The following is a 57671-nucleotide window of genomic DNA, read 5'->3' as shown; positions in this document are numbered from 1 at the left end:
ACGCCGTCGGCGTTCCGACTTGGTGATGATCCGGCTCTTCGGGAGCTGAATGCCGTGGCGGCACCCTGGTGGGGTGCCGCCGTGGCGGTTACGGGGTTTTCAGGCCGGCCAGGCGCAGGAGCAGGTCCTTCACCTCTGTGGCGGCGTAGGTGTCCTGGTCGAGGGCGGCGTCGCTGAGGAGGACCGGGCCGTCGAGGGGGTCGTCCGGAAGGCGGCCGTGGCTGCCGCGTACGCAGGACGGGTCCAGGGGGACGACCGGCATCGTGTAGCGGAAGCCGAGTTCCTTGCGGGCCAGGGCGAGGCCGGCTTTGGCCTTGACCCAGCGGTCGTGGGGGTTGAGGAAGAGTTCGGCCGGGTCGTAGCCGGGTTTGCGGTGGATGTCGACGCCGCGGGCGAAGTCGGGGGCCTGGGCGTCGTTGAGCCAGTAGTAGTAGGTGAACCACGCGTCGGGTTCGGCGATGGCGACCAGTTCGCCGGAGCGGGCGTGGTCGAGGCCGAAGCCGGCCTTGCCGTCGGCGTCCAGGACCTGGTCCACCCCGGGCAGGGACGAGATCAGCTTGCGTACGGCGGGCGCGTCGGCTTCGTCCCGCACGTATATATGGGCGAGCTGGTGGTCGGCGACCGCGAAGGCCCGCGAGGTCCACGGGTCGAGGTACTCCATGCCCGCCTGGCGGTACACCGACAGCAGCCCCTCCTCGCGGAGGGCGCGGTTGATGTCGATCGGGCGGGAGACGTCCACGATGCCGTACTCGGAGAGGACGACGGTGGTGGCGCCGGCGGCGGAGGCGTCGTCCAGGAGGGGGCCGAGGGCCTGGTCGACGTCGCGGGCGGCGGCGATGGCCTCGGGGCCGGACGGGCCGAACCGCTGGAGGTCGTAGTCGAGGTGGGGGACGTAGACGAGGGTGAGGTCGGGGCGTTCCTTGGCGAAGATGCGGCGCGCGGCGGCGACGATCCAGCGGCTGGACTCGATGCCCGCTTTGGGACCCCAGTAGGAGAACAGGGGGAAGCGCCCGAGTTCCCGGGTCAGGTCGACGCGGAGTTCGGGCGGGGTCGTGTAACAGTCGGGTGATTTGCGGCCGTCGGCGTGGTAGATCGGGCGCGGGGTCACGGTGATCTCGGTGGCGGCGCCCATGGCGTACCACCAGCAGATGTTGGCGACCTTGTAGCCGGGCTGCACGGCGCGGGCGTCGTCCCAGATCTTGGGGCCTTCGACGAGGCCGTTGTGCTGCCGCCAGAGCATGATCTCGCCCAGGTCGCGGAAGTACCAGCCGTTGCCGACGATGCCGTGGTCGCGCGGCTGCCTGCCGGTGAGCAGGGTGGACTGCACGGAGCAGGTCACGGCGGGCAGCACGGTGCCCAGGGTGGCGGGGGCGCCGAGGGCGCGCAGGTTGGGCATGTGGTCGAGGAGCCGGGGGGTGAGCCCGACCACGTCGATGACCACCAGAGGCTTCGCGGTCACGCCGCCTCCTTCCAGATGAGTTTCCAGGTGAGCGGAGGAGTCACGCTTCCTCCTTGAGGCCGAGGTTGATCAGGCGGTCGCGGATCCACGCCAGTTCGCTGGCGATCCCGTCGACGAGGGCGTCCCGGGTGCGCGGCCGCCGGTCGGGCGGCAGCGTCTGCCAGGTGTACGTCTCCGCCTCGATGTGGTGGGTACGGGCGACCGGCCCACCCAGGACCGCCCGGAACGTCCCGTCGAGGACGTCCTGCGTGGAGCCCAGCGGCGGGGTGGGGGCGGAGTGCAGGGGCACGTGGAAGTGCACGCGCCACTGCGAACTCCCGGGCAGGCCGCCGCCGAGAGCCTCACCCAGGTCGTCCGTGCCCGCGGTGCCCTGTTCGCGGGTCTGGTGCAGGAACCGCGGCTCGTCGAAGGCGGCGAGCTCGTCCCGGGCGACGGCGGGGTCGTCGATCCGCAGCGCGCAGGACGCCTGCATCTTGATGATCGGCAACCCGGCCGCGTCGAGCCGCCCGAGCGCCTCGGCCGGCTCCTCGAACCCGACCGCCAGATGGCAGGTGTCCAGGCACACGCCCAGATAGTCGGGATCCAGGCCGGTCAGATGCTCGGCCGCCTGCGCCGTCGTCTCGACCACGCAGCCGGGCTCCGGCTCGAACCCGACCCTGACCGTCCGTCCGGTCGCCTCGGCCAGCCGCGCGAGCCCGTCCCGCAAGCGGTCCAGGTTCCGCGCCGCCGCGGCGGCCTGCTCCGCCGACCACGGCGTACGCCAGGCCAGCGGCAGCGTGGAGATGCTCCCGCCGGACACGTCGTCCGGCAGCAGCCCCGTCAGGAGCCTGGCCAGGTCCAGCGTGTAGTCGAGGCGGGCGTCCGACGTCCAGTCCGGCTGGTAGACGCGCAGCTTCGCCGACGCCTCGTCGTGGAACCCCCGGTACGGGAACCCGTTGAGGGTCACCACCTCCAGGCCCTCCCGGTCGAGGGCCGCGCGGAGCCGTACGGGTTCGGCGGGGCTGGCGGCGAGGGCGTCGGCGACCGGGCGGGACAGCCAGAGCCCGACCCCGAGCCTGGGCACGCCGAGCTTGCGCCGCACCGGCCCCGCGTAGTCGCGGAGCTGGGCGAGCACCCCGGCCAGGTCCTCGGCCGGGTGCACGTTCGTGCAGTAGGCGAGGTGCACGGTGGAACCGTCCTGGTGGCGGAACCTCACGGCGCCACGCCCCGTTTGATGGTGTTCCCCGCGTAGTCGGCGGCCGGCGTGACGTCGTCGAGTTCGAGCCGGCCGCTCTGCCCGTAGAAGGCGACGGGGTTGGCCCAGAGGACCTTGTCCACGTCCTCCTCGGTGAAGCCGTCGGCGAGCATGGCGTCGCCGACCGCGCGGGTCTTCAGCGGATCGCTGTGCCCCCAGTCGGCGGCCGAGTTCACCAGGACGCGGTCGGTGCCGTACCGGCGGAGGAGGGCGATCATCCGGTGCACGTCCATCTTCGTGTCCGGGTAGACGGAGAAGCCGGACCAGCAGCCGCTGTCGGCGACCGCCGCCGCGGTCATCTCGTTGAGGTGGTCCACCAGGACCATCTCCGGCGGCAGCCCCGAGTCCTTGACCACGTCGAGGGTCCGCACGGTGCCCGCCGCCTTGTCCCGGTGCGGGGTGTGCACCAGGACCGGCAGCTCGTGCTCGACGGCGAGCGCCAGCTGGGCCTGGAGCACCTCGTCCTCGGCGGGGGTCATCTCGTCGTAGCCGACCTCGCCGACCGCGACCACCCGGTCCTTGGCCAGGTAGCGCGGCAGCAGGTCGAGCACGCCCCGCAGCCGGGGGTCGTTGGCCTCTTTCGGGTTGAGGGCGATGGCGCAGTGGTGGGCGATGCCGTACTGCGCCGCCCGGTACGGCTCCCAGCCGAGCAGCCCGTCGAAGTAGTCGGCGAACGTGTCCGGCGAGGTGCGGGGCTGGCCCAGCCAGAAGGCGGGTTCGACCAGGGCGCGCACGCCGGCGTCGTACATGCGGCGGTAGTCGTCGGTGGTGCGCGAGGTCATGTGGATGTGCGGGTCGAAGATTCGCATCAGGAGGCGCCCTTCGGGTCGGAGGACAGGCCGGCCAGCAGGTCCGGGTGGCTTTCGAGGATCGGCCAGATGTCGGACGGCACCGGCCGCCCGGCCGCTTCGCGCTCCTTGGCGAAGTCGGCCATCATCCGGGCCAGCTCCCGGTCCGCGCGCGACTCCAGACCGGCCACGCCCGCCAGGGGCACGCCGGTGAAGACGCATTTCAGGACGGCCTGCCGGTAGGCGTCGGCGGGCAGCCGGGCGGCGCCGTACCGGCCGAGGGCGGCGCCGATCAGTCGGGTGTCGCTGGTGCGCAGCGCGTCCCTGACGATCGGCAGGCCCGCGTCGCCGAGCCGTCCGGCGTCGCCGAAGGCGGACAGCGACGCCAGCACGGCGAGGCGTTCGCCGGCGTCGCCGTGGGCGTACAGGTCGAACAGGAGCGTGCCGAGCGGCTCGCCGTCGAGCGGGAGCTCCAGCAGCAGGGTGACCCGGACCGCCTGGTCGACGGTCCAGCCGTCGTCCAGCGGGCCCCGGCCGCAGCGCCGCCCGGCCGCGGGGAAGAGCGCGAAGACCGCGCCGGCGTCGGCGTGGATCTTGGCGACGGCGGCGTCCAGCCAGCTGACGCCGTCACCGGTCAGGTGCGGGCGAATGGTGGGGATCATGACACCGCCTCTCGGAGGAAACGCAGGGAACGTTCTGCCACGGCCGGCGCGGCGTGGCTGTGCCGGGGCAGCTCGACGCTGACCAGGCCCCGGTAGCCGGTGCCGGCGAGCGCGGCCAGCACCGGCGGGAAGTCGATCTCCCCTTCGCCGAACTCCAGGTGCTCGTGCACGTCCCGCCGCATGTCGTCGATCTGCACGTTCACCAGGTACGGCCCGGCCCGCCGCACCGCCTCGGGCACGGAGTCCGGCTCGTTGCACCGGCAGTGCCCGATGTCCAGGGTGAGACCCAGCCGGGCGGGCTGCCCGAGCATGCCGCGCAGCCGCTCGTACCCGGCGAGGTCCTCGACGAGCATGCCGGGCTCCGGCTCGAACCCGAGCGTCATCCCGCACGACTCCGCCTCGACCAGTACGGCCTCGACGCCTTTGGCCAGGTTGTCCCAGCCGTCCTGGACGCCGGGCGGGCGGGTGCCGCTCCAGAACGAGACGGCCTCCGCCCCCAGCTCGGACCCGACCTGGATCGCCCGCTTGAGCAGGTCCACCCGGGGGGCGGCCTGCTCCGCCGGGTGCACCAGCGTCGGGTGGTGCTTGTGCACCGGGTCGAGGACGTAGCGCCCGCCGGTCTCGATCACCAGGCTCAGGCTGAGCCGGTCCAGCCAGCGGCCGACCTGCGCGACCCGCCGCGACAGGAACGGCCCGTACGGGTCGAGGTGGCCGCTGTCCAGGGTGAGGGCGACGCCCTCGTAGCCGAGGTCGGCGATGACGACGAGCGCGTCCGACAGCCGGTGGTTGGCGAACCCGTTGGTGCCGTAACCGAATCTCATGTCGCCGCTCATGTGGGGGACACCTTCTTGGCCAGGTTCGCGGCCACCGGATGCGCCGCCGCCAGCGCGACGGCGGGGACGATCCTGCCGCTGCCGGCGGTGAGGGCGGCCTGCAGCGGCAGCAGCCCGATGATGCTGCGGCCGACGGCCGACCGGGTCTGCTTGGCGTCGCGGCTGCGGGCCGCCGCCAACTGCGGCCGGCCGACCAGCGCGGCGTAGCCGGCGAGCAGCCCGAACCCGGCCAGTTTCGCCAGCCGGTCGCCGCCCTTGGCGATGTGCCAGGCGGCCAGTCCGGCCGCCACGCCGGTCGCGGCCAGGGTCACGGCGGAGCGGACCGCCGAGCCGCCGGTCACCTCGCCGCGGCTCAGGGTGGTGACGCCGAGCGTGTGCGCGGCCACCGACGCCGCCGCCAGCGGGCTGGTCGAGGGCCCGCCGAGCATGACGTCGAGCCCGCGCGCGGCGGCCATCGCGACCGGGCCGAGGACGGTGTCCTTGAGACCCATGTCGTACGCCCAGACCACGCCGGCCAGGCCGGTGGCGACACCGAGACCCCGGCGCCCGCCGGACAGACCGGCGAGGCCGACGCCCGCGGCGGTGAGCCCGGCGGCGACGGCGAGCGCCTGCCCCGGCCGGATCCGGCCGGACGGGATGGGCCGCTCGGGCCGCTCCCGCGCGTCCAGCTCCCGGTCGGCGTAGTCGTTGAGCGCCATCCCGGCCCAGTACAGGCAGACCGAGGAGGCGGCCAGGCCGGGCTGCGCCGACCCGCCCGCCACCGTGTCGCCCGGAACCGTCAGCGCCGCCGGGGCCCGGACGAGCTGGGCCAACGAGGCGAGGTCCATCTCACTCCCCCAGCCACTGGCGGAGCGCCTCGTACTGCGCGTGTAAGCGGTGCTCGTTGCTGCCCACCGGGTCCTTGAAGAAGAACCCGAACTCGGCGACGGGACCGGAGACGCCGCGTTCGTGGGCCCGCGCCATCAGCCTGGCCAGGTCCAGCACCAGCGGCGCGGCCAGCGCGGAGTCGCAGCCCTCCCAGGTGAACTGCATCGACATGCGCACGCCGAGGAAGCCCTCGAACGTGATGTGGTCCCAGGCGGTCTTCCAGTCGCCCAGGTGCGGCACGTTGTCGATGTGGGTACGGCCCTCCACCGGGTGCCCGAGGATCTCGGTGAGCGCCCGGTCCTTGGAGATGCGCTTGCTCTCCCCCGCCGCCGGGTCGGCCAGCGTCGCGCCGTCCCCGCCGCCCAGCAGATTGGTCCCCGACCAGGACCGCACCGCCAGCCCGCGCACCGCGAACATCGGCGCGAGCGCGGTCTTCACCAGGGTCTCGCCGGTCTTGGCGTCACTCCCGGCGTACGGCAGGCCGCGCCGCCTGGCGAGTTCGTCCAGGGCGGGGATGCGGGCGCCCGTGGACGGCGTGAAGTCGACGTACGGGCAGCCGGCGCTGAGCGCCGCGTAGGCGTACAGGGAGGACGGCGGCAGAACCGGGACGTCTCCCTCCAGCGCCTGCTCCAGCGCCTCCAGGGTCAGATGCGCCGGGTCGGGCGTCGCGGGCGGCTCGGTGGAGGAGACGTTGATCACGATGACCCGGCCCAGGCCCCGGCGTTCGCGGAACTCGGCCAGGTCGCTGATCAGCCGCCGGGCCACCGCGCCCTGCTGGCCTCCCTCGGTGGCCCCCGGCCGGATCTCGCTGTCGGCCGCGTCCAGCGCGGGCCGGACGAGCTCGGCGAGGGGCGCCGGGATCACCCCGGATCGGGTCAGCTCCTCAGCCCGCTTGGTCAGCGGCGTGCTGGTGACGTCATGTCCACCGAACACCAGATGGCCGAATCCGGGCAGCCCGTGGCCCCGGAAGTCCGCCGATTCGGTCACGCATGCGATCGGCGGGGCCAGCCCGGCCCGCAGCGCTGCCGCGCCCGCGACGACCGTGGTCGCCACCGAGCCTCGCGCCCCGATCAACCAAATCCCGACCATCATGACGACAGCGGAATCGAAGGAACGTGCGTAGACATGGAAATTCCTCTCCTGACATAGGTCGAACTGTCAGGCAAGGCGCGCGCCGACGCGCTTGTTGCCGGGTGCTGCGGTCATGCGGATACAACGGTCGCCGGACGGGGTGCCGCCGCCGGCTGGTGGTGCATACGGGCATTGTCACCTACACGCCGCCCGCGGACGAGCGCCCGGCCGGCCCGAAGCCGATCGCGGCGGGATCGTCCAGGATGTGATCGACAACCATGCTCGCGGCGCCGCGGGAGGCGGCGCCAAAACCCAGGTTGGAGGCGAGGAACCGGCAACGGGCCGCCGGGCCCGCCACCACGAGACGTTCCAGCTCGGCCTGCGCGGGCGGGATGAGCCGCTCGGCCAGCCGGGCGAAGTATCCGCCTATCACGATCACTCTCGGGTTGAAGAGGTTGACCAGGATCGAGCCGCCGAGCCCGAGCCATCTGCCTACCTCCGCGACGGCGGCGAGCGTACGCGGTTCGCCCGCCGCCAGAGCTCTGGAGATCTCCTTCACACGAACCTCGGGGTCCGGCGGCGCGGCGGCGCCGCGCTCGTACGCCCGTTCCGGGGTGGCGGCCCGCACCAGCGCGGCGAGCCCCACCTTGGTCTCCCAGCAGCCGGTACGGCCGCAGCCGCAGCGCCGCCCCGCCGGGTTGACCGGCAGGTGGCCGACCTCCCCGGAGAAGCCGTCGGCGCCGCGAAGCAATCGCCCGCTCACCATGATCCCGCCGCCGACGCCGACTTCGCCGGTGAGGTAGACCATGTCGGGGGTCCCCGCCGCGACACCGGAGGTGTACTCGGCCAGGGCGGATAAGTTGGCGTCGTTGTCCACGCCGACGGGGGCGCGGAAGGCGCCGAGCTCGCCGCGGAGCCGTTCGGCGAGCGGCAGGCCGTCCCAGCCGAGGTTGGGGGCCAGGGTGACCACGCCGGGGCCGATGTCGACCAGGCCGGGCACGGCGACCACGATCCCGCCGGGCGCGGCGCCGGCCTTGCGCATCTCGGCGATCGCCTTCCTGGCGACCCGGCCGAGTTCCACCAGGGAGCGGTCGGGGCCGGCGTTCATGGCGTCGAAGCCGACGCGCCGCTCCACCAGCACGCGGCCGCCCAGGTCGATGCCGTGGACCGCGATGTAGTCGACGTTGATCTCCATGCCCAGCGCGCCCACGTGCGAGCCGTCCAGCGCGACGGCCCGGCGTGGGCGGCCGATGGCCCCCGCCCTGGCCGTGCCGAGCTCGCGGACCAGGCCGCGTTCGATGAGCTCGGCCATCAGGCTGGAGACGGTGGCCCGGTGCAGGCCGGTCGCGTCGGCCACGTCGGAGCGGGAGCACGAGCCCTCGTCCCGCAGGTGGCGCAGGACCAGGGAGAGGTTCGCCCGGCGGAGGGAGGCGTGCCCGACCGGCTGCGCTCGGGGGAGCGCCGTCCGGGTCGAGGGCTGCCGCGACACGCCACTCCCCCTCTTAGTATTTATTGGAGATTAATTAACCGAGTTATAACACGGCCCGATATCGCCCGACATCCCCATGAAATATCACGAATTCGCATCAGGGGTCAGTCCTGAGCTCGTCCGCCGGCCAACCGGCTGATCATGAGGGCGACCAGGATGATGGCGCCGTAGACGAGCTGCTTCCACTCGCCGGGCACGCCCTTGAGGGTGAGGATGTTCTCCACCAGGCCGATCACCAGGACACCGGTAAGGGCGCCCAGGATGGTGCCCTTGCCGCCGTCCATGCTGACCCCGCCGATCACGGCGGCGGCGAAGACCATGAAGATCCAGCCGACGCCCTGGTTGGCGCTGATGCCGCCCAGACGGCCGGTCTCCAGGACGCCGGCGAGCGCGGCCAGGGTGCCGCCGACGATGAAGACCACCCAGAGCACGCGGTCCACCCGGATGCCCGCCGCCTTGGCCGCGTCGGCGTTGCCGCCGATGGCGTACAGGGAGCGGCCGGCGCGGAAGTAGCCCAGCGCGGCGATGCCGGCGGCGAACAGCAGGCCGGTGATCCAGATCGCGGCGGGCAGGCCGAGCCAGACCGCCCCGCCCAGGTAGAGGAACGACTCGGGCAGCGCGAAGAGGCTCTTGCCGCCGGTCAGGCCGAGCTGGAGGCCGTGCACGACGATCAGCATGGCCAGCGTGACCACGAACGCGGACAGCTGGAAGCGCAGGATCAGGAAGCCGTTGAAGGCTCCGATCGCGGCGCCGATGAGCAGGCAGAGCGGGATGGCCAGCGCCGCCGGGATCTCCAGGCCGAAGCCCCCGGCGGAGACCGGGATGACGAACATGACCGCCACCGCGGGGGCCATGCCGACCGTGGACTCCAGGGACAGGTCGAACTTCCCGGCGATCAGGATGAGCGCCTCGGCCAGCACCACCAGGGCCAGCGCGGACTGCTGCTGGAGCACGTTGGTGAGGTTGCCCGGGGTGAGGAAGACCGGGTCCACGAAGGATCCCGCGACGAGCAGCACGATGATCACCGGGACCAGCGTGAGGTCCCGGAACCTGCCCAGTCTCAGCCCGGCTCCCGGACGCTTGAGGGTCCGTGCGTCGGACATGGCTGAGTCCGTCATTAGTCGATACCTTCCATCGCCGCCACGAGCTCGCTGTCGGTCCAGCCGCGTGGCAATTCCTTCGTCACTCTGCCATGGAACATGACCAGTACCCGGTCGCAGATGCGCAGATCGTCCAGTTCGTCGGAGACCAGCACCGCGCCCGCGCCGCGGGCCGCCGCGTCCTCCACCGAGCCGAGCAGCGCCCGCTTGGCCTTGATGTCCACCCCTGCGGTGGGGTTGATGACCACCAGCGCGGACGGGTCGTCGGACAGCGCGCGGGCCAGCACGACCTTCTGCGCGTTGCCGCCGGACAGGTCGCCGACCGGCTGGTCGGGCCCGGTGGTCTTGATGTCCAGCTGCTGGATCATGCCCTCCGCCCGGCTGCGGCGGCGCGACGAGGAGATCGTGCCGAAGCGGCCGAGCTTGTGGGCGATCGGCATGGTGGCGTTCTCGCCGATCGACAGCAGCGGGACGAAGCCCTCGTGGTGCCGGTCCTGCGGGACGAACCCGAGCCCGGCCTTGAGGGTGGAGGGCACGTCGCCGGGGCGCGGCACCGTGCCGTTCACGCTGATCGTGCCGGTGTCGGGACGGCGCAGGCCGACCAGGCTCTCGGCCAGCCCGACCTTGCCGCTGCTGCCGGAACCGGCCAGGCCGACGATCTCCCCGCCGCGGACCTGGAGGTCCACGTCCTGGAAGCGGCCGGCCAGGCCGAGGCCGGAGACGGCGAGCACGACGGGGGCCTTGGCGTCCACCTTGCGGGCCCTGGCCTCGAAGGCGACCGCGGCCTCGCCGGTCATCGCGGCCACCAGGGCGTCGTGCGGCAGGTCCCGTACCGGGCTGGTGATCACGTGCTTGGCGTCCCGGAAGACGGTCACGGTCTGGCAGACCTCGTAGACCTCCTCCAGGTGGTGCGAGATGAACATCATCGTGACGCCCTGCTCGCGCAGCGCCCGCATGCGCTCGAACAGCCGGCTGATGGCCGGGCCGTCCAGCTGCGCGGTGGGCTCGTCGAGGATGATGAACCGCGCGCCGAAGGAGAGCGCCCGGGCGATCTCGACCAGCTGGCGCTGCTCGACGCTCAGGTCGCCCGCCTGGCTGCCGGCGTCGATGTCCACGCCGTACTGGTCGAGCACGCCCTGGGCGCGGGTGCGGAGGGCGCGCCAGTTGATCAGGCGGCCCTCGGTCTGGCGGTTGATGAACAGGTTCTCGGCGACGGTGAGCGCCGGGATGATGGTCGAGCGCTGGTAGACGCAGGCGACCCGGGCGCGCCAAGCGTCGCGGTCGGCGAGCGCCGGCGCGGGCCGGCCCGCGAAGAGCACCTCGCCCTGGTCGGGGCGCTGCAGGCCGGTGAGGATGGAGACGAGCGTGGACTTGCCCGCCCCGTTCCTGCCGACCAGGGCATGGGTCTCGCCGGCCCGGATGGTGAGGCCGGCGTTGTCGAGGGCGACGGTGGGGCCGAAGCGCTTGGTGATACCGCGCGCTTCGACCACCGCCGAATCAGTAGATGTCATTACTTGACCTGGTTGCCCCAGAGGTTGGGGTCGTCAACGTTGTCCTTGGTGACGAGAGGAGCCGGCAGCTGGTCCTCCAGGCCGTTGGGCAGCTGGATGATCGTGCTGTCGTGGTCGGTCGGGCCGGGCTGGAAGGTCTTGCCCTCGACCGCGGCCTTGGCGTAGAAGAGCGCGTACTTGGCGTACAGGTCGGCCGGCTGGGACACGGTGGCGTCGATCTCGCCCGCCCGGATCGCGGCGAACTCCTGCGGGATGCCGTCGTTGGAGACCACGAAGATGTGCTTGGGGTCGTCCGGCGGCACGAGCAGGTTCTTGGCCTTCAGCACCTGCAGGGTCGGGGCCAGGTGCACACCGCCGGCGTGCATGTAGACACCCTTGATGTCGGGGTGCTGCTCCAGGCGGGTCTGGAGCATGGACGCGGCCTTGGTGCCCTCCCACTCGGTGGGCTCCTCGAACACGGTGATGTTCGGGAACTTGGTCTTCATGCAGTCCCGGAACGCCTCGGCGCGGTCACGGCCGTTGATCGAGGAGAGCGCGCCCATCAGCTGCACGACCTTGCCGGAGCCGCCGAGCTTCTCCCCCAGGAACTCGCAGGCCTTCGTGCCGTACGCCTTGTTGTCGGCGCGTACGACCATGTAGACGTTGCCCTTGTCGGGGCGGGTGTCCACGGTGACCACGGGGATGCTCTTGCTGTTCAGCTGGTCCAGGGTGGAGGCGATGGCGCCGGTGTCCTGGGGGGCCATGATGATGGCCTTGGCGCCCTGGCTGACCAGCGCCTGGGTGTTGGCGACCAGCTTCGCGATGTCGTTCTGCGAGTTGGTCGGGGGCATCAGGTCGACGCCCTGCTCGGTGGCCAGCTGGGGAACGTACTTGTTATAGGAGTTCCAGAAGTCGGAGTCGGCGCGCGGGAAGTCCACGCCGACCTTGCCACCGGCGGCCGCGGCGGGCGCGGAGGAGGCGCCTTCCCCGGCGGTGCTGGGGGCGGGGTCGGAGGACCCGCAGGCGGCGAGCGCGAGCGCGAGCAGGGTGACGCTCGCCGCGACAGATAGGTTTCTCATGCCGATTTGCCTTTCAGGAAATGGGGGGTGATTCACTGGCGGTGTTCCAGACCGGACCCCAGGGATACGCGAACTCGGCGAGCGACTCCGCCCGGAGGGCCGAACTGAAACCCGGCGCGAGGGGAGCGACATAACTGCCGTTCTCGATCACGACCGGATCCACGAAGTGCTCGTGGAGGTGGTCGATGTACTCGATGACGCGGCCGTCCATGGATCCGCTCACCGCGATGAAGTCGAACATGGCCAGGTGCTGCACCAGTTCGCACAGGCCGACCCCGCCCGCGTGCGGGCACACGGGCACGCCGAACTTGGCGGCCAGCAGCAGGATGGCGATGTTCTCGTTGACGCCGCCCACCCGCGCGGCGTCCAGCTGCAGGAACGAGATCGCACCCGCCTGCAGAAGCTGTTTGAAGACGATCCTGTTCTGCACGTGCTCGCCGGTGGCGACCGGGATGGGGGCGATCGCGCGGGCGATGGCGGCGTGGCCGAGCATGTCGTCCGGGCTGGTCGGCTCCTCCACCCACCAGGGCTCGAACTCGGCCAGCGCGCCGATCCAGCTGATCGCGGTCTCCACGTCCCAGCGCTGGTTGGCGTCCACGGCGATCGGGAAGCCGGCGCCGCAGACCTCGCGGGCGATGCGCATCCGGCGCTTGTCGTCGTCGAGGTCGGCGCCGACCTTCAGCTTGATCTGGGTGAAGCCCTCGTCCAGGGCCTCCTTGCAGAGGCGGCGGAGCTTGTCGTCGTCGTAGCCGAGCCAGCCGGGTGAGGTGGTGTAGGCGGGGAAGCCCTCGGCGCGCAGCCGCTCGATCCTGGCTCGCTTGCCAGGTTCGGCGGCGCGCAGGATGTCCAGCGCCTCCTGCCAGGTGAGGGCGTCGGTGATGTAGCGGAAGTCGACGAGGTCGACGACCTCCTCGGGGGTCAGCTCCGCCAGCAGCAGCCAGAGCGGCTTGCCCTCCAGCCGGGCCCGCAGGTCCCAGAGCGCGTTCATCACGGCCGAGATGGCCATGTGCATGACGCCCTTCTCCGGGCCCAGCCAGCGCAACTGCGAGTCGCCGACGATGTCGCGGTAGACCGCGCCCAGGTCCGAGCAGTCCCGCCCCACCACGTACGGCTCCAGCGCCTTGATCGCGGTGGTCTGCACGTCGTTGCCGCGGCCGATGGTGAACGCGAACCCGTGACCCTTGGCGCCGTCCTCGGTGCGCAGCACGACATAGGCGGCGGAATAGTCCGGGTCCGGGTTCATGGCGTCCGAGCCGTCCAGCTCGGCGGAGGTGGGAAACCGGATGTCGTGGGTTTCCAGCGCGACGACCCTCATGAGGCCCCGACCTGATTCATCGGATTAATCCGAGGTGTCGGATGTGTGGAATTCCGGTCACGATTCCGGCGAGAGGGTCTGGCCGTCCCGGGGAGTGCGCTGTTCTGGCGGCCGGACGCGAAGGTTCCGGCACTTGACGTCTGACCGGCGGGGACCGGTCCGGCACGCAGCAGCTCCACAGAGACTCTCCATACATCCGATGTTTCGTCTCTAAATCATGCCGTTTACTGCTGAGTTACGTCAAGAGATGCGCCGAGAATACATCGGATGACTGTGGCTGTGAAGCGCGCTTCAACGCCGCCGACCGGCGGTGGAAAACCACCGCCGGTCGGACATTAGACGATTTGAAGGTGTGTAGAGGTATCAGCTCGGTATCAGCTAGGTCAGCCGGCGACCAAATCGAACTGCTCCCATGGTCCGATGGCTTCCCGGTTGGCGATCAGCGACTGGGCGCCGCCGCCCTCCGCGCAGACGTACCTGTTGTTGACCGTGGCGCGCAGGCTGACGGAGCCGTTGGGGTTGTTCACCAGGGCGAACGTCTCCCAGGAGCCGGCCGAGGGCCGGTTGGCGATGAGCGGCTGGGCGCCCGCGTTCTCCGCGGCCACGAACTGGTTGTTGACCAGCGCCTTGAGCGCGATGTTGCCGTTGCCCAGGTCCACCCGTTCGAACCGCTGGCCGGCGCCCACCGTCGCCGAGCTGGCGATCAGCGCGACCCCGTTGGCGGCCGTCACGTACTGGTTGTTGGCCCGGGAGCGCAGGGCCACGATGGTGCCGGTCGGCGGGGTCGAGCCGGTGGTGATGCGGAGGGCGTCGATCATGCCCACCGAGGTCGTCTTGTTGACCACCCGGAGCGTGTGCTGGCCGTTGCTCAGGCCGGTCTTGGCGTAGACGACCTGCTGGGCCTGGCGGGCCCCCGACAGGAACAGGTTCACGTTCTGCTGGAACACGTTGTCGATGTAGACGTCCATGTTCCCCATGTCGCTGAACCGCTCGGAGAGGATCTCGATCCCGGTCCCGGTGAAGGTGTAGGTCGCGGCGGCGTTCACCGTGGTGCTGTGGTGGGTGTCGTCGTTGTAGTCGCCGTACCCGCGCGCGGTGGTGTGGTGCCAGCCGGAGTCGTAGGTGAGGTCGGTGTTGTTGACCAGGCCGCCGCCGGTGCCGTTGAGGCCCAGCGTGGAGGCGGTGCCGGACAGGGCCTTCTGGACCTGGTTGGCGGTGCCGGTCAGCTGGGTCGAGGTGTACGCGGAGAGCAGCTTGGCGGTGCGCTCCACCACGTAGACCGTGTTCGCCGCGGTGGCGAAGCTGATCTCGGCGGCCGAGCTGGTGGTGATGATCGCGTTGTCGGAGGTGCGGCGGACCCGGACCTGCTGGGTGCCCCACGGGTTCACCACGGTGGCCTGCTTGCCGTACAGGGACTTGAGGCCGACGTACTTGATCTCGCCGCCCTCGCGTTCCGAGCTGACCAGGTGGCCGTCCTTGGCGAGCAGGGTGAACTTGCCGACGAAGGTGGAGTCGGTCGGGACCGCCGGGAAGACCCTGATCTTGTCGTTGTAGCTCTGCATCAGCGCCTCGTTCATGGCGACCAGGTGGATGCCGAGGTACTCGAAGACGCCGTTGGTGTTGTTGGTCATGCCGTTCGGGTAGTTCTGGTACTTCTGCAGCATGGTCTTCATGCCGTTGTAGGTCTGGTCGCCGAGCCCGAGCCGGGCCGCCTGGGCGTGGTCGTTGGCCCACACGTTGCCGTACGGGAACGGACGCACGTTCCAGGTCTGCAGGGCGGTCGAGTAGTCGAGGTAGCCGATGCCCGTCAGGTCGTACGGCCAGATGATCTCGGCGGCCACGTTCTCGCCGTTGCGGGTCTGCGAGATCGGCGGCTGGTGCGGCTGGTAGGCGTTGTTGACGACGTTGTACGCGACCAGGTTGTTCAGGACGTTCTGCCAGCCGGCCCGCAGGTTCGCGTCCACGCCCAGCTGCTGGCTGACCGCGATCGTCAGCGGGAAGAGCAGCCGCACCGAGGTGAGGTCGGTGATGGCGTTCCGCACGTTCCAGTAGGTCTCGTGCGAGTTGGAGTTGGCCATGTAGTACTTACCTGTCGCGCTGTCGAAGGACAGCAGCGCCTGGTACAGCTTCACCGACTCCCGCATGAACGGATACGCCACGGTCTGCAGGTAGTTGAGGTCGTTCGTGTACCGGTACTGCAGATACATGCTGTACGCGGCCTCGGTGCCCGTGGACAGGATGTTCTTGGTGTAGTCGCTGTTGATCGTGCCGCGCGCGTTGCCGTCCCAGCCCATCGTCTCGGGCACCCAGAGGGCGTCCACTCCGTACCTGGTCTGCGTGTACGCCTTCAGCGCGTTGTAGTTCCGGCTCTGCAACCGGTTGAACGTGTTGTACATGTCGGTGTGGTTGGACGCCAGGAACGAGTAGTAGACGTCCCGCTGGTTCCAGTACCAGTACGCGTTGCTCCACTTGGTCTGGTCCTGCGTCGCCCGGAAGTTCCCGTTGATGAAGTGCGCCGGGTAGTTGCCGAAGCCCGCGGAGGCGATCATGTACGTGCTCAGGTAGTACACGTTCTCCATGTAGTCCGCGTCCTTGGAGCCGTTCGAGTACTGCACGAACGACTTGGCCCAGAACGCGTTCCACCAGTTCTTGTAGTTGGTGAACGTGGTGCCGTAGCCGGTGGACTTCACGGCGTTCAGCTGGTTGCGCGCCTGGGTCACCGAGTTGAGGCCGGGCGAGTTGATCCGGCTGGCCGCGGTGAACCAGATGGTGTAACTGGCGGTCGGCGTGATGGTGATCCGGACCGTGCGGGAGTTGACCACCTGGGTGGTGAAGCCGGCGCCCTCGACGGTGGCGGCCAGGGTGTAGCCGAAGTTGTTGGCGTCGGTCTGGCCGCGGCTGACGCCGGCGGCGGTGCTGTCGGCGAACGTGGAGATGGTCCGCCAGGTGTTCAGGTCGGGCACGTCGCCCATGTTCTGGACGGTGCTCGGGTCCCACATGCTGAGGTCGAAGGAGATGTTCGACACGCCGGAGCGGGAGTCGTCGACGTGGATGCCCATGACCTCGGAGCCGGGCGAGCCCATCACGGTGACCGTGCGGTTGTTGTCGTACTTGGTGGTGAGGGTGCCGTCGTACAGGGACAGGCGCTGCTGGTAGGTCGAGTAGCCGCTGTCCATGGCCGGGCTGGTCTGCAGGTTGAGCAGGCCCGCGCCGAAGGCGGACTGCTGGGACAGGTCCACGCCGCCGACCTGCATGGTGAGGCCGTTCTGGTGCCACACCATCGCGCCCGTCTTGCCGTTGCCCACCGTGAGCCCGTGCAGCGGGTTGGTGTTCGGCCGGTTGTACACGATGTCGTGCTTCGACATGTACGCCGCGCGGTTGACGTTGAGGGTCCCGCCGGCCTGGTCGAAGGCGTGGTCGGTGGTCGAGGCCACCGCCGGCGTCGGCACGGCGGTCAGTCCCAGTCCGCACGTCAGCAGCGACACCAGCAGGATTCGTTGAAGCCTCATTTACATGATCTCGCTTCCTCGCGACCGGCGAAGGGTTGCGGGGTCGTGCACGATTGGCGCCGCAATGCGTGACTGGGGGGCGGGGGTAGCGGAGCCTGGCAGAGGGGCCCCCATGGCCGGACGCCCGGCAATCGGCGACCGGTGTACGACCCGAAGGCCCCTCTGCGCAGCACAGACCCGATGTGCACCACTGGTGATCAGTGGCCTAGGCCATCGCACCAACACCAGTTCGGGACTGTCAGGCGCAGTTAACATTGGATGTCTTTGAGGCGTCAATAGCCTGCTGACTGACTACTTATCCAACAAAATCGATCAGAAATACCCAGCACCGGGGTCGAGCTGCGGGGATTTTTGTCGAACGCCGCCCGAAACCCCCTCAACAATTTCCGCACTCATCGGATGTATCAAGATCGCCGGTGGCGACCCTGCCGGCCGGATGGTCCTCGGGAGGCGCGCGGGGATGGGATCAGAGGGCTGAAAGCGGCTTGAAAGCGGACGTCTACCAGCGCATGCGGCAATACGGGGGAACCCGAGAACGGCTGCTTCAGCGAGGAAGACACCTATGGGACGCGCCGCCCCCCGATTGATGATGACGTTGGCCGCTGGGCTCTTCGCCTCCGCGCTCGTTCTCCCCGGCCAGACGGCCCTGGCCGACGTACCGCCCAACTTCCGTGACACCGCGCCGACGGGCGACGGCGGCGACCAGCCGGCCGAGCCCCGGGGGGAGATGCCCGCCGCGCCGGCCGGTCTGGAGGGTTACTACAGCCAGCAACTGTTCTGGAGCGACTGCCGCGACGGCTTCGAGTGCGCCAAGCTGACCGTGCCGCTCGACTACACCAAGCCCGAAGGCGACCAGATCAAGATCAGTGTGATCCGCACCCCCGCCTCCGGCCAGAAGATCGGCTCGCTGCTGATGAACCCGGGCGGCCCCGGCGGGTCCGGCGTCCAGATGGCCCGCGGCATCGCCGCCGTCCTCAAGGCCCGCCTGGGCAAGCGCTTCGACCTGGTCGGCTTCGACCCCCGCGGCGTCGGCGAGTCCGCCCCCGTCAACTGTTTCACCGACAAGGAACGCGACGCCGAGTTCGCGATGGACACCAGCCCCGAGACCAAGGCCGAGATCCGGCTGATCGAGACCGCGGCGCAGCGTTTCGTCGACGCGTGCGAGGAGCGCTCGGGCAAGCTGCTCGGCCACGTCGGCACCCTCAACGCCGCCCGCGACATGGACGTGCTCCGCGCCGCGCTCGGCGACCCCAAGCTCACCTACCTCGGCATCTCGTACGGCACCTACCTGGGCACCGTCTACGCCCACCTGTTCCCCCACAACGTCCGCGCCCTCGCCCTGGACGCGGCCATGGACCCGGCCAAGTCGCAGGAGGAGCAGAACGCCGGGCAGAGCCAGGGCTTCAACGACGCCTACGTCTCCTTCCTGAAGGACTGCTTCAAGCAGAAGGACTGCCCCTTCAAGGGCCGCGGCACCAAGAGCGACATCGACCGCGCCGTACGCAAGACGAACGCGATGTTCGAGAAGGTGGACAAGAAGCCGTTCCCCAACCGGATCGACGACCGGAAGGTCACCTTCAGCCTCGCGCACACCGGCTGGTTCTCCGCGCTGTACAGCAAGTTCGAGTGGCCGGGCCTGCGCCTGTCGCTGAGCCTGGCGTTCAAGGGCGACGGCACCGGCCTGCTGATCTACGCGGACCACTACTACGAGCGCCGTAAGGACGGCACCTACAGCAACCAGGACCCGGCCTTCCGGGCGATCAACTGCCTCGACAACCCGCGCCCGAAGCGGAACAAGTTCGACGCGTGCTCGCTGTGGCCGGCCAAGGCGACGCCGGTGCCCCGGTCGATGCGGGCCAAGGGCGCGCCGCCCATCCTGGTGGTGGGCACGCTGCGCGACCCGGCGACGCCGTACCGGGAGGCGGTGGCGCTGGCCAACCACCTGAGCTCGGGCGTGCTGCTGACCAACGACGCCGACGGGCACGGCGGCTACATCAGCTCCTTCTGCGTGACCGACATCGTGGACAAGTACCTGATCACGCTGGAGACGCCCAGGAACGGCTTCCGGTGCGCGAAGGAAGCGCAAGTCTAGGCCGGTGGGGGCTGTTCGCCCGAACCCCGGGCGAGCAGCTCCACCGGGACCGTGACCCGGTGGACCGGGCGGCTGTGGTCGGCGATGCGGGCCCGCAGCAGGTCGATGGCGGTGGACCCGATGGCCTGGTCGTCCTGGGCCACCACGGTCAGGTCGGGCCGTAACAAGGTGGCCAGCTCGGAGTCGTCGAAGCCGACGATGGCCGTGTCCCGATCGGGGAGGGCGCGCACCACCTCGACGCTGATCGTGGCGTTCCCCGTGATGACGGCCGTCGCGCCGCGCCCGCGCGCGGTGGCGACGGCGTCCGCGATCCTGGCCCGCTCTATCGGCCCGGTGTGCACCATCCCGTCCAGCGCGGCCCCGGCCTCGGCGGCGCAGGCCCGGAACGCGGTGGCACGTTCCTGCGCGGTGAAGATGCGCTCGTCGTCGCCCACGTACGCGATGCGGCGGTGGCCGTACCCGGCGAGGTGGGCGTAGGCGGCCCGGATGCCCGCCGCGTTGTCGGAGATCACGCAGTCCACGTCCAGGCCGAGGACCGGCCGGTCCACCGCGACCAGGGACAGCCCGGCGGCCAGTTCCGGCAGCAGGTAGCCGTGGTCGGCGCCGATGGGCTCCAGCACGATCCCGTCGAAGCGGCGGCGGCACATGGACTCGACCACGCGGCGTTCCAGCCGCTCGTCGTCCTCGGTGGAGGCGGCCAGCACCATCAGGTCGGCGGCCCTGGCGGCGCGTTCGACGGCCCGCAGCACCGGGTTGACGTGGGAGAGCTGGCGGACGGCCGCGCCGAGGGTGCCGGTCACGCCCAGGCGCAGGTGCCTGGCCCGTTCGTCCGGCCGGTAGCCGAGCGCGGCGATCGCGTCGTGTACCCGTCTGGCCAGTTCGGCCCCGACCGTCGCGTCGTCGTTGACCACGCGCGACACCGTGCGCAGCGCGACGCCCGCCTCCCGGGCGACGTCGACCATCGTCGGCCGCCGGGTCTTGGCGCGCCTGTTCACCTCACCGTGCATGTGCCCATCATTCTCATGATCGCCGCCGAACGCCATCGGGTGTTCCGCCAGGGGCTGTGACCAATTCGTTGCCGTCCTCGCTCTTTGAAACCTCGGGGTAACACTCTACCTTTCGGGATAACGTTATCTCACCCCGGCTCCGGGGAGCCGAACTGGAGCAAGGAGGGCTGTGCAGTGCGCAGATCCACATTTGTGCGCAGATCGATAGCACTAACGGTGACCAGCATGCTGGTGGCCGCGGGTTGCGGAATGGGCACCCAGGAACCGGCCGGAGCGCCCGCCGCCAGCGGGGCGGCCGGCGAGGTCGAGCTGTCCTTCCTGGTCTTCGAGACCCCCAACCTGAACGCGGCGTTCTGGGACGCCGCCATCGCCCGCGCCACCGCCAAGGTGCCCGGCGTGAAGATCAAGAAGCTGGTCACCCCCAACGTGGACAGGACCGCGTACGCCAAGCAGCTCGACGCCGCCGGCAACCTGCCGGACATCCTCCAGTCGGTCAACCCGGCCGGGTTCGCCGAAGCAGGCAAGCTCGCTCCGTTCACGCCGGAGGAGCTGGCCGACTTCACCGCGCCTGCGGCGGGGGCGATCGACGGCAAGGTCTACCAGTTGCCGTACAACACGCAGGTCATCCCGGTTGTCTACTACAACAAGGACCAGTTCTCCAAAGCGGGGGTGACCGAGACCCCCAAGACGTACCAGGAGCTGCTGGACGCCTCGGAGAAGCTGAAGAAGGCCGGGTTCACCGCGATGATCGTCAGCGGCGGCGGCGCGGACACCTGGGCGGACATGTACCCGCTGACCGGCACCGTGGCCACCGACGTCTACAAGAAGACGCCGGACTGGCTGGTCAAGCGGCGGGCCGGCGAGGTCAAGTTCGCCGACCCCGACTTCGTGAAGGCCGCCGGCAAGATCGCCGACCTGGCCGCGAAGGGCTACATCGACAAGGCCGGCCTCAGCCGCTCGTACGCCGACGGCGAGCAGGCCTTCCGCGACGGCAAGGGCGCCATGTACCCCATGGGCTCCTGGTTCGCGACCTCGGCCGACAACAACAAGCCGGGCTTCGAGATCGGCGCGTTCCCGTGGCCGTCCGACGACGGCTCCCCCGTCACCCCGACCTTCACCGGCGGCGGCACCCTGGTCAGCTCCTCGGCCAAGAACGTCGAACTGGCCAAGAAGTGGGCGCTGGCCTTCGACGAGGACAAGGAGAACAACGACGCCTTCGTCAAGGCCGACGGCTCCATCCCGGCGATCAAGGGCTATGTCCCGCCGACCGACATGGGCCCCGTCTACCAGGCCACGGTCGCCATCTACGACCAGGGCATGAAGGACGGCTCGATCGTCAACGCCTTCTCCCAGGAGGCGGGGGACGCCTCGCTGCCGCCCGGACTGGCCGACGCCACGGCGCTGGCGGTGCAGGACCTGATCACCGGCAAGAAGACGGCCGAGGAGTTCGCCGCCTACCTCGACGAGCAGTACGCCAAGGCAACCCAGTAGATGGCTGACACGAAGCACGTGGTCCGTGGCGAGCGCCGGCTCGCCACGCGTCCGCGCCCACAGCCCTCCCGGGCTCGGCGACCGGCCAGGCTGGCCCCCAAGCTGGGGCGTTTCGCCCTGTTCGCCCTGCCCGGCCTGGTGGCGTACGGACTGTTCGTCCTGCTGCCCATCCTGATGACCGGCTACTACAGCCTCACCAACCGCAACCCGTTCAACCCGCCGACCGAGTTCGTCGGGTTCCGCAACTACGTCACGCTCACCGGCGACCCGGAGTTCCTGCAGGCGCTCACCAACACGGTGATCATCACGCTCATCGTGACGGTGCTGGCGAACGTCGGCGGGCTGCTGGTCGCGATGCTGCTGGACCGGCCGTCCAAGCTGTACCTGGCGCTGCGCGGGGTGTTCTTCACCCCGGTCGTGCTCAGCTCGGTGGTGATCAGCGTCATCTGGCGGGCCGTGCTCACCGACGACGGCCTGCTCAACTCGGCGCTGCGCGGCCTGGGGGTGACCGACCCGCCCGGCTGGCTGTCCGACCCGGAACTCGCGCTCTACTCGATCGCGTGGATCATCACCTGGCAGATGCTCGGCTTCTGCGTGGTGGTCTACCTGGCCGGGCTGCAGGGCGTGCCGCGGGAGCTCCAGGAGGCGGCGGCCATCGACGGCGCCGGCGGACTGGCCCGGTTCCGGAACGTGACCTGGCCGATGCTGGCCCCGGCGCTGACCATCAACACCGTGATGCTGCTGATCACCGGCTTCAAGGCGTACGACCAGATCCAGGTGATCACGAACGGCGGGCCCGGCACCGGGACCACCGCCACCATGGCCTTCCAGGTCGTGAAGGAGGCCTTCGTGGGCAACCGGATCGGCTACTCCTCGGCGCTGGCCGCGGTGATGCTCGCGCTGGTCGCGGGCGTCTCGGTGGTCGTGCTCCGGGTGCTCCAGCGACGTGAGGTGACCCAGTGACGGACGCGCGCACGCACACCTGGCTGCGGCCCCTGGTGGCCGTCTTCGTGGGCGCGGTGTTCTTCCTGCCGCTCTACCTGATGCTGGTGAACGTCTTCAAGCCGGGCGAGGAGATCCTGCCCGACCCGGCGGGGCTGCCGCTGCCGCCGACGCTGGAGAACATCAGCGGGGTGTTCGCCCGCGAGGACAACCTGTTCACCTTCGGCCTGGTCAACAGCATCGCGGTGACCGCGCTGTCGATCACGATCCTGACCGTGCTGTCGGCCATGCTGGGCCACTACCTGGCCCGCTCGACGCGCGTGTTCGCGAAGGTGCTGCTGGTCACCCTGCTGTGCGGGCTGATGATCCCGATCCCGGTGATCCTCTCCCCGATGACCTCGGTGCTCAAGGCGTTCGACCTGATGGCCACGCTGCAGGGCCTGGTGCTGGTCAACGTCGGCTACTACGTGCCGTTCGGCGTGCTGCTGTTCATGGGGTTCGTGAAGAGCGTGCCGCGCGAGCTGGAGGAGGCCGCCGAACTGGACGGCGCGAGCAAGGTCCGGGTGTTCTGGCAGGTGGTCTTCCCGCTGCTGCGCCCGGCCTCGGCCAGCGTGCTGATCTTCCTCGGGGTGTGGATCTGGAACGACTTCCTGACCCCGCTGATCGTGCTGGGGCCGGACAGCGGCACCACGGTGACGGTCGGCGTCTACCGGGCCATCGGCCAGTACGAGTCCGACTTCGGGGACCTGTTCGCCTTCATGTTCCTGGCCACCCTCCCGATCCTGATCTTCTACCTCGCCCTGCAGAAGAACTTCGTGAAGGGCCTGACCGGAGGCGCGGTCAAGGGTTAGCCGCGCCTTCCGTCCCGTTCCCTCCCACCGCAAAGGCACTCCATGCTGACCATCGACGCCGTCGAGTCCACCGAGCTGTTCGCCGGGCCCGACGACGCCCCGCGCCAGATCCTCCGGGTCCGGACCTCCGGCGACTCCCCCATCGACCTGCGCGTCTCCGGTGACGCCGAGGGGAGCCTGACCGGCGTCCCCGGCACCGGCCTCCATGAGATCCCCGTGCGCCCGCTCGACGCGGACGCGCCGCCGGGCTCGGTGCTCTCCGTCGTGGTCGAGGCCACCGGCCCGTCCGGTACGGCGACCGCCTCCGGCTCCCTCACCGTCGCCGAACCCGGCTGGACGGTCTTCCTGGTGTCGCACTTCCACTACGACCCCGTGTGGTGGAACACCCAGGCCGGGTACGCGAGCGAGTGGGACGCCCTGCCGGACGCCCAGGACGTGCGGATGAGCTTCCAGTTCACCGCGTTCCAGCTGATCGACGTGAACCTGGAGCTGGCCAGGCGGGACCCGGACTACCGGTTCGTGCTGGCCGAGGTGGACTACCTGAAGCCGTACTGGGACGCGTTCCCGGAGAACCGGGAGATCATCGGGAAGCTGGTGGGCGAGGGCCGGCTGGAGATCATGGGCGGGACGTACAACGAGCCCAACACCAACCTGACCGGGGCGGAGACCACGATCCGCAACGCGGTCTACGGGGTGGGGTTCCAGCGGGACATCCTGGGCGGGGCGCCGACGACGGCGTGGCAGCTGGACGCGTTCGGGCACGACCCGCAGTTCCCCGGGCTGATGGCGGACGCGGGGCTCACCTCCAGCGCGTGGGCGCGCGGTCCTTTCCACCAATGGGGGCCGGCGCTGGAGATGGGCACCTACGACACCCCGCACGGCGACCCGTCCGGCATGCAGTTCCGCAGCGAGTTCGAGTGGCTCTCGCCGAGCGGGCGCGGGCTGCTCACCCACTACATGGCGGCGCACTACAGCGCGGGCTGGTCGATGGACTCGGCGCAGACCCTGCCGGACGCGGAGGAGTCGGTCTACGGCCTGTTCCTGCGCATGAAGAAGGTCGCCGCCACCAAGAACGTGCTGGTCCCGGTGGGCACCGACTACAGCCCGCCGAACAAGTGGCTGACCGAGATCCACCGCGACTGGAACGCCCGGTACGCCTGGCCGAAGTTCCTGTGCGCCCTGCCCCGGGACTTCTTCTCCGCGGTGGCGGCGGAGCTGGCCGGGACGGGAGCCCGGCTGTCTCCGCAGAGCCGCGACATGAACCCGGTCTACACCGGCAAGGACGTCTCCTACATCGATACCAAGCAGGCGCAGCGGGCGGCCGAGAACGAGCTGCTGGACGCGGAGAAGTTCGCCGCGCTGGCCAGCCTGGCGGGCGACGCCGCCTATCCGGAGGCCGCCCTGGACAAGGCGTGGCGGCAGCTGGTGTACGGCGCCCACCACGACGCCATCACCGGGACCGAGTCCGACCAGGTCTACCTGGACCTGCTGGCCGGGTGGCGGGAGGCGTACGACCTGGCCAGGGAGGTGCACGAGGGCGCGCTGCGGCATCTGGCGGCCCGGGTGGACAGCCGGGCGGGCGGGGACGGCCACCGGGTGACCGTGTTCAACGCGCTGGCCTGGCCGCGTACGGACGTGGTCCGGGTGAGCGTGCCGGCGCCCTTCCGCGGCCTGGCCGACGAGCACGGCGTGCCCGTCCCCGCGGTGGTGGAGGCGGAGAGCGGGGACCTGGCCGAGATCGTGTTCCTGGCCGAGGTGCCGTCGCTGGGCTACCGGACGTACCGGCTGGCCGCGTTCCCACACCCGGTCCCGGCCACGGTCGACCCGGCCCGCTGGCGGGACGTGGACCGGGTCACCATCGCCAACGGGCGTCACCGGCTGACCGTCGATCCGGCCCGCGGCGGGACGGTGGTCAGCCTGGTGGACATGGCCACCGGGGACGAGCTGATCACGCCGGGCGAGGCGGGCAACGAGCTCGTGGTCTACGAGGAGTACCACGAGCATCCGGTCTTCCGGGAAGGGCCCTGGCATCTGCTGCCCACGGGAGCCTCGGCGGGCTCGGCGGCGGCCCCGGCCACGTCGGTGCGGGCGCAGCGTTCCCCGCTCGGGGAGCGCGTCACGGTCACCGGCGAGCTGGGCACGATCCGGTACACCCAGCTGATCACGCTGTGGCACGGCGTGGACCGGGTGGACTGCGTCACGCACCTGGACGGCTTCGAGGGCGCCGACCAGCTGCTGCGGCTGCGCTGGCCGTGCGCGATCCCGGGGGCCAAGCCGGTCTCCGAGGTCGGGCACGCGGTGGTGGGCCGCTCCTTCGCGCACCCCGACGTGGACGCCGCCGAGCATCCGTGGACGCTGGACAACCCGGCGTTCCAGTGGTTCGGGCTCAGCTCGATGGCGCGCGTCTCGACCGGCGAAGGCTTCGGGGTGGCGGAGATCATCGTGCCGCGCGAGGAGGACGCCGCCGAGCTGGGCCGCGACCTGGCGCTCCGGCTCGCGCAGTGCGGGGTCACCGCGACCACAACGCACGCGGAGGGCAACCGGTATGGGCTGCTCTCGTTCGACTCCAACCTGCCGGACGTGCGCATCGTCATCGGCGGGCCGCGGGATAACGTTTTCGCCGCCGGGGTGCTGGCGGACCCGCGCCACCGCGAGGAGCTGGAGCGCCTGCTGGCCGCCGGGGAGCCCGCAGTGCTGTGGATCCCGGCCGGGCGCGGCCCCGCCGAGACCTTCCGGCCGGACGCGGACCTGCGCGCGGCGGCCGACCTGCCGGTGCTGCTGATCGCGGGCCCCGACCTGCGGGCGGCCGTCGGGGCCGTGGTGGCGGACCTGGCCGACTCGGTCATCGAGGTCGCCTGCGCGGCAGACCCGGGCGAACCCGCCGGGAACCGGACGGTGGCCGTGCTCAACCGCGGCATCCCGGGCTTCGCCGTCGACACCGAGGGGCGGCTGCACCTGTCGCTGATGCGCTCCTGCACGGGCTGGCCGTCGGGGGTGTGGATCGACCCGCCGCGCCGTACCGTGCCGGACGGGAGCGGCTTCCAGCTCCAGCACTGGAGCCACTCCTTCGAGTACGCGCTGGCCTCCGGCGCGGGCGACTGGCGGGACGCGGCCGTGGTGGCCCGCGCGCACGACTTCGGCCACCGCCTCCGGGCGGTCGTCGAGGAGGCCCACGACGGCCCGCTCCCGGCGACCGCGTCGCTGCTGACCGTCGAACCGGCGGGCCAGGCCGTACTCGCCGCGTTCAAGCAGACGGGCAATCCCACCGCGCACGGGCGCGGCCGGGCCGAACCTGGGCGTTTCACCGCCCGCCTGTACGAGCCGCACGGCCGGGACGTCACCTTCCGGCTGAGCGCCCCGGTCCCGGTCAAGGGGGCCGCGCCCGCCGACGTGCTGGAGGTGGAGACCGGCGAGGCCAAGGTCAGGGACGGCGTCCTGCACGCGGCGCTCACCCCCAGCCAGATCGCCACCTACGTCCTGCGCACCGACGCCGGGGAGGAGGGCTCCGAGGCTCTCGGGCGCGTCGCGGAGCCCGCCCAGCCGGTGTTCTCCCGGTTCTGGCTGCACAACCGGGGCTCGGGGCCGATCGGCTACCAGCCGATGAGCGTGCACGCCCGCCTCGACGGCGACAACCTGCACGTGACCCTGGCCAGCGACCGCACCGACGCCGAGACCGAGGGCAAGCTCCAGGTGCTCCCGCCCCCCGGCTGGGACGCCTCCCCCACCGACCAGGTCGTACGGCTCGCGCCCGGCGACTGGACCGCCCTCGACGTGACCCTCACCCCGCCCGGGGACCCGGAACCGGGCCCCTGGCCGGTGGCCGTGCGGCTGGAGCACGACGGGCAGACGTACGAGGACGTCGTCTTCACCGGCGGGCAGCCCGGCGCGGACGCGCTGCTGGTGGACGTGGCCCCGATCGAGCTCACCCCGGGGCAGCGGGCCCGCTGGACGGTGGACCTGCGCAACACCGCCCGGTTCGACATCCGGGGCGAGGCGCAGGTGATCAGCCCGTGGGGCACCTGGGACCTGGGCGGGCCCGGCGTGCACCCGATCGCCGTGGCCGCGGGCTCCCACGGCGAGCTGGCCGTCGAGTTCGACGTGCCGCCCGGGGCCAGGCCGGGCGCCTGGTGGCTGCTGGTCAAGTGCATGTGGTTCGGGCGGGTGTCGTACTCGCCGGCCGTGCCGATGGTGATCCGGTGATCGCCGCCCTGGTCGGCGGGACGCCGATCACCGTCGAGACGGTCGAGCGGCGGGTACGGCGGCTGCGCCGTGGCCCGCGCGGGGAGCTGCTGCCCGCGGACGGCACGGCGGAGGGACGGCAGCTGCGCCGCTGGGTCACCCAGATCCTCGTCGCCGAGCAGGTCGTGGCCGACGAGGCGGCCAGGCGCGGCATCGTCCCCGGCGGCCCGCCGCTGGAGCTCACCCCGACCGACCGGCTCGAACTCGGCAGCGTGATGGCGGCGGTCCTGTCCGGCAACCCCCTCGCCCAGGCCCTGTACCGCGCCCTCACCGCAACCCAGACCATCCCAGAAACCGAAATTTCCCAATATTTCGCGAACAATCAAGATCGGTATCGCGGAATCTCGTACGAGCAGGCGGCGCCCGGCATCCGGGCCACCCTGCTGGGCGCGCGGCGGCGCCGTCAATTCGCGCTGTGGGCCGACGCCCGCTGCGCCCGGGCGACCCTTCTGCCCGGATTCGAACACCCCGGGGATATTCGGCACCCGGACCACACCCACCGCCACTGACGCACCGAAGAGAGGCACCATGAAGCGACGCCGGGGCGGGGTCCTACCCGCCGCCATCGCCTCCGCACTTCTCGCCACCCTGCTGTCCGCCGAACCGGCCGCGGCCGCCACCCCCACCCCCGACCAGCAGTGGACCGCGGTCCAGCAGCTGGTCGGGGCCGTCAAGGGCCGCTGGACCACGCAGAACTACGCCGGATTCATCAGCCGTACGATGCCCGAGACGGCGCTGGCCGGGAACGGCGACATCGCCGTGGCCTCCGGCGGCGGGGAGGGCTTCAAGACCTTCGCCGTCTCCAAGGGCGACTTCTGGACCGTCAACGGCGGCCACTCCCTGGTCGCCCTCGGCACCGTGAAGGTGACCCCGGTGGGCGGCGGTTCCTCCTCGTCCAACCTGGCGCTCGGCGCGACCGCGACGGCGTCCAGCTCCCACTCCTCGTTCCCCGCGAGCCGCGCGGTCAGCGGCGCGTGGGGCTCCGGCTACGAGGGCTGGGTCTCCAACGTCGGCAAACCGCAGACGCTCACCCTCGACCTGGGCACCGCCAAGACCTTCACCCGGTACGTGCTCCGCCACGACGCGGCGGCCCGCCCGGCCGAGACGGCCAACAACACCAGGAACTGGACGCTGGCCACCAGCGCCAACGGCAGCACCTGGAACACGGTGGACACGGTCACCGGCAACACGGCCGCCGTGACCGACCGCACGCTCCCGTCCACGACGGTCCGCTACCTCCGCCTGAACATCACCGAGCCCACCCAGGGCACCACCCAGGACTCGATCCAGAACCCGCGGGCCAGGATCGGCCAGTTCGAGCTCTACAACGGCAGCGGCCCGACCCAGCCGCCGAGCGCGTTCCTGGAGGAGCAGAACATCCTCAGGGGCGACATCGACACCACGATGAGCATCGGCGGCGTGCCCGTCTCGATGCGCACCTGGACGGCGGCCAGCGACAACCTGATGGTCACCAGGATCCAGTCCACCGGCTCCGCCACCGTGCGGCTCCAGGTCGAGACCGCCACCGGCACCCCCGACGCGCGCGGCGGCTTCACCAGCACCTCCGGCGTCTCCGGCAACACGGTGTGGGCGGCCAGGCAGACGGCCGGCGGCTCCAACCCGGTGTCCCGGGCCGCCATGGCCACCCGGATCGTCGGCGGCACCCAGGTCGGCGCGCCCACCGCGAGCGGCGCGGCCGGCCGGATCGTCTTCGACCTGCCCGCCGGGCAGACCGCGCACATCGTCACCGGCGTCGCGGGCGGCGGCATGAACCCCGCCGACCCGGCCCCGGCCGCCCGGAGCCTCGCCGACGCCCAGAACGCCGGCTCGCTGGACGGCCTCTACAACGCGCACGTCGAATGGTGGAAGCAGTACTGGCTGAAGTCCTACGTGGACCTCGACGACGACCTGCTGGAGCGCTTCTACTACGGCTCCCTCTACCTGCTCGGCTCCTCGCTCCGCCAGGGCAAGACCGCCTCCGGCCTGTACGGCATCTGGGCCACCACCGACTGGCCGCTGTGGGGCGGCGACATGCACCTCAACTACAACTGGCAGGCCAACTACTACGGCGTCTACTCCAGCAACCGGGCCGACCTGGCGCTGCCGTACCACGACCTGGTGACCGCCTTCCTGCCGGAGGCCAGGCGCAAGTCCGTCCAGGAGCTCCGCCAGGTCAAGTCCGACTACGTCGCCGCGCGCTTCCCCAACGGCATCGCGGGCGGCGTGCTCTTCCCGGTCGGCATCACGCCCTTCACCTACACCTCGGACGCCTCCTACCACCAGCAGGTGGCCAACTCCCTGTTCACCGCCACCCAGTACGTCTCCTACTACGAGTACACGCAGGACCGGAACTTCCTGACCGCCAGGGCGTACCCGTTCCTGAAGGAGATCGCGACCTTCTTCCGGTCCTGGCTGGAGTTCGACTCGGCCAGCGGGAGGTACCGCCTGTGGGCCGGCCCGCACGAGGGCACCTGGGGCCGCAACTCCAGCCCCGACCTGGGCATGCTCCGCCAGGTGCTCACGTTCCTCGTCAACGCCAGCGTCGAACTGAACGTGGACGCCGCCGACCGTACGGCCTGGCAGAACATCCTCAACGCGCTGCCGCCCATCCCGCGCACCACCAGCAACGGCCAGACCGTGTACGCGCTGGCCGACCCCGGCACCATGACCGGCGGCGACACCCGCGTGTTCCGGCCGGGCGACAACACCGTCAACCTGGAGTTCGTCCACCCCGGCGAGGTGCTCGGCCTGAGCGGCGCGGCCGCCGACCGGCAGGTGGCGATCACCACCCTGGACCAGATGAACTCCTGGGGCCAGGACAACAGCTTCCCGAAGGTCTTCACCCAGGCCGCCCGGGTCGGCTACCCGGCGCAGAGCCTGATCGACCGGCTCAAGGGCCAGCTGACCAGCAAGCTCATGCAGAACGGGCGGGTGTACGACCCCTTCCACGGCCTGGAGAAGGCGGGCGCGATCGAGGCGCTCAACAGCATGCTGCTGCAGACCGACGGCGGCGTCATGCGGGTGTTCCCGGTCTGGCCGTCCGGGAAGAACGGCTCGTTCGTGAAGCTGCGGGCCAAGAACGCGTTCGTCGTGTCCTCCGCCCGTTCCGGCGGGCAGGTCGGGTACGTGGACATCACCAGCGGGACGGGTAGGCAGGTCCGGCTGGCCAACCCGTGGCCGGGGCGGACCGTGCTGGTCACCAGGGCAGGCACCGGCACGGTCGCCCACACGGTGAGCAATGACGTGATCACGTTCCCGACGGTCGCCGGGGCCACGTACAGCGTCACCGTCGTCTGACGGATCCGGGAGAACGGGCGCCCTCCGCGGGGTGCCCGTTTTTCCGTTTATCGCGGGTCTCGGCCACTAAGTTTGTCTTTACCGACAGATGCGACAACGTAGGAGAAGTCTCGCGTGGCTGACGATTTAGAGTTCGATCCCCAGATCGATACTTCCGTGCCGCATTCTGCCCGAATGTGGAATTACTGGCTGGGCGGGAAGGATCACTACCAGGTCGACCGCGACGCCGGTGACCAGTTCCGGGACGCCTTCCCCGAGATCGTGAACATCGCCCGGCTGTCCCGGCATCTGCTCGCCCGGATGGTGGGGTACCTGGCCGGGGAGGCCGGGGTCCGGCAGTTCCTCGACATCGGGACCGGGCTGCCGACCGTCGACAACACCCACGCCCTCGCCCAGCGGGTGGACCCGGCGGCCCGTGTCGTCTACGTGGACAACGACCCGCTGGTCCTCGCCCACGCCAGGGCCCTGCTCGTCGGCACCCCCGAGGGCGCCACCCACTACATCGACGCCGACCTGCGCGACCCCGACCGCATCCTGGAGGCCGCCGCCGGCACGCTCGACTTCGACCAGCCGGTCGCGCTCATGCTGATGGGCATCCTCGGCTACGTCCAGGACAGCGAGGACCCGTACGGGATCGTCAAGCGGCTGCTCGACCCGCTGCCGCCGGGCAGCTACCTGGCCATGTGGGACGGCGCCAACGTGGTCACCGGACCGGCGCTCGACGAGGCCCAGGAGACGCTGAACGCGAGCGCGGCCATGCCGCCGTACACGCTGCGGAGCCGGGAGCAGATGGCGGGCTTCTTCGACGGGCTCGACCTCGTGGACCCGGGCATCGTGTCGATCACGCTCTGGCGGCCCGACCCCGACCCCTTCGGCCCGCCGGCCGAGGTCGACGGGCTCTGCGGGGTCGGCCGCAAGTAGCTAACCCTCCGCGAGCATCCGCTCGATCATCTCCACGGACTCGTCCGGAGGCAGCGCCCGCACCCCGAGCTGGTTCATGAAGTGCCAGTACGGCGCCAGCTCGGCCGGCTTGTTGACATAGATCGCGTGGGCGAGCTGTTCGAGGTAGACCACGTCGTCCAGCTCGTCCTCGGCGAACCGGAGCAGAGTGACCGGGCCACCGCCCAGCGGGTGCCCGGCCGTGAACGGCAGCACCTGGAGGGTGACCTGCGGCAGCCTGGCCATCAGGGTCAGGTGCTCCAGCTGGCCGCGCATGGTGGCCTCGTCGCCGATCCGGCGGCGCAGGGCGCCCTCGTCCACGATCATCCAGAGGCGGGGCGGGACCGGCCGGTCCAGGATCCGCTGGCGGCGCAGCCGCAGGGCGACCCGGCGCTCGACCTGCTCGGTGGGGAGTTCGGGGTGGCCGAGCCTGATGACCGACCTGGCGTACTGCTCGGTCTGCAGCAGGCCGGGGACGAACTGCACGTCGTAGCCGCGGATCACGGCCGCGCCCTGCTCCAGGCCGAGGTAGGGCTCGAACCACTCGGGCGTGACGTCCCGGTACTCGTCCCACCAGCCGGGCGCGTTGCTCTGCTCGGCCAGTTCGAGGATCCACGTGCGTTCGGCTTCGTCGCGGATGCCGTACAGGGAGAGCAGGTCGGCGATGTCGCGGAGTTTGAAGCTGCTGCGGCCCAGCTCCAGACGGCTGATCTTGGAGTGGGAGCCGCGGATGGCGTACCCGGCCTTCTCCCGCGAGATCCCGCTGGCCTCGCGCAATCGGCGCAGGTGCGCGCCGACCAGGACGCGCAGGATGGTCGGGCCGGCCTGCTGGTTCGCTAAGCCGGATACGTCGGGCAGATCGGTTCCAGCCCGATCAACGCGCATATTCGCTCCAAAGCAGCAATTTTGCCAGATTTCTGGCTTTCCTTGAGTGTCGCACGAGACCCGCCCGATTTCCCACCCGCCTCACTCTACGCCCGCGCGGCCCACTGATCGTTACGCCAAGTTCACCAGATCCGCGGGTACGGCGGACGCACTGTGCGGAGACTGTGACCACTCGCGACCAGGCGCGGAAACTGGGGCACCAGGATTCTTCAAGATCGGGGCATAGCAGGAAGTGGCAGGCGATGAAGGTCGAACTACGCATCCACGGCGTCGCAGGCGCATCCCCTAGATCTGTTCTTTATCCCGGCTCGGACGGCCCCGGCGAGGTCGCCGAGGACGGCGTCTCCGGCGGCGTCGGCTTCTACCACCCCGTTCCCCAGCCCAACCCCGGCTGGATCCGCCAGGCCTACGTCTGGGGCGGCCTCACCTCCGGCGCCAGGACCCGCGCCCTCTGGCTCCTGCTGCTCCCCTTCGCCCTGGTCAACATCGCCTTCTTCATGACCCCCCACCGCATCGTCGACGGCCGGGAACGCGAGAAGCCCCTCCGCAAGACCGTCGACGCCTTCCAGCGCCTCTTCGCCCTCTCCCTGACCGCCACCGCCCTCCTCGGCTTCACCGGCATCTACCTCGACATCCTCGCCTGGCAGTCCGCCCAGACCCCCTTCGGCGGGCCGCTCTCCTGGCTCAGCACCAACAACGCCGGCGACATCGCCATGCGCCTGGCCCTCTCCTCCCTCCTCCCCGCCCTCGCCCTCTCCCTCATCTGGCTCCTCAGCAGCCGCACCTGGAAACACACCGACCAGACCCCCGTCCCCCAAGGCGCCCCACCCTCCACCGGCCCCCTCCTCACCCGCCGCCGCATGTGGAACGGCGGCGCCCCCGTCGGCCGCCTCCGCTCCCTCCACGTCTCCTTCGGCTTCACCCTCATCGCCCTCACCCTCACCCTCGCCTCCCCCACCCCCTGGCTTTTCACCACCGAAGCCGTCATCGGGGCCCTCGTCATCCTCCTCGTCACCCTCCCCCAAGCCGCCACCCGCGAGGACCCCACCGGCCCGGACGGGGCCGAGCGCGAGCGATCAAAAGGGTGGGTGGGTGGGAGATCCACTCTGACCACGCTCTGCACAGCCCTACGCTGGGCCGGCTTACTGGTGTACATAGCCGCAGCAGTGGTCCCACTGACGGAACCGGGCAGACCAGCGACCCCAGGACCGCTTCCCGGTTTCGACCCCACGGTGCAAGTGATCCTCTGGACCCAGATCGCTTTGATGGCCCTGGTCGCCGTAGGTGTCGCCATCCTCGCCCGCAACCACGAGGAACCCGAGACCCGCTACCGAAGGGCCATGTTCGGTCTCGCCGCACCGGCGACCATGCTCATCGCCTGGGCGTACACCGCGGCCCTGACCATCGGCGCATCGTTCATCGTCGCCGAACTGGCCGGCACCCCCGCGTTCTCGAGAACCCAGGTCCCCGAAGCGATCGTCCTCCCCGAGTCCTACGCCTGGGCCCTCTACGCCGTCCCCATCGCCTTCCTCATGCTCATCGCGTTGGCGCTCTACCTCCTCCGCACCTACCGCCGAACCGCCAGGAAGATCGACGATCTCATCACCGCCCACTACCCCCAGACCGAACACAGGCGCGTCAGCAAGGCCTGGGCCGCCGCCGCCCTCACCGACAAAGCCCAGGCCGTCTTCGCCGTCATCGCCCTCACCGCGCTGGGCACGGTGATCCTGGTCGCCGTCATCCTCGCGACCCAGATGACCATGAAGCCCTGGCCCCCGCTGGTCCTCGCCGGCACCATCATCCTGATCGTCTTCGTCGTCGCCCTCATGGTGGTCGGCTACGCCGCGTACCGCCTCCCCGGCCTGCGCCGCACCGTCGGCGTCCTCTGGGACGTGAGCACGTTCTGGCCCCGCGCCACCCACCCCTTCGCGCCCCCCTGCTACAGCGAACGCGTCGTCCCCGAACTCCTCACCCGCGTCAACCACCTGACCGGCACGGGCCACACGGTCGTCATCTCCGGCCACAGCCAGGGCAGCGTGATCGCCGCCGCCGTCGTCCTCCAGCTGGACCCCGCCGACCGCGCCGCCACCCGCCTCCTCACCCACGGCTCCCCCCTCCGCCGCCTGTACGCCCGCTTCTTCCCGACGTACTTCGACCTGACCACCCTCCACGAGGTACGCGCCGCCACCACCTGGCAGAACCTCTACCGCAACTCCGACCCCATCGGCGGCCCCGTCGTCACCGACATCGACCTGGCCGTCTGGGACCCCGTCTCCCCGCCGCTGGACTCCCCCATCCGCGGACACATCGACTACTACGTGGACGACGACTACCGCACCGCCCTGGACTCCCTCACCCGGCCCTGATGCATGATGGCGACATGGGCATGATCGTGATCACCGGCGCCACCGGCCGCCTCGGCGGCCGGGTCGCCCGCCGCCTGTCCGCCGCCGGGCTGCCGCAGCGCCTGGTCGTCCGCGACCCGGCCCGCGCCCCCCGCCTGGACGGCGCCGCCGTCACCATCGCGGAGTACGGCGACTTCGCCGCCTCCCGGCGGGCCCTGACCGGCGCCGGCACGGTCCTGATGGTCTCGGCCGCCGAGGACGCCGGCCGCCTGACCCAGCACCGCACCTTCGTGGACGCCGCCGCCGACGCCGGGGTCGGCCACCTCGTCTACATCTCGTTCTACGGCGCCGCCCCGGCCTCGACGTTCACCCTCGCCCGCGACCACTGGGCGACCGAGGAGCACATCAGGGCCACCGGCGTGCCGTACACGTTCCTGCGCGACAACCTCTACGCGGACTTCCTGCCGATGATGGCCGGCCGGGACGGCGTGATCCGCGGCCCAGCCGGGACCGGCCGCGCCTCCGTGGTCGCCCAGGACGACATCGCCGACGTGGCCACGGCGGTCCTTCTCGGCCCTTCCGCGCACGCCGGGCTGACGCACGACCTGACCGGCCCGGAGGCGCTCACCCTGGCCGAGATGTGCGAGATCATGACCGAGGTCACCGGCGAGCCGGTCCGCTACCACGAGGAGACCCTCGAGGAGGCGTACGCGTCGCGTTCCTCGTACGGCGCTCCGGGGTGGCTGGTGGACGCGTGGGTGTCCACGTACACGGCGATCGCGGCCGGGGAGATGGACGGCGTCTCCAGTGCCGTACCGGACATCACCGGGCGTCCGGCGACGCCCCTGGCGAAGGTGCTGTCACCCTGATGTGAGCACGACCGTGAAGGGCCCGCCGACCGCCAGCTGCCGGATCCCGGTCAGGCTCGCCACCGGCCCGGGCAGGGATCGCTGCGCCACCGAAGGGGTGCCCAGCTGGCCCGCACTGTTGGAACCCCAGGTGTGGACGGAACCGCCCACCCGCGCGACGCCGTGGAACGCGCCCGCCCCGACCTCCTGAGCGGGACCCAGCGGCACCTTCACGGGAACCGGCCGGCCGACGGTCGTCCCGTCGCCGAGCTGGCCGTTCGAGTTGGCTCCCCAGCCCCACACCTGGCCGTCGCCACGCAGGGCCAGCGCGAACTGGCTCCCGGCCGCGACCGAAGCGACCCCGGTCAGCCCGGCCACCGCCCCCGGCGTCACCCGGTACGGCGACACGCCGCCCGACCCGAGCTGCCCCTGCTCGTTCTCCCCCCACGCGCTGACCCGCCCGTCGGCCGCGACCGCGAGGCTGAAGTGCGCCCCGGCCGCGATCGCGGTGATCCCCGTCAGCGTGCCCGCCCGGACCGGGGTGAGCCGGTCGGCCCGGCTGCCGTCCCCCAGCTCCCCGCTCCGGTTGTGACCCCAGGTCCAGACCGTCCCGTCGGACTTCAGCGCCATCCCGTGGGCCCGGCCGGCGGACACGGCCATCACGCCGGTGAGGCCGGAGACCCGGACCGGCGTCGTCCGGTGCGTCCTGGTGCCGTCGCCCAGCTGGCCCAGCTCGTTGGCGCCCCAGGCCCAGACCGTGCCGTCGGACTTGAGCGCGAGACTGGTGTCCTCACCGCCGTCGACGGCGACCACGCCGGTCAGCCCCGGCACCGGGAACGGCGCGGTGACGAAGGTCTGCTCGAAGGCGTAGTGGCGGGGGTCGGTGTCCCCCCAGTACCAGACCGTGCCGTCCGCCGCGATGCCCAGCCCGTGCGACTGGCCCGCCGCGATCCGGGTGAACGCGTGCCCGCCGGCCGCGACCACCGGCGTCGGATAGCCGGGCGCGACCCCGCCGACCTGGCCGAGCACGTTCAGCCCCCAGCCCATCGACGGCGCCTGATCGGCCCGCGCGGGGCCGGCGGGCGCCAGCAGCACCAGGGCGAGCGCCAGCCCGCCGACCTGTGACAGTTTCCTGGGCATACGCACTCCGTCGGGGAATTCGCAGGGGTTCGTCCCACCATCGAACCCGCGCGAAATCCACGCCGACAGAGCCACTCTCCGCTCAGAGTGGACGGGCAGTGGATCACACCGTCAGGTGCGCGGTTCCGGCATCGGGATGCGGAGGGAGATCGCGCCGCGCATGTCAAGCCAGACCGCGTCCGGCGTCCTGACCAGGCGCAGCACGACCTCCTCGCAGCTCGGGCAGCGGGCCACCAGGCCGGGCTCGGGGCCGTACACGTGGAGGGAGGCGACCGGTCCGGCGGCGCCGCACCCGGCGCAGGTGCCGACGGCGGTGGTCACCTCGACCGCGAAGATCTCGCCGAGCGGACCCGCCAGCGCGTTGCCGTCCAGGTAGTCGATGGACATGTCACCCTCCAGTGGGTCCGAAGCGTTCGGTTCTGATGCGGTCAGGGGCGTGGCCGAGCGCGATCAGGTGGTCGGCGGCGGCCTCGACGAACCCGGTCGGGCCGCAGACGTAGCTGTCGGTGCCGGGCGAGACTCCGTCGAGGTCGGCCGCCGTGATCCGCCCGGGAGCCCGGTCCCAGCCGTCGGGCGTCTTCCGCGTGAAGATGTACGTGATGTCCAGCCCCGGCTGGGGATCGGCGAGCTCGTCCAGGTAGAAACGCTGGTCGGGTTCCCGTACCGAGTAAATGAGCCGGAACGGCGCGGAGCTGCCGGCGGCGCGGCGGGCCCGGATCATCGCCATCAGCGGCACCACACCGGAGCCGCCTCCCACCAGCAGCACCGGCGTCGCCCGCTCGGGACGCCACACGAACCACCCGCCGACCGGCCCGCGGATCTCCACCTCGTCGCCGACCTCCAGCACCTCCAGCAGGTACGGCGAGACCTCCCCGTCCTCCACCAGTTCGACGGTCAGCTCGACCCGGTCCCCCCGCTCCGGCGCGGCCACCGAGTAACTGCGCTCGGTGCTGTACCCGTCCGGCGCGGTCAGCCGCACGTCCACGTGCTGACCGGCCAGATGCCCCGGCCAGCCCGGGATGGTGAACACCAGCGTGCGCGCGGTCGCCGTCTCCTGGCGGATCCCGGTCAGTTTGGCCGCGCGCCAGGGCAGCCGCCGCATCAGTCGCCCTGGTAGCGCTGCTCGCGCCACGGGTCGCCGTAGTTGTGGTACCCGGCGGTCTCCCAGAAGCCGGGCCAGTCCTCGTTCATCAGCCGGATGCCGCGCACCCATTTGGCCGACTTCCACAGGTACAGGTGGGGCACCAGCAGCCGCGCGGGCCCGCCGTGCGGCGGCGTCAGGTCCTCCCCGTCGAACTTGTACGTGATCCACGCCTTGCCGTCGAGCAGGTCCTCCAGCGGGAGGTTGGTGGTGTATCCGCCGTACGAGTAGGCCAGCGCGTATTCGGCGCTCGTCTCCACGTCCTCGAACAGCACGTCCAGGGACACGCCCTGCCAGTCCGTGCCGAGTTTCGACCATTTGGTGACGCAGTGCAGGTCCACCGTGGGCGTCTCGGACGGCAGCTTCATGAGGTCCGCCCAGGACCACCGGTGCGTCTCGCCGGTCTCGGTGTCGATCGTGAACTCCCACCGGTCCAGCCCGATCCGGGGCGTCGGCCCGGCCGACAGCACCGGGAAGTCGTGGGTGAGGTACTGCCCGGGCGGAAGCTCGGCGTCCCCCTCCCGCCGGCGTCCGAAGAAGCCGCGTGAAACGATTCCCATGATTCCTCCCACGGCCCACGATATCCGTCCGGACCGGCCAGTCCGTGATCTCCGGCGGAGCGTGATCTTCCCGCCGTGAAATGTTCACCGATCCGCGGTGCCGAACTGTGTGTGAACCGCCGGGTGCGGGGGGTTCTTTGACGCGCGCGGGGGCGGACCGGACGATCCACCCAGACATGGGGTCCGCTGTCCGTCCTTCCGCAACGCCTTTCGCATCGAAAGCAGGGAAGCAATGAGAATCGTCCTGCGGGCGCTCCTCAGCGCGGTCGTCGCCGCGCTCATGATCGCGCTCAGCCCCGCCGCCGCGCCTGCGAACGTGGACACCTCCCCGCCGTCCAAACCGACCGGCCTGCGCGACAACTGCATCGCCGACTTCCCCGGTGCGGCCTTCTGCTGGAACCCGTCCACCGACGACGTCGCCGTCACCGGGTACGACGTCTACCGGCAGACCCCGAGCGGCCTGCTCAAGGTGGGCACCGCCCCGGCCACCTCGTTCCCCCTGTTCGGCGAGACCGGGCTGGTGACGTACCAGACGTACATCTACCGGGTGCAGGCCAAGGACGCGGCCGGGAACCTGAGCGTGATCTCCGATCCGGTCTCGGTGGTGGCCCGGCCGGGCATGCCGGTGCCGCCCTCGTGCCGCATCGAGTACACGACGACCACCTTCAACTCCACCGGCTTCTTCACGCAGGTCAAAATCACCAACACCGGTGGCATCCCGATGAACTCCTGGACGCTCACGTTCGCGTTCCCCACCACCGGACAGCAGATCACCAGTGGTTTCTCGGCCATGTGGACGCAGAACGGCGTCAACGTGACCGCCAGGAACATGCCGTGGAATGCGGTGATCCAGCCGACGTCCAGCGTCTACATCGGCTTCTACGGGTCCCACGCCAACGCCAACCCCGTGCCCGCCCAATTCCGGGTCAACGGAGTGCTCTGCACCGTCTGAGCCGTCCGGCCTTCGCCCTCCCCTAGGGCGGAGGCCCCTCGGAGACCCCTCGGAGGCCCCGGTTGACCATGGCTTGACGCGTCCGCTTTACCCGGCTTGGTAATCGGCCGACCGTTGCCTCCCGGGGCGCGCGGGGCCGGGCGGAAAGGTAAAAGGGTTCGGATTCCCCGGCTATTTCGGCGATTTGGCGGCCGGCGCCGGACCATGACCGCCCGACCTCGGGGAAGACCTGGGGCGCGGCCAACCGTCCAGTTCGGTAGATCTTATAGAATGCCAGGTCAAAGGGCTTCTATAAGGCTTGCCAGTAGATAGACTGGCCTTGCGTCAAAGCGCACGATTCTTTACCTGGATTACCGGGGCCTGACCGTCCGAAGCGGGATTACGGACAAGCCCTATGCCGTTCAGGTAGATGTAGACAACTCAACGCCAAGGCAGCCGCAGGCTTGATCGCCGCGCTGCACCGCGCGAGGGCGGTGACCACACCCGCCACCCCCGGCAAGGGGATGGAAAGCGCGATGAAAGCGAACTGTCAGCGCCTCGGCGCATGCTGAGCATGCGAGGCCGGACGACACCCCTGGAACCCGCAAAAATACGGCGAAATTGTCGGTGGGGACTGGGAGAATCAAGGAAGTACGTCCGGATCGCAACGATACCGAAAAGGACGTGATGGAGATGGGACAGATCCGAGTCCGGCCCCGGCCGAAGCGGCCGACCCGGCTCGCCGGTCCCGACCTCCGCACGCCATCGGGGCGCACGTTGCCCTACTGAACCATCAACTGGAGCGCTACACCCGAAGGACCAAGACCATGTGCAACCACCAGCCGCACTGCCCGTCCGCATACGCATCCGACCGCGCCTCCGCGCACGTCACGGTGAGCCACCCCGAGCAGGGCTGGAGCCTGCTCTGCAACGGCGTCATCCTGTTCGACGACACCGGCCTGCTGATGCCCGACAGCACCGTCATGACCCCGCACCGGGGCCTGGTGGCCGCCTGAGCCTCGCCCCGCCGGCGATCCCCGATCACCGTGCCGCGAGACCAGCGCCCGTACGAACGACCAGACCCGACACGCGCGTGGATGATCGCCGCCGACCGGCGTAGCCCGCACCGGCTACCCGTCAGCGTTGCCGAACTCCACCGCCCGGTCCCGGAGACCGCCCCGGGTTCCCGCTCCAGTGAACCCACCGCGGATCCGCTTCCGCCAGATCACCTCTGGAACACCGATGTGCCGGCCGCCCTCCCTGGGCGGCCGGCACATCGCGTTGCGGGCGGGTCAGGCGTGTACGGGGTGGTTGCTGCGGAAGACGCTCTGGGGGTCGCGGGCGGTCTTGATGGCGCGGAGGCGGTCGAGGGTGGCGGGCGGGAAGGCGGATTCGGCGGATTCGCTGTGGCCGAGGAAGGTGAAGGGGCGGCGGCCGCTCAGGGCCGGGGCGACCGCGCGGACGATCGAACGGCGGCGCTCCTCGACCGGGCCGGCGAGCTCGGGGAACGGCAGGATGCCGACCATGAACAGCAGGTACGGCTCGGGCAGGTGACCGCAGGCGCCGTCGCTGTCGGCCGCGCGGCTGAGGGCGCCGCCCAGGTGCCGTACCTGGACGACCGCCATGGGGGCGACCGTGCCGGGGCCCGCGGCGGTGAGCAGGGCGGTGGAGATCTCCTCGTCGACGTGGGTGAGGAGTTCGGTGCGGATCACGGCGGCCGTGGGCTCGGTGGGTTCGGCGCAGATGTCGCCCAGGTGGGCGGCGCTGATCTGGCCGCGGGTGTCCATGATCGCGCCGGGGACGCGGTCGAACGCGGCGAGCAGGCCGGCGGCCTCCTCGGTGGCGCCCAGGTAGGTGACGTCGATCGCGACCGCGGACAGGCCGCGCAGGGGCTCGGGCAACTCGGGGAAGGGCGGGAACTGGATCAGCGAGAACCAGGTGCTCAGCTCCTCCGGAGCCGACGCGGTGACCTCGCGGAAGGCGGCCATGACCTCGCGGGCGCGGGCGGCCGGCCAGAGGATGCGCCCGCCGTACAGGTCGTGGGACGGGAACAGGTCGAACTCCAGGCTCGTGACCAGGGCGAAGTCACCGCCACCGCCGCGCAGCGCCCAGAACAGGTCGGGGTCGGAGTCGGCGGTAACCCGCCGCTGCACGCCGTCCGCGTCCACGACCTCGAAGGCGCGCACGTGGTTGGCGGCGAAGCCGTGCTTGCGGCCGAACCAGCTGACGCCGCCGCCGAGGGTGAAGCCGGTCGCGCTGACGTGGGTGGTGCTGCCGGCCAGGCCGGTCAGGCCGTGCTTGGCCGACTGGGCGAGCACGTCGGTCCAGAGCGCGCCGGACCCCACCTTCGCGAGCCGCTGGTCCGGAAGTATCTGGATATCGGATAGGTGCTTGGTGCGGACCAGGATCGCGTCGTCGAAGCTCGACGGCGCGTGGCCGAGCGGCTGGGTGGCCACCCCGATCCCGGCCTCGCGGGCGTAACGCACCAGCGCGGCCGCGTCGGCGGCGTCGGCCACCTCCACCACGGCTCGGACCCGCTGCTCGACACTCGTATCCCAGGCCGACCTGGCGGCGTCGAAGCCGGCGTCCCCGGCGACGTGGACCTGGCCGCGGACAACCTTGCGCAGCTCGGACCGGAGGGCGCTGAAGTCGTTCATGGTTCTCCCCTGAAGTCTGTTGTGGTGGCTTCAGGGTGCGCTGGGCGATTTGCAGGCTTCCTGGAGGTGACTTGGACTCGTTTCTGGCGCTTTCCAAGTCGCTCAGGGGGCGGCGGCGAGGGCCTGGTCGAGGGAGGTCTCGTACCGGCCGAGGAACCGCGGGTCGGAGTCGAGGACGACGGCGTCGAGGAAGCCCTTCCCCGAGGCGAGGAACTCGCGGGCCGCGTAGAAGTAGGTGGGTCCGGGGAGGACACGGGCGGAGTCGTCGCCCACGCCGTACGCCTCCAGGCCGGCCGTGCGGCACAGGGCCACCGCCCTGGGCAGGTGGAAGTTCTGGGTGACCACGGTGACCGCACGCGCGCCGAAGATCTTCTTGGCGCGGACGCAGGAGTCCCAGGTGTCGAAGCCCGCGTAGTCGAGCACGATCTTCTGCGCGGGTACGCCCCTGGCGATCAGGTAGTCCCGCATCACGGTCGGCTCGTCGTACGACTTGACGTGGTTGTCGCCGGAGACGAGGAGGGCCTTGACCTTGCCCTGGGCGTACAGGGTGCCGGCGATGTCGAGCCTGGTCCTGAGCATCGTGCTGGGCTGTTCGCCCCAGATGCCCGCGCCGAGCACCAGCGCCACCGGCGCGGCCGGCACCCGCGCCGGCCAGCCCGCGTCCCCGGTGTCCGTCCGGTACGGCGAGCTCACCAGCCACGCCCACGTCATGGGCGCGAGCGCCAGCACGCTGAGCGCCACGACGACCTGGAACGCCAAGCGTTTCATGCCTGCATGGTAGATCGTCCCACCCTGCCGTATCTGGCTGATCCGGGACCGAACAGGTCGTACAGGGCGACCAGCAGGGCGACGAGAACGAAGGCCGTCGACATCAGCATGCCGAGCTGGAAGGAGGCCGCCCAGTCACCGCCGGAACTCGCGAGACGGGCGAAGAACACGGCTCCGACGGTCGCGATGCCGGCCGCGCCGCCGATCCGCTGCCCGGTCTGGAGCACGCCGCCCGCGCTGCCCGCCCGGATCACCGGCACCTGGCTGAGCGTCAGCGTCTGGTTCGGCGTGATCACCAGCCCGCTGCCGAGCCCCGCCAGCAGCAGCGGCCCGGCCGCCGCCCAGCCCGCCTGCTCGCCGGGGACCTGGTGCACGGCCAGCATCGTGCCCAGCAGCCCGGCCGTCACCATGAGCAGCCCGCACGCCACCATGGCCCTGCCGAACCGCAGCACCAGCCGGCCGCCGACGGCCGCCGACAGCGCCGAGCCGAGCGCGAACGGGACGGACGCCACGCCCGCGAGCAGCGCCGAGTAGCGCAGCCCGTTCTGCAGGAACAGCGTGTACGTGAAGAAGATCGCGGTGAATCCGGCGAAGTACAGCAGCGACAGCAGCGTCCCCAGCGCGTACGAGCGGCGGCGGAACAGGTCCATGTGGACCAGGGGTTCGATGCCCCGCGCGGCCCGCCGCTCCCACCACACGAACACGAGGATCAGCAGCACTCCCGCGGGTTCCAGCAGCCACTTCTGCCAGCCCGGCCAGAGCCGCTCCTGGAGGAACGGCAGCAGGATGAGCAGCACCGCAGAGCCGAGCAGCAGCGTGCCGACCGGGTCGGAGCCGCGCCGCCGCAGCTCGGCCGCCGGTTTCGCGATCGGCGGGTGGGCCGGCAGCAGGCGGCGGGCCAGCGGCAGCGCCGCCAGGCCGATCGGCAGGTTCACGTAGAAGACCCACCGCCATCCCTGTTCGGGGCCGAACGCCTGGATCAGCACCCCGCCGAGCAGCGGCCCGACCGCCGTGGACAGCGCGATCACGGCCCCGAGCAGCCCGAACGCGCGTCCCCGCTCGGCTCCGGTGAACAGCTGCTGCACGAATCCGCTGACCTGCGGCATCATGACGCCCCCGGCCACGCCCTGCACCAGCCGCGCGACCACCAGCCACCATTCGTGCTGCGCCGCCCCCGCCGCCGCGCTGGTCAGCGTGAACAGGGCGACGCCGGTCATGAACACCGTCCGCCTGCTCCTGGCGTCTCCCAGCCGCCCGGCGGGCACCAGCGCCAGGCCGAACGTGAGCGCGTACCCCGACAGAACCCACTGCAGGGCGCTGTCGGAGGCGCCCAGGCCGGTCTGGATGGACGGCAGCGCCACGTTGACGATGCTGATGTCAAGCAGGGACATGAAACCGGCCACCAGGCAGACGGCCAGGGCCTTCCAGCGGCGCGGATTCTGTCCGGGCTCGTACGCCTCGTGCGTCTCGTGCGGCCCGGCGGGCGGACTGCTCACCTCACCAACGTGTCCGGAACCGGCGTGCGATAACGCCGGGGCGCGAATTCCGTGAATTCTTGTCCGGGTCAGGTCGCGGTGGCAACGATGTCCTTCCCGCCGGAGGTGCCCGTGATCGTGATCGTCGCGTCCGGCTCGTAGTCGTCGTACGCGACGGTGACGGCCGCCTTCTGCCCCCCGTCGGCGACGACGTCGAGGGTCGCGGTGACGCGGCCGGTCTCGCGGTTCCACTTGCCGGAGCCGGAGACCTTGACGTCCTCCGTCCAGCGAATGCCGCGGAAGGTGAGCGCGTAGACCGGATCGTCGCCTTCGATGCGGAAGGTCCCGCCGCGCAGGCCGACCCCGCGGTCCACGGAGACGTAGTACCACTGCCAGATGGCGTCCTCGACGACGGCCGCCCCGATCGCGGCCAGGCGCAGCGCACCGGCCCCCGCCTCGTTCCCCTCCCCCGCCACGGCCGGTACGGCCTGCGCCCGCTTCGCGGGGAATCCACCGACCAGGCGCACCTCCGGCATGGCGGCCGCGCAGGACGCGTCCACCGGCTCCGCCGGCCGGCGGATGAACGTGCGCACCAGGCCTTCGGCGCAGCCGACGTAGTCCACCATGGCGGCCACGTGGATCATGTTGGCGACCTGCACCCACTGCGCGTGCGGTCCCATCTGCCCGGCGACCGCGCGCCCGTCGGCGGGCGTGGTGAGGGAGTCGAGTTCGCCGGACAGGACGAGCACGGGCAGGGACGGGGGCACGAGCGGGGCGCCGGAGACGATCGGCGGGTCGTCCACGGCGGGCTTCGGCCACTTCAGGCAGGCGTCGAACTCCTCGGCGGCGCTGCTCGTCCACTCCGCGACGGTGAAGGGCGCGAACATGCCCTCCGGGAGCGCGTCGACCGCCTCGCGGTACTGCTGGAGCCTGTCGCCGGTGTAGGAGAAGGGCTGCGGGTAGTCGTTGCAGGTCACGGCGGCGTACAGGCCGGCGGACCATTCGGCGGCCGGGCCGGAGTCCTCGTCCGGGAAGATCGTACGGGCGGCCAGCCGGAGGATCGGCCGCTCGTCGCCCCGGTCCAGGTAGGCCCGGATCGCGGGGTCCAGTTCGCGGTAGACGCCACTGTCGGGTCCGGCGGCGAGCACGAGTTGCACCATGGCGTCCACGTCCACGGTGGCGTGCACGGGCGTGCCGTCCGGGTCCTCGGTCTCGCCGGACACCGGGGCGGCGCGGACCGCCGCCACCATGCGCTCGATCGTCTCCCAGCCGTCGCAGCCCGTGGACCGCGCGCAGGCCACGTCGAAGGCGGTGCGGGCGGTGTCGATCGCGTCCGGGTAGAACGGGTCCGCGCCGAGGACCGGGTAGGCCGCGTCCAGGGTGACCGAGCGGAGCCTGGCCGGGTAGCGGGAGGCGAAGACCTGGGCGAAGTAGGTGCCGTAGGAGTCTCCGTACAGGTCGACGCGGCCGGGGGCGAGCAGGTCCAGCAGGCGGGCGACGTCGCGGGCGGAGTTGGCCGTGGTGTAGAGGTCGGCGCCGCGCACGTACGAGCCGTCGGGGCGCTGCCGGGCCCGGTTGAGGCTGCGCCCGCAGGCGCCGACCGCGTCGATGTAGGCCTGGTTGCCGTCGGACGGGGTGACCTTCTGGAGGCGCGGGCAGCGGACCGGGTCGGAGCGGCCGGTGCCCCGCAGGTCGGCGATGAGGACGTTCCTGGTCCTGGTCAGCGGGCCGAGCATGGCCAGGTAGTCGTCCCGGTAGTCGGTCGAGGAGTAGCCGGGGCCGCCCTGGACGGCGAGCACGGTGCCCTGGGCGTTCTCCGTCGCGGGGAACCATTCGAAGTAGATCCCGGTGGTCCCGGCGGCGGGATCGGCGTACGAGAACGGCACCCGTACCGTGGCACACCAGGCCAGGTCCGAGGTCTCGCAGGGCTGGAGGGTCAGCGAGCCCACCGTGATCGGCGCGCGGGCGCCCGCCGAGGCGGGCGGGGTCGCACTGCCGATGCCGACGACTAAGGCCGCGATGGCCGCGACCGCACGCAAGGGCGACATACCTCAGGACGATCTCCCCGATGCCCTTCGCCGTCAATATCCGGATTGAGCGCTCAGTCAGGTTTGTGGTGGATGAGCATGGATTGTGCCCATGAGGACGCGATATTGTCCTTTGCGGGAGAGGACCTGTATGTCGTACGACGTCGTCATCGCGGGTGGCGGGCACAACGGTCTGGTCGCCGCCGCGTACCTGGCCAGGGCGGGACGCCGGGTGCTGCTGCTGGAACGGCTGGACCACCTCGGCGGACTCGCCGTCTCCACGCGGGCGTTCCCCGGCGTGGACGCCCGGCTCTCGCGCTACTCCTACCTCGTCAGCCTGCTCCCCACGAAGATCGTCAAGGAGCTGGGGCTCTCCCTGGAACTCCGGCGGCGGCGCGTGGCCTCCTACACGCCCGTCGGCGACACCGGCCTGCTGATCGACAACGAGGAGCCGGAGCGGACCGCCGCCTCGTTCGCCCGGCTCGGCTCCCCCGACCTGGCCGCCTGGCACGACTTCCACGCCTTACTCGCCCGCGTCGCCGAGCGGGTCGCGCCCACCCTGCTCCAACCCCTCCCGGACCGTACGGCGCTGCGCGAGGCCCTGGACGACGACCAGGCCTGGCACGACCTGTTCGAACGGCCCATCGGGCAGACGGTCGCCGAACGTTTCCGCAGCGACCTGATCCGCGGCGTCGTGCTCACCGACGCGCTCACCGGCACCTTCGCCGACCCCGCCCGCGACCTCCTGGCCAACCGCTGCTTCCTCTACCACGTGATCGGCAACGGGACGGGCGAGTGGCGGGTGCCCGTCGGCGGCATGGGCGCCGTGTCCAGCGCGATCGCCGCGTCCGCGCTGGCGGCGGGCGCCGAGATCAGGACCGGCTGCGAGGTCCTCCACATCGACCCCAACGGCGAGGTCACCTTCACCGACGACGCCGGGGAACACGTGGTCACCGGCGGCCACGTCCTGGTCAACATGCCGCCCGACCGCCGCCAGGAGGGCTCCCAGCTCAAAGTCAACATGGTCCTGTCGCGCCTGCCCCGGCTCAAGGACCCGCACGTCGACCCCCGTACGGCGTTCACCGGGACCTTCCGGGTCAACGAGAGCGCCGGTCAGCTCGCCGCGGCCTTCGACCAGGCCTCCCGGGGGCTGGTGCCGGAGCTGCCGCCGTCCGAGATCTACTGCCACTCCCTCACCGACGACTCGATCTTCGGGCCGTCCCTGCGGGCGAGCGGCGCCCAGACCCTGACGCTGTTCGGGCTGTGCATGCCCGCCCGGCTGTTCGCCGACCCGGCCGCCAGGGACCTGGCCGTGGCGCGCACGCTCGCCTCGATCAACAGCGTGCTGGCCGAGCCCATCCAGGACTGCCTGCTCACGGCTCCGTCCGGGGAGCCCTGCCTGGAGGCCAGGACTCCCCTCGACCTGGAACGCGAGGTCGCGCTTCCCGGCGGGCACATCTTCCACGGCGACCTCGCCTGGCCGTACGCGGAGGGCGGCGACGGGCCGTGGGGGGTGGAGACCGAGCATCCGCGCATCCTGCGCTGCGGCGCGAGCGCGCGCCGTGGCGGCGGCGTGAGCGGCATCCCCGGCCACAACGCCGCCATGGCCGTCCTCGGCGCCGCCTAGACCGCCGTTCCGCGATCCAGGAGGGTGTCGCGGAGCGCACCGGCCAGCCAGTCCCGGCAGTCGGCCTCCGTCCAGCCGCAGATCCCGATCAGCCGCTCGAACAGTTCCAGTGACGTCAGTGTGTAGATGTGGGCGGCGGCCCGCTCCACCGTCAGGCCCGCACGCAGCGCGCCGATGTCCGCGAGGTGGGCGGCGGGGCCGTGGCTGCCTGCCAGCCGCTGGCGTTCGGTCTCGGTCAGCAGGTCCGCCAGGCCGGCGTCGGTCGCGGCGGCGGCGCGGAGCACGCGGTGGACCGGGCCGACGCGCTCGTAGATCTCCACGGCCATCACCGCGAAGGCGGCCAGTTTCCTGGCGGGGTCGGGCTCCGCGGTGATCGCCCGCACCTGGGGGCGGTCGGCCTGGGGTACCGGCTCCGCGTCCCCGGCCAGGGTCACGTCCCAGACGAGTTTCGCCAGGCCCGGCTTGCCGCCGGGGCAGGACGTGTAGAGGGTCTGCACCACGACGCCCGCGGCCCGCGCCACGTCGGCCATGGTCGTGGCGGCGTAACCGCGCTCCAGCATGAGGGTCCTGGCCGCTTCGGCGATCCGCTCGCGGGTCGCCCGCGCGTTCTCCTGACGCACGCCGCTGACGTACCGGCGTTTGGGTCTTGGCTCCATGACAATCACCGCATATTGACTTTAATGGATTCAAATGAAAATGTCTGCTTCCAGTCGATTATGGAGGTGCGGGATGCGTCCGCTGGTCTTCGACGTCGTGCGGATAGGGGCGACGGCGCTGCTCGGGCTCTTCGCCGGAGGGCTCGTCTTCACCGTGCTGGCCCCGTCGCTGCGGTCGTTGCCCGGGGCCGCGTACGTGCGGTACTGGCAGGCGCTCAACGCCGACTACGGGCGGGCCATGCCGGTGCTCCTGCTCACCTGCCTGGCCCTGCTCCTGGTGACATGCGTCATGTCCTATTCGCGCGGGGGACCGCTCCTCTGGCTGAGCGTTCTCGCGTCAGCGCTGGTCGTGGCCACGATCGTGCTCACCCTGGCCAAGCTGGATCCGCTCAACCGGCTCGCGGACTCCTGGAACCCCGACCAGCTGCCGGACGGCTGGGCGGACGCGCGGACGCAATGGTGGAACCTGCACCTCGCCAGGACCGCGATGGCGACGGCGGCCTTCCTCGTGCTCCTGGCGGTGCAGATCCTCACGGCCGCGCGGCCGGGTCGATGAGCAGGGCTCACGCCACAGGGCGGCCGACGTTCTGCGCGAAGCGGCTCAGAAAGTTGCCGGGCGGGGTGAATCGGGCGACCACGAAGTAGCCGGCGGACGGGAAGACCGTGCCGGCGGGGCAGCGGGCGACCGACAGCGCGAGCTGGGTGGTGCCCTTCCAGACCACCTGGGAGAAATTGCCGGTCTCCGGGGTGAAGCCCGGGTGGGTGTGGTCATAGTGGGGCGCTTCGCTCATCCATGACGCGAAGGCGCTCGTGACCGCGGCGGCGGTGCCGGTGAGGTCGGTGGTCGCGTACAGGTTCTCGCCGTAGCCGGCGGTGATCGGGGACGGCTGGAACCGGCAGCCCGCCGCCCGCTGGCGGGTGCCCGGATAGAGCTGCGCGTTCCAGGTCAGAGGACGGGCACCGTATCTGGCCCTGGCGGTGTTCGCCTCGCGGAGCGCCTGTTCCTTGAGGCCCGCGGGCGGCTCCACCGAGGTGTGGGCGATGGCCGCGTGGCACGGCGTGAGGCTGACGGCGAGGAGGGCGGCGGCGATGCTTCTCACGAAGCGGATTCCTGTCATGACTCTGTGTCTAGTGTGACTACACAGCGTTATCAAGGATGCCGATCACTCTCGCGGGGGAGCCGGAAAATCCCGGATGCGGGGAACGTGGGCCTGTGCCGGAAAGCAGAGAAGCCCCGGCCGAGGACACGCTCGGCGGGGCTTCACCTGGGAATTCTCCCGGTGGGCGATACTGGGATCGAACCAGTGACCTCTTCGGTGTGAACGAAGCGCTCTCCCGCTGAGCTAATCGCCCGGGACTGCCGGGCGTTGGCCCGACGTGGAAAACCATACCGTACTTCGAGGGTAGTGCGCGAAGGTTGAAGGACGAGCGGGCGATGGGTGCTTTGAGTGAGCGAGCGGGTGCGGAGTGTGCGCGGAGTGGCGGAATCTGGGCAGTTCTGGTGGTGCGGGGGGCAGCGCACCACTAGTTGGGGCGCATCGTCACCGAAAGGTTCTCGGGAGTGCGGCGGCGCGGCGGTGTGTTGTCATAGCATCGTGATGCCCCACACTCGACCAATAAGCACCACCTGAGACCGATACACCCCTCCCGACGACACGCAAAACCCTTGTAAACATGGGCCTGTTGGTGACGTTTGCGCAGGTAGTTGCATAAATGTCTAGCTGTGATCCGTGTTACAGAAGCGCCTGAGAGCGGAATCTCTCCTACAGGTGCCTCCGTTCCGCGTCATAGCTCGGGACGTAGTCCGTATGAGCAGTGAAAGCCCCGATGAGGGGACCCGACGACGAAAAGGTTTGGCTGACGATGAACAGCACCACCGTCTCTGCCGAGCTGGGCCTTCGGCTTGTGGTCCCTGACCGTACTACCGTCCCCCTGCTCGCCGGACTCAGCTACACGGCCGAGGATCCGTACGCCATTCGCATGGCCTTTCACGTGGGGAACGACGAACCGGTCGAGTGGATCTTCGCCCGTGAGTTGCTGACCGTCGGAATCGTGCGGCGGGTGGGTGATGGGGACGTCCAGGTCTGGCCGGCGCGGTCGGACGGGGAACGGACCCTGCACATCAGCCTGACCTCGCCTTTCGGGCAGGCCCTGTTCGAGGTGCCGCTGGCGCCCCTGACCGAGTTCCTGCACCGGACGTACGAGTTGGTGCCGGCGGGCCGGGAGGTCGACTTCATGGACCTGGACGAGGAGCTGACCAACATGCTGTGGAGCTCCTGAACCGTTACCTATTCCCGACACGACCCCTACTTTCCTGACATAGCGTCCTATCTGGAGATAGGGGGCAAACGACATGGGTCGTGGATTGGTATCGCTGCTCGCGGGACTCTTACTGCTGGCGGCGTGCGCGACACCCGCGGCGGAGAAGCCGCCCGTCGCCCCGGCCGCCACGGCCCCCACGATCCCCCCTGAGGCGAACGGCGCGCCCGGGGTCGATGAGATCAGGACCAGCGACAACATGAAGCTGGTCGCGAATGTGCCGCTGGAAGCCCCTTTCGACGGCCCCGAGTCCTGGGGGACAGATCTCGCGTTCCAGGACACATACGCATATGTCGGCAACTATGACGGTTTCATGGTGGTCGACATCGCGGACCCCACCAAACCCGCGGTGGTGTCGCGGACCGTCTGCTTCGGCGGGCAGAACGACATTTCGGTGATCGGGAAGCTGCTCTTCCTTTCGGTGGACTCACCCCGCAGCGACGACACGTGCCAGGGCAAGCCCGCGGATCCGACCGCGCCGGGCACCTGGGAGGGCATCCGCATCTTCGACATCTCGGACGCGGCCAAGCCCAAGTACGTCACCTCCGTACGGACCGAGTGCGGGTCGCACACGCACGCCCTCGTCCCCGGTGACACCACGGTCTACGTGTACGTGTCGTCGCCCGCCTCCGTACCGGACCCGGAGAAATGCCCCCCGCCGCACCAGAACCTGACGATCGTCGAAGTTCCGGTGGAGAACCCCGGAGCCGCCCGGGTGGTGGCGAAGCCGGACGTCTTCGAAGACCGGCCGAGCGGGGGCGAGGACTCCGAGTTCAACCCGGCGGGCTGTCATGACATCACCGTCTATCAGGAGCGGAAGCTGGCGGCGGCGGCCTGCTTCGGGGACGGCTTCCTGCTGGACATCACCGATCCGCTGCGGCCGAAGACGATCCAGGTCGTCCAGGACGAGAACTTCGCGATCTGGCACTCGGCCACGTTCAACAACGAGGGCACCAAGGTCGTCTTCGGCGACGAGCTGGGCGGCGGGATCGCGCCGACCTGCGAGGACAGCGTGAAGGAGAACCAGGGCGCCAACGCCATCTACGACCTCACCCCCGCCCCCAAACTCGAAAAACGCGGATATTTCAAGATTTCGCGGGAGCAGTCGCCGGCGGAGAACTGCGTGGCGCACAACGGCTCGCTGATCCCGGTGCCGGGCAAGGACATCATGGTCCAGGGCTGGTACCAGGGCGGGGTCTCGGTCTGGGACTTCACCGACTCCGACCAGCCCCGCGAGATCGGATTCTTCGAGCGGGGGCCGCTGCCGGCCGGGCAGCAGCTCGGCGGGTCATGGTCGGCGTACTACTACAACGGGTACATCTACTCCAGCGACATCACCAAGGGCCTGGACGTGCTGGAGATCACCGATCCGCTGACCGATCCCGCCAAAGCCGTGAAGATGACGATCCTGAACGCGCAGAGCCAGCGGTCGTACTAGAGCATTCCGCGCATTCTGCCGATCTCGACGCGCTGGCCACGGGCGATGTCCGTGGCCAGGGTGCGCATCAGCCGGTCCTCGCCGTCGCGGAGCTCCTCGGCCGCCATGGTCAGCGCGCCCTCGTGGTGCCTGATCATCAGGGTGAGGAAGAGGCGGTCGAAATCGGCGTTCCTGGCCGTCCTGAGGCGGTTCATCTCGGTCAGGGTGGCCATGCCGTACCCGTCCGGATGGTCGTGGGAGGGGACGCGGCCGAGGGCGGCCAGCCAGGACGTCAGGACCGTGACCTCGGGCCGCTGGGCCGCCTCGACGCGGCGGGCCAGGGCCGCGATCCCGCGGTCACCGGTACGGCCCGCGACCAGCCCCGCCATCTCCAGCGCCTGCCGGTGATGCGGGATCATCAGCTCCGCGAAGCGCACGTCCGCGCCGGTCGGGCGGGACTCCGCCGTCCCGATCCGCTCCCCCGGCGTCGCGGTACGGCCCTCGCCGCCGGGCCCGTCCGGAATCACCACCGGCGCGCCGGAACCGGCGACCAGCGGCGTCTCCCGGGTCGTCGCCGAGCAGGCGGCGGTGAGCACGGCGGCTGACAAGGCGGCGAGGGCGAGGGCTAACGCCGGTCTCACGGATCGAGGTCGTCCGCCGAGCGCGCGGCGAAGATCCGCATGGCCTCCTGCGTCACCGGGCCGGGCGCCTGCGGCAGCGGCTTGCCGTCCACCCAGCCGATGGGCTGGATGTCACGGGTGGTGGAGGTGAGGAAGGCCTCCTCGGCGTCGTAGAGGGCCGAGAGCGGCACGTCCTCCTCGGCGCCGCCACACCATTCGAGGGTGAGCGCCCGGGTCACGCCGGCCAGGCAGCCGGCCGCGAGAGTGGGCGTGATCAGGCGTCCGCCGGTCACCAGGAAGACGTTGCTGCCGGTGCCCTCGCACAGGTTCCCGGCCAGGTTCTCGAAGATCGCCTCGCCGCCGCCGCGCTCCTTGGCGTACGCGAGGGCCTTGGCGTTGTCGCCGTACGAGGTGGACTTGACGCCGGACAGGGCGCCGCGCTCGTTGCGCGGCCAGGGCACGACGACGACCTCGGCGGCCGCGGGGAACGGCTTCTGCTCGCCGACGATGATGATCGTGTTGGTGCCCTCGCCGCCCCGGTCGGAGCCGAGCGGTCCCGGCCCGCTGGTGTACGTGACGCGAATGCGGCCGAGCGCCCATTTCGGCGCGGCGTCGAGGCAGGCGCGTACGCCGTCGGCGATGGCGGCCAGGTCGGGTTCGGGGAGATCGACCCGCTTGGCGGAGAGCGCCAGCCGGTCGAGGTGGCGGGTGAGCGCGAAGGACTCGCCGTCCATGCACTTGATCGTCTCGAAGACGCCGTCGCCGACCATCAGCCCGTGGTCGAAGACGGAGACGACCGCCTGCTCCGGAGCCAGCAGGTCGCCGTTGACCCAGATGGGGACACTCATTTACCTAACCTCCATAGACGCCAGACCGATGAGCCGTTCGGCCTTCAGTTCGGTCTCCCGCCACTCCAGCCGGGGATCGGAGCCCCAGGTTATGCCCGCTCCGGTGCCGAAGTGGATCTCTTCGCCGGAGATCCAGAAGGTGCGGATGCCGACCGCCAGCGCGGCCTCGCGCCGATCGGCGTCCACCCAGCCCACCGCCCCACAGTACGGCCCGCGCGGGGCTGGTTCGAGCCGATTGATGATGCGCATGGCCGAGGATTTGGGGGCTCCGGTGACGGAACCGGGCGGGAACGTCGCCGCGAACAGCTCCGGCCAGCTCGCGGTGGTACGCGCCCGCACGGTCGAGACCAGGTGCACGAGACCGGGATGTTCCTCGACATCGCAGAGGGCGGGAACCGTGACGGATCCGACCTCCGCCACCCGGCCCAGGTCGTTGCGGACCAAGTCAACGATCATCACATTCTCGGCGTAGTCCTTTTCCAGCAGGTGGTACGCCGTGGCCCCGGTCCCTTTGATCGGCCGTGACTCAACGATGTCGCGATTTTTACTGAGATAGAGCTCGGGCGAGGCGGAGATCACGGCCATACCGGGCACACTGATCACCGCCTGGTACGGCGCGGGGTTGCCCTCGGCCAGCAGCGCCGCCAGCGCGAGCGCGTTCTGACGGCCCTCCAGGGGTGCGGACAGCACGCGGCAGAGGTTGGCCTGGTAGACCTCGCCGCGCTCGATCTCGTCGCGGATCTCCTGGACGGCGCTCTCGTACTCCTCCCGGTCGAGGGAGGAACGCCACGAATCCGCCGCAGGGCCCCGCCAGGGACGGAGCGGCGGCGGGAGCGGAGCGGATCGTACATGGTCGAAACGGGCGCAGGTGACCTTGCCTTCGAAGCTCACGACGACCGCCCACCATCCGGCGGAGTCGAGCGCCGCGAGATCGGTGGTCACATCCCGGAGGCCGGTGGCCAACCGGCCGCCGATATGGGCGAAGGCGTCGTACATCCCCTCATTGTCCCAGCCCGGTGCCGGGCAGCCGCAGGCGTGGGCTAGCGTCGAAATATGATCGCATTTCTCGGACTTGGGCGGATGGGTGATCCGATGGCCCGGCGGCTGGTCGCTGCCGGGCATGAGGTGACGGTGTGGAACCGTACCCACAAGGACTTTCCGGGCGCGCACGTGGCGGGGACGCCCGCGGAGGCGGTGGCCGGCGCGGACCTGATCATCACCATGCTCGCCGATCCCGGGGCGGTGGAGTCGGTGCTGACCGCGGCGCTGCCGGCGCTCCCGGCCGGGAGTCTGGTGGTGGAGATGTCCACGATCGGACCGGCCGCGATCGAGCGGCTGCGGCAGCTGCTGCCGGACGAGGTGGCGTTCGTGGACGCGCCCGTGCTGGGCAGCGTGGATCCGGCGACCACGGGCAACCTGATCGTCATGGCCGGCGGCGCCGAGCAGGATCTCGCCCGGTGCCGCGACGTCCTGTCCGTGTTCGGGACGGTACGCGAGGTGGGTCCGCGTGGGGCCGGGGCCGCCATGAAAGTGGCGGTGATGTCCGCCATCCTGTCGGCCCAGGTCCTGCTCGCGGAGAACCTCGCGTACGCGACATCCCTGAACGTCGACCGGAACGCCTTCCTGTCGATTCTCGGCACGACCCCCGTGGCGGCCGTCCTGGAGCGCCTCCGGCCGACGATCGAGAACGGGCCGCCCGAGACGCGTTTCTCCGTGCGACTGGCCGCGAAGGACCTGACGCTCGCGACGGAAGGGTCCGGTTCGTCCCAGACGATGGTCGCCGCGGCCCGCGACCGCCTTGCGGAGGCCGCGGACTCGGGCTACGGCGACAAGGACCTGACAGCCATCGCCCTGGCCTTGCTCGAAACCTGAAATATCAGGAAAGCGGGCCTGGTCGCTGGGAACTTGAGGCAGCGGGAACGGCACGATCGCCGCCGCCCGCGACCTCGTTCGAACCCGAGGCAGCGGGCGACGGCCGACCGTCGTGACGTGTCAGGAAAGCGGGCCGGTCGCCGCTTCCGTGGAGGTGACGAGGGATCCGTCGGCGACGAGCCGTACCACGGATTCGATCTCGGGGGCGAGGAAGCGGTCGGGGCCCGGCCCGCCGACGGACTCGCGCAGCAGCGCGACGGCCGCGCCCGTGCCTGCCGCGGGCCGGTGCGGCGCGCGCAGCTCGATCGCCCGCGCGGCCGTCAGCACCTCGACGGCGAGCACCCGGGTGAGCCCGTCGATCGCGCGCCGCAGCTTGCGCCCGGCCGACCAGCCCATCGACACGTGGTCTTCCTGCATGGCGGAGCTCGGGATGGAGTCCACACTCGCCGGGACGGCCAGCCGCTTGAGCTCGGAGACGATCGCCGCCTGCGTGTACTGCGCGATCATGTGCCCCGAGTCCACCCCGGGATCGTCCGCCAGGAACGCCGGCAGCCCGTGATTACGCGCCACGTCCAGCATCCGGTCGGTACGCCTTTCGGACATCGACGCCACATCCGCGACCGCGATGGCCAGGAAGTCCAGGACATATCCGACGGGCGCGCCGTGGAAGTTCCCGTTGGACTCCACCCGGCCGTCCGCGAGCACGACCGGATTGTCGATCGCGCTGGCCAACTCCCGCTCCGCGACGGCCGCGGCGTGCGCGACCGTGTCCCGCGCCGCTCCCGCGACCTGCGGCGCGCACCGCAGCGAGTACGCGTCCTGCACCCGCGTGCACGTGCCGTCCCGATGCGACTCCATGATCCCCGACCCGGCCAGCAGCCGCCGGAGGTTGCCGGCGCTGGCGGCCTGCCCCGGATGCGGGCGGAGCGCCTGCAGATCCTCCGCGAACACCCGGTCCGTGCCGAGCAGTCCCTCCACGCTCATCGCCGCGCTGATGTCCGCCACCTTCAGCAGCCGGGTCAGGTCCGTGATGGCGAGCACCAGCATGCCCAGCATGCCGTCGGTCCCGTTGATCAGCGCGAGCCCTTCCTTGGCCGCCAGCTCGACCGGCTCGATCCCGGCCTGCTTCAGCGCCTCGGACGCATCCATGAGCACGCCGTCCGCGTCCCGGACGACTCCCTCGCCCATGAGCGTCAACGCCACGTGCGAGAGCGGGGCGAGATCGCCGGAACAGCCCAGGCTGCCGTATTCGTGCACGACCGGGGTGATGTGCGCGTTGAGAAGGTTCTCCAGCACCCGTGCCGTCTTCGGCCGGATTCCGGTGTGCCCCGACGCGAGCGTCCTGAGCCGCAGCAGCATGAGCGCGCGGGTGACCTCGTCCTCGACCTCGGGCCCCGAGCCGGCCGCATGGGAGCGCACCAGGCTCCGCTGCAGCTGCGCCCGCGAGCCCGGATCGATGTGCCGGGTCGCCAGCGCGCCGAACCCGGTCGAAACCCCGTACGCGGGCGTGGCCCCCTCGGCCAGTTCCTCGACCCTGCCCCGCGAGGCCAGCATCTCCGCCACGGCCACCTCGCTCAGCCGTACTCCGGCCCCGTGCCGTGCCACCCGTACGACGTCCGCGAACGCCAAAGCCTCAGGACCAACCTCAACGAACCCGTCCACACTCACCCTCCGGAGGTAACTATCGTCAAGCATGGTAGCTCCTTACACGACAATTGATTTGGGGAGTCAGCCAGGATTCGCTAGTGTTCTCTCCGTGAGCCGGGCGGCGCCCGGCGGAT

46 protein-coding genes and 1 tRNA gene are annotated in these 57671 nt (G+C 70.6%); 17 read left to right on the top strand and 30 right to left on the bottom strand.

Features of this window, described 5'->3' with window-relative positions; all coding sequences use genetic code 11:
- Window positions 1-88: 88 nt before the first annotated feature.
- The 13 genes from Aph01nite_RS23585 to Aph01nite_RS23525 all read right to left on the bottom strand — a co-directional run bounded on the left by Aph01nite_RS23585 (window position 89) and on the right by Aph01nite_RS23525 (window position 16896).
- A complete protein-coding gene (locus Aph01nite_RS23585; RefSeq protein WP_204043143.1) occupies window positions 89-1459 on the bottom strand; it encodes an alkaline phosphatase family protein in 1371 nt (456 codons plus the stop codon).
- Between the two features lie 40 nt (window positions 1460-1499).
- Window positions 1500-2654, bottom strand: a complete 1155-nt coding sequence (gene eboE / locus Aph01nite_RS23580) for a metabolite traffic protein EboE (protein ID WP_204043142.1) — start codon at window positions 2652-2654, stop codon at window positions 1500-1502.
- A complete protein-coding gene (locus Aph01nite_RS23575) occupies window positions 2651-3502 on the bottom strand; it encodes a TatD family hydrolase (RefSeq protein WP_204043141.1) in 852 nt (283 codons plus the stop codon). The genes eboE and Aph01nite_RS23575 overlap by 4 nt, the downstream gene beginning before the upstream one ends.
- Entirely contained in the window at window positions 3502-4143 is a 642-nt protein-coding gene (locus Aph01nite_RS23570; RefSeq protein ID WP_204043140.1) for an EboA domain-containing protein, read from the bottom strand. The genes Aph01nite_RS23575 and Aph01nite_RS23570 overlap by 1 nt, the downstream gene beginning before the upstream one ends.
- Entirely contained in the window at window positions 4140-4964 is an 825-nt protein-coding gene (locus Aph01nite_RS23565) for a sugar phosphate isomerase/epimerase family protein (protein WP_204043139.1), read from the bottom strand. The genes Aph01nite_RS23570 and Aph01nite_RS23565 overlap by 4 nt, the downstream gene beginning before the upstream one ends.
- Before the next feature lie 8 nt (window positions 4965-4972).
- A complete protein-coding gene (locus Aph01nite_RS23560; RefSeq protein WP_204043138.1) occupies window positions 4973-5803 on the bottom strand; it encodes an SCO3242 family prenyltransferase in 831 nt (276 codons plus the stop codon).
- Window position 5804: 1 nt separating this feature from the next.
- Window positions 5805-6935 (bottom strand): inositol-3-phosphate synthase, encoded by a 1131-nt coding sequence (locus Aph01nite_RS23555; RefSeq protein ID WP_204043137.1) that lies wholly within the window; start codon window positions 6933-6935, stop codon window positions 5805-5807.
- 178 nt (window positions 6936-7113) lie between these two features.
- Window positions 7114-8403, bottom strand: a complete 1290-nt coding sequence (locus Aph01nite_RS23550; RefSeq protein WP_204043136.1) for an ROK family transcriptional regulator — start codon at window positions 8401-8403, stop codon at window positions 7114-7116.
- Between the two features lie 104 nt (window positions 8404-8507).
- Window positions 8508-9506 carry an ABC transporter permease gene (locus Aph01nite_RS23545; RefSeq protein ID WP_239161910.1) on the bottom strand — a complete coding sequence of 333 codons (999 nt, stop codon included), beginning with the start codon at window positions 9504-9506 and terminating at the stop codon, window positions 8508-8510.
- Between the two features lie 14 nt (window positions 9507-9520).
- Window positions 9521-11014, bottom strand: coding sequence for a sugar ABC transporter ATP-binding protein (locus tag Aph01nite_RS23540; RefSeq protein WP_204043134.1), 1494 nt, complete (start codon window positions 11012-11014; stop codon window positions 9521-9523).
- The gene (locus Aph01nite_RS23535) at window positions 11014-12072 is read right to left on the bottom strand and encodes a sugar ABC transporter substrate-binding protein (RefSeq protein ID WP_204043133.1); all 1059 of its coding nucleotides are present in this window, start codon (window positions 12070-12072) and stop codon (window positions 11014-11016) included. Before Aph01nite_RS23535 ends, Aph01nite_RS23540 begins: the two co-directional genes overlap by 1 nt.
- 13 nt (window positions 12073-12085) lie before the next feature.
- Window positions 12086-13387 (bottom strand): enolase C-terminal domain-like protein, encoded by a 1302-nt coding sequence (locus Aph01nite_RS23530; RefSeq protein ID WP_204043132.1) that lies wholly within the window; start codon window positions 13385-13387, stop codon window positions 12086-12088.
- Window positions 13388-13770: 383 nt separating this feature from the next.
- On the bottom strand, window positions 13771-16896 hold the full coding sequence (locus tag Aph01nite_RS23525; protein WP_204043131.1) for a fascin domain-containing protein: 3126 nt from the start codon (window positions 16894-16896) through the stop codon (window positions 13771-13773).
- Between the two features lie 562 nt (window positions 16897-17458).
- Here Aph01nite_RS23525 and Aph01nite_RS23520 point away from each other — a divergent pair.
- The gene (locus Aph01nite_RS23520; RefSeq protein ID WP_239161909.1) at window positions 17459-18988 is read left to right on the top strand and encodes an alpha/beta hydrolase; all 1530 of its coding nucleotides are present in this window, start codon (window positions 17459-17461) and stop codon (window positions 18986-18988) included.
- Here Aph01nite_RS23520 and Aph01nite_RS23515 read toward each other — a convergent pair.
- Window positions 18985-19995 carry a LacI family DNA-binding transcriptional regulator gene (locus tag Aph01nite_RS23515; protein WP_204043130.1) on the bottom strand — a complete coding sequence of 337 codons (1011 nt, stop codon included), beginning with the start codon at window positions 19993-19995 and terminating at the stop codon, window positions 18985-18987. The two genes, Aph01nite_RS23520 and Aph01nite_RS23515, sit on opposite strands and share 4 nt — an antisense overlap.
- Before the next feature lie 225 nt (window positions 19996-20220).
- Between Aph01nite_RS23515 and Aph01nite_RS23510 the strand changes: the two genes are divergently transcribed.
- The 7 genes from Aph01nite_RS23510 to Aph01nite_RS23480 all read left to right on the top strand — a co-directional run bounded on the left by Aph01nite_RS23510 (window position 20221) and on the right by Aph01nite_RS23480 (window position 31736).
- Entirely contained in the window at window positions 20221-21486 is a 1266-nt protein-coding gene (locus Aph01nite_RS23510) for an ABC transporter substrate-binding protein (RefSeq protein WP_239161913.1), read from the top strand.
- Window positions 21487-22449, top strand: a complete 963-nt coding sequence (locus Aph01nite_RS23505) for a carbohydrate ABC transporter permease (protein ID WP_204043128.1) — start codon at window positions 21487-21489, stop codon at window positions 22447-22449.
- The gene (locus tag Aph01nite_RS23500) at window positions 22446-23279 is read left to right on the top strand and encodes a carbohydrate ABC transporter permease (RefSeq protein WP_204043127.1); all 834 of its coding nucleotides are present in this window, start codon (window positions 22446-22448) and stop codon (window positions 23277-23279) included. The genes Aph01nite_RS23505 and Aph01nite_RS23500 overlap by 4 nt, the downstream gene beginning before the upstream one ends.
- Before the next feature lie 42 nt (window positions 23280-23321).
- Window positions 23322-27479: a glycoside hydrolase family 38 N-terminal domain-containing protein gene (locus tag Aph01nite_RS23495; protein ID WP_204043126.1), complete on the top strand. Its 4158-nt coding sequence runs from the start codon at window positions 23322-23324 to the stop codon at window positions 27477-27479.
- Entirely contained in the window at window positions 27476-28027 is a 552-nt protein-coding gene (locus tag Aph01nite_RS23490; protein ID WP_204043125.1) for a DUF7158 domain-containing protein, read from the top strand. Before Aph01nite_RS23495 ends, Aph01nite_RS23490 begins: the two co-directional genes overlap by 4 nt.
- 19 nt (window positions 28028-28046) lie before the next feature.
- Window positions 28047-30815, top strand: a complete 2769-nt coding sequence (locus Aph01nite_RS23485) for a discoidin domain-containing protein (protein WP_204043124.1) — start codon at window positions 28047-28049, stop codon at window positions 30813-30815.
- Between the two features lie 114 nt (window positions 30816-30929).
- Window positions 30930-31736 (top strand): SAM-dependent methyltransferase, encoded by an 807-nt coding sequence (locus tag Aph01nite_RS23480; protein WP_275419277.1) that lies wholly within the window; start codon window positions 30930-30932, stop codon window positions 31734-31736.
- Here Aph01nite_RS23480 and Aph01nite_RS23475 read toward each other — a convergent pair whose 3' ends face one another.
- Window positions 31737-32639: a Sco1979 family transcriptional regulator gene (locus Aph01nite_RS23475; protein ID WP_204043122.1), complete on the bottom strand. Its 903-nt coding sequence runs from the start codon at window positions 32637-32639 to the stop codon at window positions 31737-31739.
- A 242-nt stretch (window positions 32640-32881) separates the two neighbouring features.
- On the opposite strand from Aph01nite_RS23475, the gene Aph01nite_RS23470 reads away from it, so the two are divergent.
- A complete protein-coding gene (locus tag Aph01nite_RS23470; RefSeq protein ID WP_204043121.1) occupies window positions 32882-35005 on the top strand; it encodes a hypothetical protein in 2124 nt (707 codons plus the stop codon).
- Window positions 35006-35019: 14 nt separating this feature from the next.
- Window positions 35020-35853, top strand: coding sequence for an SDR family oxidoreductase (locus tag Aph01nite_RS23465; protein WP_239161908.1), 834 nt, complete (start codon window positions 35020-35022; stop codon window positions 35851-35853).
- Here Aph01nite_RS23465 and Aph01nite_RS23460 read toward each other — a convergent pair.
- From Aph01nite_RS23460 to Aph01nite_RS23445, 4 genes are all read right to left on the bottom strand, one after another.
- The gene (locus tag Aph01nite_RS23460) at window positions 35845-36972 is read right to left on the bottom strand and encodes an RCC1 domain-containing protein (RefSeq protein ID WP_204043119.1); all 1128 of its coding nucleotides are present in this window, start codon (window positions 36970-36972) and stop codon (window positions 35845-35847) included. The genes Aph01nite_RS23465 and Aph01nite_RS23460 overlap by 9 nt on opposite strands.
- 111 nt (window positions 36973-37083) lie before the next feature.
- The gene (locus Aph01nite_RS23455; RefSeq protein ID WP_204043118.1) at window positions 37084-37359 is read right to left on the bottom strand and encodes a DUF6510 family protein; all 276 of its coding nucleotides are present in this window, start codon (window positions 37357-37359) and stop codon (window positions 37084-37086) included.
- Between the two features lies 1 nt (window position 37360).
- Window positions 37361-38074, bottom strand: a complete 714-nt coding sequence (locus Aph01nite_RS23450; protein WP_204043117.1) for a ferredoxin reductase — start codon at window positions 38072-38074, stop codon at window positions 37361-37363.
- Window positions 38074-38673, bottom strand: coding sequence for a sulfite oxidase-like oxidoreductase (locus tag Aph01nite_RS23445; protein ID WP_204043116.1), 600 nt, complete (start codon window positions 38671-38673; stop codon window positions 38074-38076). Before Aph01nite_RS23445 ends, Aph01nite_RS23450 begins: the two co-directional genes overlap by 1 nt.
- A gap of 232 nt (window positions 38674-38905) precedes the next feature.
- Between Aph01nite_RS23445 and Aph01nite_RS23440 the strand changes: the two genes are divergently transcribed.
- The gene (locus Aph01nite_RS23440) at window positions 38906-39625 is read left to right on the top strand and encodes a cellulose binding domain-containing protein (RefSeq protein ID WP_204043115.1); all 720 of its coding nucleotides are present in this window, start codon (window positions 38906-38908) and stop codon (window positions 39623-39625) included.
- Window positions 39626-40431: 806 nt separating this feature from the next.
- On the top strand, window positions 40432-40620 hold the full coding sequence (locus tag Aph01nite_RS23435; protein ID WP_204043114.1) for a DUF5999 family protein: 189 nt from the start codon (window positions 40432-40434) through the stop codon (window positions 40618-40620).
- Between the two features lie 276 nt (window positions 40621-40896).
- Here Aph01nite_RS23435 and Aph01nite_RS23430 read toward each other — a convergent pair whose 3' ends face one another.
- The 4 genes from Aph01nite_RS23430 to Aph01nite_RS23415 form a co-directional block, all read right to left on the bottom strand.
- The gene (locus tag Aph01nite_RS23430; RefSeq protein WP_204043113.1) at window positions 40897-42261 is read right to left on the bottom strand and encodes an FAD-binding oxidoreductase; all 1365 of its coding nucleotides are present in this window, start codon (window positions 42259-42261) and stop codon (window positions 40897-40899) included.
- A gap of 102 nt (window positions 42262-42363) precedes the next feature.
- Window positions 42364-43029, bottom strand: a complete 666-nt coding sequence (locus tag Aph01nite_RS23425; protein WP_204043112.1) for a SanA/YdcF family protein — start codon at window positions 43027-43029, stop codon at window positions 42364-42366.
- The gene (locus Aph01nite_RS23420) at window positions 43026-44525 is read right to left on the bottom strand and encodes an MFS transporter (RefSeq protein WP_239161907.1); all 1500 of its coding nucleotides are present in this window, start codon (window positions 44523-44525) and stop codon (window positions 43026-43028) included. Before Aph01nite_RS23420 ends, Aph01nite_RS23425 begins: the two co-directional genes overlap by 4 nt.
- A 68-nt stretch (window positions 44526-44593) precedes the next feature.
- The gene (locus Aph01nite_RS23415; RefSeq protein ID WP_204043111.1) at window positions 44594-46552 is read right to left on the bottom strand and encodes an alpha/beta fold hydrolase; all 1959 of its coding nucleotides are present in this window, start codon (window positions 46550-46552) and stop codon (window positions 44594-44596) included.
- Window positions 46553-46682: 130 nt separating this feature from the next.
- Between Aph01nite_RS23415 and Aph01nite_RS23410 the strand changes: the two genes are divergently transcribed.
- Window positions 46683-48158 (top strand): phytoene desaturase family protein, encoded by a 1476-nt coding sequence (locus tag Aph01nite_RS23410; protein ID WP_204043110.1) that lies wholly within the window; start codon window positions 46683-46685, stop codon window positions 48156-48158.
- Here Aph01nite_RS23410 and Aph01nite_RS23405 read toward each other — a convergent pair.
- The gene (locus Aph01nite_RS23405; RefSeq protein ID WP_204043109.1) at window positions 48155-48814 is read right to left on the bottom strand and encodes a TetR/AcrR family transcriptional regulator; all 660 of its coding nucleotides are present in this window, start codon (window positions 48812-48814) and stop codon (window positions 48155-48157) included. The genes Aph01nite_RS23410 and Aph01nite_RS23405 overlap by 4 nt on opposite strands.
- Window positions 48815-48887: 73 nt before the next feature.
- Between Aph01nite_RS23405 and Aph01nite_RS23400 the strand changes: the two genes are divergently transcribed.
- A complete protein-coding gene (locus tag Aph01nite_RS23400; protein WP_204043108.1) occupies window positions 48888-49370 on the top strand; it encodes an anthrone oxygenase family protein in 483 nt (160 codons plus the stop codon).
- 7 nt (window positions 49371-49377) lie between these two features.
- Here Aph01nite_RS23400 and Aph01nite_RS23395 read toward each other — a convergent pair whose 3' ends face one another.
- Both Aph01nite_RS23395 and Aph01nite_RS23390 read right to left on the bottom strand, forming a co-directional pair.
- Window positions 49378-49914 (bottom strand): CAP domain-containing protein, encoded by a 537-nt coding sequence (locus Aph01nite_RS23395; RefSeq protein ID WP_204043107.1) that lies wholly within the window; start codon window positions 49912-49914, stop codon window positions 49378-49380.
- Window positions 49915-50095: 181 nt separating this feature from the next.
- Window positions 50096-50167: transfer RNA gene (locus Aph01nite_RS23390), tRNA-Val, on the bottom strand.
- Window positions 50168-50677: 510 nt separating this feature from the next.
- Between Aph01nite_RS23390 and Aph01nite_RS23385 the strand changes: the two genes are divergently transcribed.
- Both Aph01nite_RS23385 and Aph01nite_RS23380 read left to right on the top strand, forming a co-directional pair.
- The gene (locus Aph01nite_RS23385) at window positions 50678-51094 is read left to right on the top strand and encodes an SsgA family sporulation/cell division regulator (protein WP_061295511.1); all 417 of its coding nucleotides are present in this window, start codon (window positions 50678-50680) and stop codon (window positions 51092-51094) included.
- 73 nt (window positions 51095-51167) lie between these two features.
- A complete protein-coding gene (locus Aph01nite_RS23380) occupies window positions 51168-52571 on the top strand; it encodes an LVIVD repeat-containing protein (RefSeq protein WP_204043106.1) in 1404 nt (467 codons plus the stop codon).
- Here Aph01nite_RS23380 and Aph01nite_RS23375 read toward each other — a convergent pair.
- From Aph01nite_RS23375 to Aph01nite_RS23365, 3 genes are read right to left on the bottom strand one after another with little or no spacing between them, the layout of a single operon-like run.
- Window positions 52568-53191: a DUF305 domain-containing protein gene (locus tag Aph01nite_RS23375; protein ID WP_204043105.1), complete on the bottom strand. Its 624-nt coding sequence runs from the start codon at window positions 53189-53191 to the stop codon at window positions 52568-52570. The genes Aph01nite_RS23380 and Aph01nite_RS23375 overlap by 4 nt on opposite strands.
- Entirely contained in the window at window positions 53188-54018 is an 831-nt protein-coding gene (locus Aph01nite_RS23370) for an aminotransferase class IV (RefSeq protein WP_204043104.1), read from the bottom strand. The genes Aph01nite_RS23375 and Aph01nite_RS23370 overlap by 4 nt, the downstream gene beginning before the upstream one ends.
- Window positions 54019-55014 (bottom strand): chorismate-binding protein, encoded by a 996-nt coding sequence (locus Aph01nite_RS23365; protein ID WP_204043103.1) that lies wholly within the window; start codon window positions 55012-55014, stop codon window positions 54019-54021.
- 57 nt (window positions 55015-55071) lie between these two features.
- On the opposite strand from Aph01nite_RS23365, the gene Aph01nite_RS23360 reads away from it, so the two are divergent.
- Entirely contained in the window at window positions 55072-55890 is an 819-nt protein-coding gene (locus Aph01nite_RS23360) for an NAD(P)-dependent oxidoreductase (RefSeq protein WP_204043102.1), read from the top strand.
- 120 nt (window positions 55891-56010) lie between these two features.
- Here Aph01nite_RS23360 and hutH read toward each other — a convergent pair whose 3' ends face one another.
- Window positions 56011-57585, bottom strand: a complete 1575-nt coding sequence (gene hutH / locus Aph01nite_RS23355; protein WP_204043101.1) for a histidine ammonia-lyase — start codon at window positions 57583-57585, stop codon at window positions 56011-56013.
- Window positions 57586-57671: the final 86 nt, after the last annotated feature.

It is taken from the genome of Acrocarpospora phusangensis (genome assembly GCF_016862995.1).
In the GTDB taxonomy this organism is placed as follows: domain Bacteria; phylum Actinomycetota; class Actinomycetes; order Streptosporangiales; family Streptosporangiaceae; genus Acrocarpospora; species Acrocarpospora phusangensis.
This window is presented reverse-complemented; position numbering and strand designations above follow the sequence as displayed.

Coding starts and splice junctions, on each gene's coding strand:
- Aph01nite_RS23575 (WP_204043141.1), bottom strand. CDS start 3,502: ATGCGAATCTTCGACCCGCACATCCACATGACCTCGCGCACCACCGAC.
- Aph01nite_RS23570 (WP_204043140.1), bottom strand. CDS start 4,143: ATGATCCCCACCATTCGCCCGCACCTGACCGGTGACGGCGTCAGCTGG.
- Aph01nite_RS23565 (WP_204043139.1), bottom strand. CDS start 4,964: ATGAGATTCGGTTACGGCACCAACGGGTTCGCCAACCACCGGCTGTCG.
- Aph01nite_RS23560 (WP_204043138.1), bottom strand. CDS start 5,803: ATGGACCTCGCCTCGTTGGCCCAGCTCGTCCGGGCCCCGGCGGCGCTG.
- Aph01nite_RS23555 (WP_204043137.1), bottom strand. CDS start 6,935: ATGATGGTCGGGATTTGGTTGATCGGGGCGCGAGGCTCGGTGGCGACC.
- Aph01nite_RS23545 (WP_239161910.1), bottom strand. CDS start 9,506: ATGTCCGACGCACGGACCCTCAAGCGTCCGGGAGCCGGGCTGAGACTG.
- Aph01nite_RS23540 (WP_204043134.1), bottom strand. CDS start 11,014: ATGACATCTACTGATTCGGCGGTGGTCGAAGCGCGCGGTATCACCAAG.
- Aph01nite_RS23535 (WP_204043133.1), bottom strand. CDS start 12,072: ATGAGAAACCTATCTGTCGCGGCGAGCGTCACCCTGCTCGCGCTCGCG.
- Aph01nite_RS23530 (WP_204043132.1), bottom strand. CDS start 13,387: ATGAGGGTCGTCGCGCTGGAAACCCACGACATCCGGTTTCCCACCTCC.
- Aph01nite_RS23525 (WP_204043131.1), bottom strand. CDS start 16,896: ATGAGGCTTCAACGAATCCTGCTGGTGTCGCTGCTGACGTGCGGACTG.
- Aph01nite_RS23520 (WP_239161909.1), top strand. CDS start 17,459: ATGGGACGCGCCGCCCCCCGATTGATGATGACGTTGGCCGCTGGGCTC.
- Aph01nite_RS23515 (WP_204043130.1), bottom strand. CDS start 19,995: ATGCACGGTGAGGTGAACAGGCGCGCCAAGACCCGGCGGCCGACGATG.
- Aph01nite_RS23510 (WP_239161913.1), top strand. CDS start 20,221: ATGCTGGTGGCCGCGGGTTGCGGAATGGGCACCCAGGAACCGGCCGGA.
- Aph01nite_RS23505 (WP_204043128.1), top strand. CDS start 21,487: ATGGCTGACACGAAGCACGTGGTCCGTGGCGAGCGCCGGCTCGCCACG.
- Aph01nite_RS23495 (WP_204043126.1), top strand. CDS start 23,322: ATGCTGACCATCGACGCCGTCGAGTCCACCGAGCTGTTCGCCGGGCCC.
- Aph01nite_RS23485 (WP_204043124.1), top strand. CDS start 28,047: ATGAAGCGACGCCGGGGCGGGGTCCTACCCGCCGCCATCGCCTCCGCA.
- Aph01nite_RS23475 (WP_204043122.1), bottom strand. CDS start 32,639: ATGCGCGTTGATCGGGCTGGAACCGATCTGCCCGACGTATCCGGCTTA.
- Aph01nite_RS23470 (WP_204043121.1), top strand. CDS start 32,882: ATGAAGGTCGAACTACGCATCCACGGCGTCGCAGGCGCATCCCCTAGA.
- Aph01nite_RS23465 (WP_239161908.1), top strand. CDS start 35,020: ATGGGCATGATCGTGATCACCGGCGCCACCGGCCGCCTCGGCGGCCGG.
- Aph01nite_RS23460 (WP_204043119.1), bottom strand. CDS start 36,972: ATGCCCAGGAAACTGTCACAGGTCGGCGGGCTGGCGCTCGCCCTGGTG.
- Aph01nite_RS23455 (WP_204043118.1), bottom strand. CDS start 37,359: ATGTCCATCGACTACCTGGACGGCAACGCGCTGGCGGGTCCGCTCGGC.
- Aph01nite_RS23450 (WP_204043117.1), bottom strand. CDS start 38,074: ATGCGGCGGCTGCCCTGGCGCGCGGCCAAACTGACCGGGATCCGCCAG.
- Aph01nite_RS23445 (WP_204043116.1), bottom strand. CDS start 38,673: ATGGGAATCGTTTCACGCGGCTTCTTCGGACGCCGGCGGGAGGGGGAC.
- Aph01nite_RS23440 (WP_204043115.1), top strand. CDS start 38,906: ATGAGAATCGTCCTGCGGGCGCTCCTCAGCGCGGTCGTCGCCGCGCTC.
- Aph01nite_RS23435 (WP_204043114.1), top strand. CDS start 40,432: ATGTGCAACCACCAGCCGCACTGCCCGTCCGCATACGCATCCGACCGC.
- Aph01nite_RS23430 (WP_204043113.1), bottom strand. CDS start 42,261: ATGAACGACTTCAGCGCCCTCCGGTCCGAGCTGCGCAAGGTTGTCCGC.
- Aph01nite_RS23425 (WP_204043112.1), bottom strand. CDS start 43,029: ATGAAACGCTTGGCGTTCCAGGTCGTCGTGGCGCTCAGCGTGCTGGCG.
- Aph01nite_RS23415 (WP_204043111.1), bottom strand. CDS start 46,552: ATGTCGCCCTTGCGTGCGGTCGCGGCCATCGCGGCCTTAGTCGTCGGC.
- Aph01nite_RS23410 (WP_204043110.1), top strand. CDS start 46,683: ATGTCGTACGACGTCGTCATCGCGGGTGGCGGGCACAACGGTCTGGTC.
- Aph01nite_RS23405 (WP_204043109.1), bottom strand. CDS start 48,814: ATGGAGCCAAGACCCAAACGCCGGTACGTCAGCGGCGTGCGTCAGGAG.
- Aph01nite_RS23400 (WP_204043108.1), top strand. CDS start 48,888: ATGCGTCCGCTGGTCTTCGACGTCGTGCGGATAGGGGCGACGGCGCTG.
- Aph01nite_RS23385 (WP_061295511.1), top strand. CDS start 50,678: ATGAACAGCACCACCGTCTCTGCCGAGCTGGGCCTTCGGCTTGTGGTC.
- Aph01nite_RS23380 (WP_204043106.1), top strand. CDS start 51,168: ATGGGTCGTGGATTGGTATCGCTGCTCGCGGGACTCTTACTGCTGGCG.
- Aph01nite_RS23370 (WP_204043104.1), bottom strand. CDS start 54,018: ATGAGTGTCCCCATCTGGGTCAACGGCGACCTGCTGGCTCCGGAGCAG.
- Aph01nite_RS23365 (WP_204043103.1), bottom strand. CDS start 55,014: ATGTACGACGCCTTCGCCCATATCGGCGGCCGGTTGGCCACCGGCCTC.
- Aph01nite_RS23360 (WP_204043102.1), top strand. CDS start 55,072: ATGATCGCATTTCTCGGACTTGGGCGGATGGGTGATCCGATGGCCCGG.
- hutH (WP_204043101.1), bottom strand. CDS start 57,585: ATGCTTGACGATAGTTACCTCCGGAGGGTGAGTGTGGACGGGTTCGTT.